The 57671-nt window shown below is 33.0% G+C and carries 60 protein-coding genes and 1 pseudogene (1 of these 61 running past the window's edge); 6 read left to right on the top strand and 55 right to left on the bottom strand.

All coding sequences use genetic code 11. The annotated features are described in order from the left end of the window. From CPG45_RS10650 to CPG45_RS10605, 12 genes and pseudogenes are all read right to left on the bottom strand, one after another. Positions 1-543, bottom strand: the 5' portion of a protein-coding gene (locus CPG45_RS10650; RefSeq protein ID WP_096231861.1) for an ABC transporter ATP-binding protein. Its footprint begins 435 nt before the window's first position; only the first 543 of its 978 coding nucleotides appear in the window; the start codon lies at positions 541-543; the stop codon falls past the left edge of the window. A gap of 166 nt (positions 544-709) precedes the next feature. Beyond that, the gene (locus tag CPG45_RS17540) at positions 710-937 is read right to left on the bottom strand and encodes a zinc ribbon domain-containing protein (RefSeq protein WP_231968709.1); all 228 of its coding nucleotides are present in this window, start codon (positions 935-937) and stop codon (positions 710-712) included. 6 nt (positions 938-943) lie between these two features. Then, entirely contained in the window at positions 944-1324 is a 381-nt protein-coding gene (locus CPG45_RS17535; protein WP_231969106.1) for an RNA-guided endonuclease TnpB family protein, read from the bottom strand. A 29-nt stretch (positions 1325-1353) separates the two neighbouring features. Then, positions 1354-1635 (bottom strand): hypothetical protein, encoded by a 282-nt coding sequence (locus tag CPG45_RS17530; RefSeq protein ID WP_231968708.1) that lies wholly within the window; start codon positions 1633-1635, stop codon positions 1354-1356. 797 nt (positions 1636-2432) lie between these two features. Beyond that, entirely contained in the window at positions 2433-2582 is a 150-nt protein-coding gene (locus CPG45_RS10640; protein ID WP_231969104.1) for a helix-turn-helix domain-containing protein, read from the bottom strand. 158 nt (positions 2583-2740) lie between these two features. Next, a complete protein-coding gene (locus CPG45_RS10635) occupies positions 2741-3055 on the bottom strand; it encodes a hypothetical protein (protein WP_096231859.1) in 315 nt (104 codons plus the stop codon). 39 nt (positions 3056-3094) lie between these two features. After that, positions 3095-3502, bottom strand: a complete 408-nt coding sequence (locus CPG45_RS10630) for a hypothetical protein (RefSeq protein WP_096231858.1) — start codon at positions 3500-3502, stop codon at positions 3095-3097. A 218-nt stretch (positions 3503-3720) separates the two neighbouring features. Further along, positions 3721-5136: pseudogene (locus CPG45_RS10625) on the bottom strand (IS1182 family transposase). A gap of 349 nt (positions 5137-5485) precedes the next feature. Next, the gene (locus CPG45_RS10620) at positions 5486-7915 is read right to left on the bottom strand and encodes a DEAD/DEAH box helicase (RefSeq protein WP_172856543.1); all 2430 of its coding nucleotides are present in this window, start codon (positions 7913-7915) and stop codon (positions 5486-5488) included. A 13-nt stretch (positions 7916-7928) separates the two neighbouring features. After that, positions 7929-8687, bottom strand: coding sequence for a hypothetical protein (locus CPG45_RS10615; protein WP_096231856.1), 759 nt, complete (start codon positions 8685-8687; stop codon positions 7929-7931). Beyond that, positions 8677-9477: a hypothetical protein gene (locus CPG45_RS10610; RefSeq protein ID WP_096231855.1), complete on the bottom strand. Its 801-nt coding sequence runs from the start codon at positions 9475-9477 to the stop codon at positions 8677-8679. Before CPG45_RS10610 ends, CPG45_RS10615 begins: the two co-directional genes overlap by 11 nt. A gap of 835 nt (positions 9478-10312) precedes the next feature. Next, positions 10313-10717: a pyridoxamine 5'-phosphate oxidase family protein gene (locus CPG45_RS10605; protein ID WP_015310952.1), complete on the bottom strand. Its 405-nt coding sequence runs from the start codon at positions 10715-10717 to the stop codon at positions 10313-10315. 135 nt (positions 10718-10852) lie between these two features. On the opposite strand from CPG45_RS10605, the gene CPG45_RS10600 reads away from it, so the two are divergent. Continuing rightward, positions 10853-11215, top strand: a complete 363-nt coding sequence (locus CPG45_RS10600) for a winged helix-turn-helix transcriptional regulator (protein WP_096231854.1) — start codon at positions 10853-10855, stop codon at positions 11213-11215. A gap of 1225 nt (positions 11216-12440) precedes the next feature. On the opposite strand, the gene CPG45_RS17525 is transcribed toward CPG45_RS10600, so the two are convergent. The 33 genes from CPG45_RS17525 to CPG45_RS10450 all read right to left on the bottom strand — a co-directional run bounded on the left by CPG45_RS17525 (position 12441) and on the right by CPG45_RS10450 (position 43049). After that, complete coding sequence (locus tag CPG45_RS17525; RefSeq protein WP_231969100.1) at positions 12441-12653, bottom strand: TnsD family Tn7-like transposition protein; 213 nt, start codon at positions 12651-12653, stop codon at positions 12441-12443. Positions 12654-13103: 450 nt separating this feature from the next. Then, positions 13104-14219, bottom strand: coding sequence for a GNAT family N-acetyltransferase (locus CPG45_RS10590; RefSeq protein WP_096231853.1), 1116 nt, complete (start codon positions 14217-14219; stop codon positions 13104-13106). Positions 14220-14443: 224 nt separating this feature from the next. Then, complete coding sequence (locus CPG45_RS10585) at positions 14444-14815, bottom strand: hypothetical protein (RefSeq protein WP_096231852.1); 372 nt, start codon at positions 14813-14815, stop codon at positions 14444-14446. A 33-nt stretch (positions 14816-14848) separates the two neighbouring features. Further along, the gene (locus tag CPG45_RS10580; RefSeq protein ID WP_096231851.1) at positions 14849-15310 is read right to left on the bottom strand and encodes a GNAT family N-acetyltransferase; all 462 of its coding nucleotides are present in this window, start codon (positions 15308-15310) and stop codon (positions 14849-14851) included. Between the two features lie 72 nt (positions 15311-15382). After that, entirely contained in the window at positions 15383-15997 is a 615-nt protein-coding gene (locus CPG45_RS10575; protein WP_096231850.1) for a nucleotidyltransferase domain-containing protein, read from the bottom strand. Between the two features lie 26 nt (positions 15998-16023). After that, positions 16024-16866 carry an MBL fold metallo-hydrolase gene (locus CPG45_RS10570; protein ID WP_096231849.1) on the bottom strand — a complete coding sequence of 281 codons (843 nt, stop codon included), beginning with the start codon at positions 16864-16866 and terminating at the stop codon, positions 16024-16026. Between the two features lie 94 nt (positions 16867-16960). Then, positions 16961-17425, bottom strand: a complete 465-nt coding sequence (locus CPG45_RS10565) for a pyridoxamine 5'-phosphate oxidase family protein (protein WP_096231848.1) — start codon at positions 17423-17425, stop codon at positions 16961-16963. A gap of 430 nt (positions 17426-17855) precedes the next feature. Further along, positions 17856-18497, bottom strand: a complete 642-nt coding sequence (locus tag CPG45_RS10560) for a lactate utilization protein (protein ID WP_096231847.1) — start codon at positions 18495-18497, stop codon at positions 17856-17858. Between the two features lie 215 nt (positions 18498-18712). Beyond that, on the bottom strand, positions 18713-19081 hold the full coding sequence (locus CPG45_RS18225) for a DNA alkylation repair protein (RefSeq protein ID WP_197702857.1): 369 nt from the start codon (positions 19079-19081) through the stop codon (positions 18713-18715). Continuing rightward, a complete protein-coding gene (locus tag CPG45_RS17125) occupies positions 19078-19356 on the bottom strand; it encodes a DNA alkylation repair protein (protein ID WP_197702800.1) in 279 nt (92 codons plus the stop codon). The genes CPG45_RS18225 and CPG45_RS17125 overlap by 4 nt, the downstream gene beginning before the upstream one ends. A gap of 12 nt (positions 19357-19368) precedes the next feature. After that, a complete protein-coding gene (locus tag CPG45_RS16860) occupies positions 19369-19512 on the bottom strand; it encodes a hypothetical protein (protein WP_157732383.1) in 144 nt (47 codons plus the stop codon). A 794-nt stretch (positions 19513-20306) separates the two neighbouring features. Further along, entirely contained in the window at positions 20307-20621 is a 315-nt protein-coding gene (locus tag CPG45_RS10550) for an NUDIX domain-containing protein (protein ID WP_231968706.1), read from the bottom strand. A gap of 113 nt (positions 20622-20734) precedes the next feature. Further along, complete coding sequence (locus CPG45_RS10545; RefSeq protein WP_096231846.1) at positions 20735-21496, bottom strand: ImmA/IrrE family metallo-endopeptidase; 762 nt, start codon at positions 21494-21496, stop codon at positions 20735-20737. Between the two features lie 2 nt (positions 21497-21498). Further along, positions 21499-21888, bottom strand: coding sequence for a helix-turn-helix domain-containing protein (locus tag CPG45_RS10540; RefSeq protein WP_096231845.1), 390 nt, complete (start codon positions 21886-21888; stop codon positions 21499-21501). Positions 21889-22081: 193 nt separating this feature from the next. After that, a complete protein-coding gene (locus tag CPG45_RS17120; RefSeq protein WP_197702799.1) occupies positions 22082-22240 on the bottom strand; it encodes a hypothetical protein in 159 nt (52 codons plus the stop codon). A 156-nt stretch (positions 22241-22396) separates the two neighbouring features. Continuing rightward, positions 22397-23275 (bottom strand): ADP-ribosylglycohydrolase family protein, encoded by an 879-nt coding sequence (locus CPG45_RS10530; protein ID WP_096231844.1) that lies wholly within the window; start codon positions 23273-23275, stop codon positions 22397-22399. Between the two features lie 17 nt (positions 23276-23292). Continuing rightward, on the bottom strand, positions 23293-23421 hold the full coding sequence (locus CPG45_RS17915) for a hypothetical protein (RefSeq protein WP_255405056.1): 129 nt from the start codon (positions 23419-23421) through the stop codon (positions 23293-23295). Positions 23422-23486: 65 nt separating this feature from the next. Further along, complete coding sequence (locus tag CPG45_RS10525) at positions 23487-23687, bottom strand: hypothetical protein (RefSeq protein WP_096231843.1); 201 nt, start codon at positions 23685-23687, stop codon at positions 23487-23489. Positions 23688-23836: 149 nt separating this feature from the next. Further along, the gene (locus CPG45_RS10520; protein ID WP_096231842.1) at positions 23837-24502 is read right to left on the bottom strand and encodes a hypothetical protein; all 666 of its coding nucleotides are present in this window, start codon (positions 24500-24502) and stop codon (positions 23837-23839) included. A 69-nt stretch (positions 24503-24571) separates the two neighbouring features. After that, on the bottom strand, positions 24572-26038 hold the full coding sequence (locus CPG45_RS10515) for a serine/threonine-protein kinase (protein ID WP_096231841.1): 1467 nt from the start codon (positions 26036-26038) through the stop codon (positions 24572-24574). Position 26039: 1 nt separating this feature from the next. Next, positions 26040-26681: a hypothetical protein gene (locus CPG45_RS10510; RefSeq protein WP_096231840.1), complete on the bottom strand. Its 642-nt coding sequence runs from the start codon at positions 26679-26681 to the stop codon at positions 26040-26042. Next, positions 26674-28359, bottom strand: a complete 1686-nt coding sequence (locus CPG45_RS10505; RefSeq protein ID WP_096231839.1) for a helicase HerA domain-containing protein — start codon at positions 28357-28359, stop codon at positions 26674-26676. Before CPG45_RS10505 ends, CPG45_RS10510 begins: the two co-directional genes overlap by 8 nt. 18 nt (positions 28360-28377) lie before the next feature. Next, positions 28378-29538 carry a hypothetical protein gene (locus tag CPG45_RS10500; RefSeq protein WP_096231838.1) on the bottom strand — a complete coding sequence of 387 codons (1161 nt, stop codon included), beginning with the start codon at positions 29536-29538 and terminating at the stop codon, positions 28378-28380. Further along, positions 29525-30325: a hypothetical protein gene (locus CPG45_RS10495; RefSeq protein WP_096231837.1), complete on the bottom strand. Its 801-nt coding sequence runs from the start codon at positions 30323-30325 to the stop codon at positions 29525-29527. Before CPG45_RS10495 ends, CPG45_RS10500 begins: the two co-directional genes overlap by 14 nt. Further along, on the bottom strand, positions 30325-34392 hold the full coding sequence (locus CPG45_RS10490) for a hypothetical protein (RefSeq protein WP_197702798.1): 4068 nt from the start codon (positions 34390-34392) through the stop codon (positions 30325-30327). The genes CPG45_RS10495 and CPG45_RS10490 overlap by 1 nt, the downstream gene beginning before the upstream one ends. A 5-nt stretch (positions 34393-34397) precedes the next feature. Beyond that, entirely contained in the window at positions 34398-35453 is a 1056-nt protein-coding gene (locus CPG45_RS10485) for a hypothetical protein (RefSeq protein ID WP_096231835.1), read from the bottom strand. Next, positions 35450-36505 carry a hypothetical protein gene (locus tag CPG45_RS10480; protein ID WP_096231834.1) on the bottom strand — a complete coding sequence of 352 codons (1056 nt, stop codon included), beginning with the start codon at positions 36503-36505 and terminating at the stop codon, positions 35450-35452. The genes CPG45_RS10485 and CPG45_RS10480 overlap by 4 nt, the downstream gene beginning before the upstream one ends. 32 nt (positions 36506-36537) lie before the next feature. Beyond that, positions 36538-37962: a restriction endonuclease subunit S gene (locus CPG45_RS10475; protein ID WP_096231833.1), complete on the bottom strand. Its 1425-nt coding sequence runs from the start codon at positions 37960-37962 to the stop codon at positions 36538-36540. Further along, entirely contained in the window at positions 37963-39849 is a 1887-nt protein-coding gene (locus CPG45_RS10470; protein ID WP_096231832.1) for an HsdM family class I SAM-dependent methyltransferase, read from the bottom strand. Positions 39850-39861: 12 nt separating this feature from the next. Beyond that, entirely contained in the window at positions 39862-40224 is a 363-nt protein-coding gene (locus tag CPG45_RS10465) for a hypothetical protein (protein ID WP_096231831.1), read from the bottom strand. 15 nt (positions 40225-40239) lie between these two features. Next, positions 40240-40470, bottom strand: a complete 231-nt coding sequence (locus CPG45_RS10460) for a DUF2188 domain-containing protein (protein ID WP_096231830.1) — start codon at positions 40468-40470, stop codon at positions 40240-40242. 14 nt (positions 40471-40484) lie between these two features. Further along, positions 40485-41759 (bottom strand): restriction endonuclease subunit S domain-containing protein, encoded by a 1275-nt coding sequence (locus CPG45_RS10455; RefSeq protein WP_096231829.1) that lies wholly within the window; start codon positions 41757-41759, stop codon positions 40485-40487. A gap of 417 nt (positions 41760-42176) precedes the next feature. Beyond that, a complete protein-coding gene (locus CPG45_RS10450; RefSeq protein ID WP_197702797.1) occupies positions 42177-43049 on the bottom strand; it encodes a metallophosphoesterase in 873 nt (290 codons plus the stop codon). Positions 43050-43279: 230 nt separating this feature from the next. On the opposite strand from CPG45_RS10450, the gene CPG45_RS10445 reads away from it, so the two are divergent. Together CPG45_RS10445 and istB (CPG45_RS10440) are read left to right on the top strand one after the other, a co-directional pair. Further along, the gene (locus CPG45_RS10445) at positions 43280-44029 is read left to right on the top strand and encodes a hypothetical protein (protein WP_096231828.1); all 750 of its coding nucleotides are present in this window, start codon (positions 43280-43282) and stop codon (positions 44027-44029) included. Positions 44030-44037: 8 nt separating this feature from the next. Beyond that, a complete protein-coding gene (gene istB / locus CPG45_RS10440) occupies positions 44038-44628 on the top strand; it encodes an IS21-like element helper ATPase IstB (protein WP_096231820.1) in 591 nt (196 codons plus the stop codon). Positions 44629-44867: 239 nt separating this feature from the next. Here the strand turns inward: istB (CPG45_RS10440) and CPG45_RS10435 are convergent, their stop codons facing one another. From CPG45_RS10435 to CPG45_RS10380, 10 genes are all read right to left on the bottom strand, one after another. Beyond that, positions 44868-45485, bottom strand: a complete 618-nt coding sequence (locus CPG45_RS10435) for a hypothetical protein (RefSeq protein ID WP_172856541.1) — start codon at positions 45483-45485, stop codon at positions 44868-44870. A gap of 758 nt (positions 45486-46243) precedes the next feature. After that, positions 46244-46687 carry a hypothetical protein gene (locus CPG45_RS10430; protein ID WP_197702796.1) on the bottom strand — a complete coding sequence of 148 codons (444 nt, stop codon included), beginning with the start codon at positions 46685-46687 and terminating at the stop codon, positions 46244-46246. 563 nt (positions 46688-47250) lie between these two features. Next, positions 47251-47973, bottom strand: coding sequence for a hypothetical protein (locus CPG45_RS10420; protein ID WP_231968705.1), 723 nt, complete (start codon positions 47971-47973; stop codon positions 47251-47253). 143 nt (positions 47974-48116) lie between these two features. Continuing rightward, complete coding sequence (locus tag CPG45_RS10415; protein WP_096231826.1) at positions 48117-48911, bottom strand: ImmA/IrrE family metallo-endopeptidase; 795 nt, start codon at positions 48909-48911, stop codon at positions 48117-48119. A gap of 14 nt (positions 48912-48925) precedes the next feature. After that, positions 48926-49300: a helix-turn-helix domain-containing protein gene (locus CPG45_RS10410; protein ID WP_096231825.1), complete on the bottom strand. Its 375-nt coding sequence runs from the start codon at positions 49298-49300 to the stop codon at positions 48926-48928. Between the two features lie 390 nt (positions 49301-49690). Next, entirely contained in the window at positions 49691-50134 is a 444-nt protein-coding gene (locus CPG45_RS10405; RefSeq protein WP_096231824.1) for a stage III sporulation protein AH, read from the bottom strand. Positions 50135-50347: 213 nt separating this feature from the next. Continuing rightward, positions 50348-50932, bottom strand: a complete 585-nt coding sequence (locus CPG45_RS10400) for a GNAT family N-acetyltransferase (protein ID WP_096231823.1) — start codon at positions 50930-50932, stop codon at positions 50348-50350. Positions 50933-50951: 19 nt separating this feature from the next. Further along, the gene (locus CPG45_RS10395) at positions 50952-51800 is read right to left on the bottom strand and encodes a class I SAM-dependent methyltransferase (protein WP_096231822.1); all 849 of its coding nucleotides are present in this window, start codon (positions 51798-51800) and stop codon (positions 50952-50954) included. A 310-nt stretch (positions 51801-52110) separates the two neighbouring features. Continuing rightward, positions 52111-53022, bottom strand: a complete 912-nt coding sequence (locus CPG45_RS10390; protein ID WP_197702795.1) for a DUF1848 family protein — start codon at positions 53020-53022, stop codon at positions 52111-52113. Positions 53023-53373: 351 nt separating this feature from the next. Further along, entirely contained in the window at positions 53374-53592 is a 219-nt protein-coding gene (locus CPG45_RS10380) for a zinc ribbon domain-containing protein (protein ID WP_096231821.1), read from the bottom strand. A 1756-nt stretch (positions 53593-55348) separates the two neighbouring features. Here CPG45_RS10380 and istA point away from each other — a divergent pair. The 3 genes from istA to CPG45_RS18220 all read left to right on the top strand — a co-directional run bounded on the left by istA (position 55349) and on the right by CPG45_RS18220 (position 57487). Further along, the gene (gene istA / locus CPG45_RS10375) at positions 55349-56536 is read left to right on the top strand and encodes an IS21 family transposase (protein ID WP_096233563.1); all 1188 of its coding nucleotides are present in this window, start codon (positions 55349-55351) and stop codon (positions 56534-56536) included. A gap of 8 nt (positions 56537-56544) precedes the next feature. Beyond that, entirely contained in the window at positions 56545-57135 is a 591-nt protein-coding gene (gene istB, locus CPG45_RS10370; RefSeq protein ID WP_096231820.1) for an IS21-like element helper ATPase IstB, read from the top strand. A gap of 109 nt (positions 57136-57244) precedes the next feature. Continuing rightward, a complete protein-coding gene (locus CPG45_RS18220; protein ID WP_350354084.1) occupies positions 57245-57487 on the top strand; it encodes a nucleotidyl transferase AbiEii/AbiGii toxin family protein in 243 nt (80 codons plus the stop codon). Positions 57488-57671 lie beyond the last annotated feature (184 nt).

The following is a 57671-nucleotide window of genomic DNA, read 5'->3' as shown; positions in this document are numbered from 1 at the left end:
AACTACATCCAAGCCAATAGTAGGTTCATCCAGAAATAGTATTTTCGGATTATGTATAAGGGATGCAGCAATTTCACACCGCATGCGCTGTCCTAACGAAAGTTTGCGAACCGGTTGATATAAAATAGAACCTAAATCAAATAATTCGATTAGTTCTTCCATCCTCTTTTTAAGTTCAATCCCATCAATGTCGTATATTTTACCCAAAAGGTAAAAGGTATCAATGGGAGGTAAATGGTACCATAATTGAGACCTCTGACCGAATACGGAGGAAATATGATATGCCAATCTACTGCGATCTTTAAACGGATTCATACCAAGAACATCTATACTTCCTTCCGTTGGACTGAGAATACCGCAAAGCAGTTTTATCATTGTTGATTTACCCGCCCCATTGGGCCCAAGAAGTGCTACAGCACTGCCACATTCTACTTTAAATGAAACATCTTTTAATGCTTCTATAACTTCTTGCTCTCTGGAAATCCATCCTCTGATTTTCCAGAGTGCGTAGCTTTTTGAAACATGATTGACTTCTATGCACATAATAACCTCCTACCTTTATAATGAAAGTGAACCTTCTCCCTCCTAAAGAGGAGGGAGCTTCCTATTTCATTGATCATTGCCTGCTGTTATTCACAACACGTCTTACATAATCCCCATAGGCGTAACTTCGGGAAGAACCTTCCCTACGAAAAATATTATCATGTTTTTATGCTGCTATTCCTAATTGCTTTAATCCTTCATGGAGTATATTTATCGCTGCATTTATATCTCTATCTATTTCTAATCCACATTCACATTTGTGTACTCTTACTGATAAATCTTTTTCTACAATTTTTCCGCATCTGCTACATTTTTGTGCTGTGTATGTTGGATTTACTTTTATGAATATTTTGCCCTCTCTCTCCGCTTTATATTTTAGAAATGTATCTAACATTCCACATCATACATTTGCTATTGATTTTGCAAGTTTATGATTTTTCATCATATTTTTTACTTGCAAGTCTTCAACGCAAATGATGTCATTGTTTTTGACTATGTTATAGCTTATCTTGTGCAGATAGTCTCTTCTCTGATTTGCTACCTTTTCGTGAAGTTTTGCTAATTTTTTCTTTTGTTTTTCCCTGTTTTTACTCCCTTTCTTCATTCTCGATAATTCTCTTTGCAGTCTTTTTAGCTTCTTTTCTGCTTTTTGTAGCCATCTAGGATTGTTGTATAATTCTCCATCTGATATTGCAGCTATTGAGTTTATTCCTTTGTTTATTCCTACTGCTTTTTCTCCTATGGTTGATTTTTCTTCTTCTACTTCAACCGATAAGTTTATATACCATTTACCTGCATGATATTTTATGTTTATGGTTTTACTTTTGATGGATCATATTCTTTATGTGCTTTTATTTTTATATGACCCATATTTTTTATATACACATATCCTTCTTCGCCGAAGTTTCTTTTTGCTTCACATTGTGGAAGTGTTATTGATGTATAGTGATATTTATCTTTGAACTTTCGATATTTTGCTCTTTTTTCAAAGAAGTTTTTATATGCTCTATCTAATCTTCTCAATACGTCTTGCAATATCTGCGATTGTAATAATTTGTATTCAGGATGCTCTTTCTTATACTGTGGTAACATATTTTGTTGCTTTCTATATGTAAGTCCTTTTCATGTAGATGATAGGTAAGGCTTTGAAGTTATCTCTGCCTTTTCTCCATCCCAAACCGTACATGAAACTTTCGCTTCATACGACTTTCCAATAATTAGTCGTTATTACGGCATCAAGCTTTAACCTCACCGCTATCACCTGCCTGTAATAATTCTCTAAATTTATTAACTTTCTGGCGTCCTTCGTTCAGTACTATTTTTGTTATAGTACATCATCACTACTATGACGCCTCCGACTTCCTGCATGTTTCATTATGTAGCTACATTCCGCATACAGGCTCTCCTGCGTTCCGACTCACTTATCCTTATTCGACCTTTAAGAGGGTACTATACTCCAGGAATTAACTTTAATATTTGAATTACAATTGTTCATTGGCTATCACAAGTCATTTCAGACTTGTACAAACAAGATAAAGGAAAAATACCATGCTTGATTTCCATTGTTTCCACATTTCTGTGGCCATTACTAACGAAGCTTCAGACATACCTTTCTCACATCTCCATGGGTCAGGATGCCAGCACATATACTCCGCCATGCCTTTCGGTTTAGACACATCATGTTACGTTCTTCACCTGGCTTTAGAACTAGTAACGTATAGCGATACGTTACTACCTATAGGAGTATTAGCACGCACATCATCTCAGCTTTGATATGCTTCATAGATGTTAATTCCGTGTGACAGAGGAGTTTCACCTCTGAATTCAGTAAGTTAGTTGTCATGCCATTTCTGACATGCTGGCATTTTTCCTACCTTATCAGGGCAGGATTATCGCGCAAACGCAGCGCACTTTTCTTTGTAATGTCTTATTCTTTGGTCCAGTGAATAGTTATATAATTTACGGCAAAGATACAGTGTATAGAACAGCTTTTCTTCTTGTTCTTTTGTTGGCTCTATGAGAAAATGCTGACATATCATCATTTTTCTCACCTTGACTTTCTTTTATAAAATCCTTCAAAAATTATTATGCCATATTATTCTATTGAATACAATTGAAATTCATCTCTCACCTAAAGAGAATGGGAGACTTATTTCAAGCTTTTGTTAAAACAAAAAGCAGGCTTTTACGCCTGTAATTATGCCTTTCTGATAATCCTTTTTAATATTCCGCTTATATATTGTTTATTCTTATTAATATACGTTAAACGCACTGTAACTTTGTCGCCACGTTTAGGCATGTCTTTCCAGTACGTATTAGGACATAAAACGTCTATACCTTGTTCCAAATTTACAAAATAGCCGTATGATTTTATTCCTTTTACTGTACCTAAATATTCACCGCCTCTTACGTATTTTGTACCTACTGTTAAAAATATATTAGGTTTTGTTTTCTTTATTGAGACTTTTACTATGCCTTGTTCAGGATCCATTTCTGTTATTTTTGCTTGCACTTTATCGCCGACCTGCAAAAGATCGTTAATGCGGTCTATTTAGCCATAATCTATTTCTTCTTTCGGTATTCTTGTCTCGATGCCATAAACTTCAGCTATTACACTATTTCTGCCGACTGCATCAATTCTGACTTGTACAATGTCTCCTACGTTGTGTTTTGGTAATTCCAATTTTCTCCTTAATGCCATTGCAAATTTCCTTAAGGCTATTGCTATTTCTTTGTCGGTGTCAATACCACATACAACGTAGTCTATTTCTGCACCTATCATTGAACGTACTATTGAAATACTTTCTCTTGGCAATCCCATTTCTTCAAATGGAATTAGCTCCTTTACGTCATTGTGAAAAACTACTGCACATTCCTTTGTTTCATCACCGTCCTTTACTCTTTCAATTGCACTTAATGTGCTTGTCAAAATTTGTTTGTCTGTCTTGCCATCTATCATCTTTCATCTATCCTTTTATAAAATTTTTTGGACATAAAAAAAGGCAGGCATTAAACGATGGCACTGAAAAGCTATAGATTTTTATCAAGTTTCAGTAATGAAATAAAAAAAAGATGACCCAAGATCCAACTTTTAAAATCTTGTAGTCATCTTTTTTATCAAAAATAAGTATATATAACTTTGTTTTATTATGTCAATTAACTTATTAGTTTCAATATTCACTTGAGATTACCTGCAAAGATCGCCATTGCTCCTTGCATTTCCATGCCAATAAGACCCAAAGATGATGCAATATCATATCCGTGTCTGTGTTTTAATTCACCGTTCTTGGCTTCTATTTTATATCGTTCCTTTAATTTCTCTCTAAAATAATCGCTTTCTTGGAATTCTGCCTGTCCAGTATGTTCAACTGATTTTATACTTACAGAATAGCTTTTACTTTTGGCACCTTCCTTATAGCATCCCTCTTTATATTGACAACACTTACACTTTTCTATATCAAAATAATATGTATCTGTTTAATTGACTGCTACCTTTGCGTGCTTTCCTTATAGCCATATGACCAGCTTTACATACATACATTCCATCATCCTTATTAAATTCAAATTCCTCTTCTTTCTTTTTCTTTCGAAATCCTTGTGTGACTGAAGGGTTAAATTTCGCTACTAATTTTATTCGCATATTCAATATTTCTTTTTTCAGAATATGCTGCATCACCAATTACAGTTTCAACTTTAATACCTGCTTCGATACTTTTTTCAATTAGAGTCTCTAATTGTTTTCCATCAGTTTTTTCACCAGCTGTGATTGTCGCTGCAGTAATAATCCTTTCTTCACTCATGGCAATATGTGTTTTATAACCAAAAAATGAAGAGTCAGAAGTTTTGTGACCAATTTTTGCATCTTCATCTTTTGATATTTGTAAATGTTCTATATCATCTGTCAATGTTTCTTTTAAAAGATTTAATTTTTCTTTTACTTTCGGATATTGGCAGATTGCATTTTCTTTTTCTATAGAATCAATCAATTTTTAACAATATTCTATTTCATCTTCTAAAACATTTGTTATTATTTTAGAAGGAAATATGTCTTTTAATTGTTTCATCAATTTCATACACGGCTTTTCTAAGTTTTTTTGACCTATCCATCAATATTTCTTTGGGTGACTTCTGATTGTAGCGTGCTTTGGTATGGGTGGCATCTACAATAATTGACTTGCTTTTAATGATACCTTTTTCTATAGCAATTTCTGCTGTTTTATTAATAAGGATATCTAAAAGTTTTACGTCTTTTAGCCGTAATTTTCTAAATTTAGTCAGTGAACTTGGTTCAATAACTACATCTTCTGGAGCCATATCAAGAAAATATTTAAAAGACATGTCATACTTTGAACGTTCAACAACATCAACATCTGATAAATCAAAAATTGATTCTAACAACAAATATTTAAACATACGTATCGGATTGATAGCATTACAGCCATTATCAAGACATTATTTGTTTAATAATTCATCATAGATAAAACTGAAATCAATTAATTCTTTAATTTTTCGCAAGATATTATCTTTTGGTATGACTAAGTCATAAATATCAATATATGGACTTAAAACCATTGTTTCTTGTTGCTTAATCATAATATTACCCATTTAATTTGATTATGATTATACCATAAAAGCGCCGAAAATGCTTTAATATTAAACTATTTACATCGTTTTTTATGTTACAACAAAATCGTAGGCTTTCTTCAAAACCTACGATTTTATCTACAATTTGAGGGGATTTTTCAGTGCCCTCCGTTAAAAGGACTCTTTTCTTTCCCCTTGACCATGATTCCTATGACACAACTTTTTTTACTTTGATACGAGTTTATTTTGGTTGAACATAGATGCAGGTTTAAGTTAGAAAGGTATAAAGGAAAAAACCACCTTTATTAAAGACACACTCAAGTATATTCGAGAGGCATATAACAAAAACGAGTATGTTTTATCCTTCACCGTTAAGGATTTGCCAAACCCTCTTATACTCCCCTCCATTAAGTGCCTTTCCCGCCGCAACTGCAGAATGCCATTCTTTATCAGGTAATTCATTTAACCATTTTTGTGCCTGTGAAGGAGTAATCTTATATATATCTTTAGAAGCACTTTTCAACTTATACCCCAAGTTTGGGGCTATACTTCTTGGCACATTGTTCATTCTCATAAGTATGGCTTCATCTGTATTAACCCCATAATAAATCATTGCTGGTAAATTCTTTAGCCGCAGCTGTTCTTCTGGTGGTAATTTATCAAAGCCAGCACCAAGCGAAGAAACCTTTTGTAATGAAGCCAATCCCCAAGTGGCAGTATTCAGTAGTTTACTAAAGATAGCTCTACAACATTCTGTTAGAGATTTTTCGGAATTGCCACCAAAATACTTTAACGCTATTGCCTCTATATCATTTCCTGATACCCAATCCACAGTAATATTAGCAAGTGTATCTCCATTTACTGCATATCCACTTGGAACAATTTCCTCCAAGTTGCTGCAGATTTCAGGTATGCTTAACATTATACCCATTAAGTCTTTTAAAGAACTATTTGCAGAAAACAACTTTGAACCAGTCCAAACAGTATGGTCAATTCCAAGAGCGTTAGCTTTTGCAATAGTTGCCTTAATAGTCTCAAATGAAAAACCTGTTGAGTCAGAAAGTTTCGCAAGACCTTTATCTCTATTAAGTTTTTGTCCGTATCTCTTAACTGCTTCCAGCACAACTGCTTGCTTTTCACGGGAACAATGAGAATAACCATATGTTCTGCGAAGGAACAACTCTGCTTTGGTATTAAACTCACCCATTTCAGAACACTGATTAAACATATGCGTAATATATTGCAAAAATTGCGACCATTCAGGCAAATAAGCCAGGTTTGATAAATCCAGCTCACTGCCAAGTTGTACAACACTTTCTATCATTTTTACAAGATTGGACACAAGTGCTTCTGCATTTTGTTTTACATACTGTTTTAATGCTAATATTTCTTCATTCTTTTTATTTTCTTCAGCACCAACTACAATGCCTACTACCCCTAAAGAAGCCTGTTCAGTCCTTCCAGACCTACCAACAAGATTCCAAAAGTCACTTGTCGACATTTTTTCTGTGAAACCCTTGTTTCTCTGGGTATATGTTGTCATTAATACAGCGGATACCGGAAAGTTGATCCCCTGTGCAATGGTTGTGGTTGCAACAAGAATATTTAACTTACCTTTTTCCATTAGCCATTCCATTAAGTATCTGATTTCATCAGGTAATCCCGAGTGGTGAACCCCTATCCGTCTATTAAGCAAGTGAATCAGCTTAAAATCCGCACCAAGTTCTGAAGAAACGAACTTTTTAATCAATTCAATATCTTCATCTGTTGTTGAATCTTGTGTTTCATTGAACAACTTATCTGCTACTTTCCAACAATCATTAGGTGTTTGGCAAATTATTAGTATACCTTTTCTATTAGATAGTGCTTTAGCAGCAGCAACACTCAAAAGGCCTTTGGTCAATTTGCTTCTTGTAATATCTAAAGTAGCCTGCTTGGAAAGAGAAATTTTCTTTTCCAATTGAATCCGTTCATTACTGGTTAAAAGCGTTTCAAAAACTGTATTCCAATCCCTTTTTGATCCTTCTGGGTAAATAACACCGATAACCCTATCGTTTGGCTTCCAATTCAACGAAATACTTATCGCTTTTGGACTGTCTTGATCCAACCAACGAGCTATATCATCGCTATTAGGAACAAATGGAGTAAGGAGAAGAAAGTTTGCCTTTTCACAATCATTTTTTATATTAGCCATTAGTAGTTCTAACGCCAAACCTCTTGTCCTATCTGCTATATTATGGGCTTCATCAATAACAGCAAGAACAAGTTTTCTTTTTATTCTTTCTTCAATTCCATACCGTATTAAAAGATTGAGCTTTTCTGGGGTTGTTACAAGCAAATCAAATTTATTCGTTTTATCAGTTATAATAGTTTCTTCAAAGGAGTCAAGTTCAATTGCACCGCTCATTTTTTCAACCTTTATTCCAATGGGGCATAAATCTTTACGAAGCCTTGCAGTAATTTGGTTGACTAAAGCACGAGTAGGCACAACATATGCCACCCAGCCACCATCTTCTGCAAACTGATTTAACGCCTGTAATATCCTGAATTCTGCAATTAATGTTTTTCCACTTGAAGTTGGCATATCCACAACAACAGCCTTATGAGCAGGATTAAGCAATCCCTGTTCTAATACAGCAGTTCTTTGCGGATATAAAAGCTCAAATAGTGGCTTTGACGCTCGTGTAATTGAATTTACAAACTTTGTTACTCGGGAATTTATCCTTTCAGTAACACACCATACAGAGTTAGAAAGCATTTGCAGCAAAGTTTTTTCCAGCAGTTGCATTAACAAACTCATTTCAATGTTTTTCAGAAGCCTCTATCGATTTATCAAAATGGAATTTAACTTGCTCTCTTATATCACTAACACTTCCGCTTCCATTAAGCATATAAGTCGTAACAGTATCGATAGCTTTGGCATAGTGATACAAACCTATTAATTCATAAGCTCCACCAAGTTTATCATCTTGCCCAAGGCTATCAAAGTAGACATTTTCAAGTGTTTTCTGGTCATTTCGCAATTCAGTAATAATACTACAAGCATTAGACAAATCATCCCAAGTATCTTTTCTAACAAGATGGACAAATGCAGAATAAGTTTTTTTAAACATTCTTATATCCCAAGTGTCATTCTCTGTAGTTTCAACAATTATATCATTCTTATTCTCAACAATATATCTCTTACCAGATTCCCACTTTTGCCCAAGATATGAAAATGCAATTAATCTGTAAACAAACTTTATTCTCTTTATTTCGTCTGATGGCAAGGGAAGCACACGAAGCAAATGGAATAAATGCTGATACATTACAAAAAGTTGGTTTCTTTCAGCCTCAACCAGTTCATCTTTTTTAGCCATAAGGTCAATAGTAGCAAGTTCTATAAAGTCAGCGATACCTTGAATAAATTTGTTTTCATTCTCAAAATCTGTAGTACCTGCTAAATCAGTCTTATATAAAGAGGAAACAACCAGACGAGTGTCAACAATTTCAAAAGCCTTTGCATAATCTTCATTTGAAACATTGTCCAATAGCCAATGTGAAGGCTTATTAACTGTCACAGGTTGCACCTCCATTCATAATAGATATCCACGCATCCTTTTCCATAGAAACACCTGTATACAACGCAAATAGCCACACTCCTATAAGAGGTGAGGCAGTTTCTTCAAGTACTTTTGCTCTATTTTTTAAGTCCAATTCGTCAGGGTGGGTGTCTCGGACTAATACGCCAACCAACTGTACTTTTTTTCTCTTTGATTTAGTATATGCACACAGAGCCTTTCCTAAATCGCTTTTGAACTTTTCTGGCAATAACTTTATTTTACTCGTCATCCATTTAATTAGATTATTTCTTTTGTCTTCTTTAACCTGCAAATCCGTTAGTTGTTCGATCATACCTGTTCTGCCATATACTACAGAAGGTGGAGCAGACGGACTATTAGACGTCTTTACTTCACCAAATAAAAATAATGTTTCATCATTAATATCGCAGAAACCAACAATATCAGCACCAGTATTATGTGCATTCGGATTCTTTAGATCACGGCAGGAATCATAATAAAACCGTGCCTTACCACTATCTTCAAGTACACATTCTGCTACAACTTCACCAATTCTCCAGCAGCTATAACTCCCTCTATTCTCAAAAATTCCGGCAAAGTTATCTGCCGAAAAGCCTGTCACTTCAACCGCTGTATTTAATAATTCTTGAGTCCAGTCTTCATCATCGAGTTTAGGTTTTACTTTATTGACTAAATAATCCTTAAAACTATTGTCTATGAAGGAATAACCATAGTAAGACACCTTATTCATATCTGTGCAAAAATATTCTTGATGTAAAATGCTTAACATAGTTATCCCCCATATATAAGTTAAATATAATTTAATATATAATACCACAAAATGTTAAAATTTTCAATGAAATTATTGGCCTTTGCTACTCCATAATGTAATACACTATTTATGCAGAATCCTGTCTGGTATTTTGATTCCCTAGTTTTGATGTAATACCACACATAAGAAAGGCGCTGATGTCATTTTCATTAAGTATAATCTAAACTTAAGCACAATACATATTGAAAAACCCTATTAAAAGGGTTAGTTTTGCTATACTCAAAAAACAGAAAAATAGATAAACTTAAGACCATATTAAATACCGCTTTATACAAATATTCATTTTTCAAGGTACGATTTGTAATAATATGTTAGTTTTTTATATTTTTGAACTATAAATTTTTTAATAATTGCTACTTGCCGAATTCAAGTTTAAATTATAAGCTTATAGAATAATATATATCCCTAACCATAATACAAGTAAATTTTACATACATTTGAGCAATTAATATATTTTTGAATAATAATCTTTAATATATCTGGAACGGGCAATAAGAACTCTTTCCTCATGAGGGATAATTACATATAGTTAAAATCTTCCAAACTTATAAAGTAAAATCTCAAAATATCAAATGTATTTGTCAAGCAAAAATTTTTCACTTGGCAAATACAGTATGTTAATGATTAAAAGGAAAAGGGATAAGTGGCATAAGACCTCTATTTACAAGGCTTTGCAACTATCCCTTTGATATTTCTTTCTGGATTTGAATTCTACCCCTTTTCCTTCATTTCTCCTTAATTAAATTCATTTTTTTTGCATGGATAAAAGTATCAAATGGAAATTATATTAGGTTCAAAGATTGTATTGTTTGGGTGGTTGACCTGAAAAATCAGCAATAACTGCCTTCGCATCATCTAAATAAAAAATTTCAAAAATTGGGTTGTCAGGAGTTTTATAAATTGATTTTACAAGGGGATTGTGCTCAATGATTGTAGTCTTCACTTCCAAATCATTTGAAAATTTAATTCGTCCAGAAATTCGAATCCAAACATTATTTTGGTTTGTTGTAGAAAACTCAACATAAGGATTCAGTTTAATTTCCTTGTAAACTTCTTTTTGGTTTGACGTACAGAAAAACAACTTACCCTCCTTTTCAAGCATAAATTGAAATGGACGAACCTTTGGTTTACCGTCTCTTCCTATTGTAGCAAGATATAGAACAGGATTTTCGCTTAAAAAATTTACAACTTCGTTCATAATTAACATCTCCTTCCAAATAAATTGATTTATGTTGTTTTCTGTGTATATAATAATTTATATAGTATATTTTTGCAAGTAGGCACTTATAAGTGCTATACTTACCTTTAAGTTACTATGAGGAGGGAAAATTTTATGAAAAAAGAATTGCCATCTTGTCCCGTTGAAACAACTCTTTCGCTTATAGGAAATAAATGGAAAATATTAATATTAAGAGAACTATTGAAAGGAACTAAACGATTTAATGAATTAAAAAAAGCAATAGATTCTATAAGCCAAAAAGTTCTTACTCAACAACTTCGTTCTATGGAAGAAGATGGCCTTGTGGAAAGAAAGGTATATGCTGAAGTTCCACCAAAGGTAGAGTATTCCCTAACTGAATTAGGAATTAGTTTAAAACCTATACTCGATTCAATGTATTTATGGGGAGAACAATATAAAGAAAAATTATATTTGTATCTAACTCCAGAGGAAAAGAATTCTACAGGCAAAAGTTAATTTAAAAAAACCCTTTCCCTTACCCCGCCCTCCACCCCTCGTAAAAATCTACATGGGATTTTATGGGAAGTAATAAAGTTTTTCTGTGAAGCAGTATTATTTCTCCTATAAATTCCCATCCAATTTGTGTGAAAAAAGTTGTTCCAAATGGAGAGGATCATGGAATAAAGGAAAAAGGGATAAGTGGTGTAAAATCTATATTTTTGGGACTTATTACTTATCCCTTTGTTATTCTGTATGTCATCATCAAAAAACCCGTTCCAAAAAGCAAATAAAGTCGTGTCATAAAGTGCCATGAAAGCCGTATGAAATCAGCACTTGTTATTATCTGTTATTTTGTATCCATTTTTCCATTTTACATAATTCCTTTAACCCCTTCCATTTAACTTCCATTTGTGGTAGGCAAAAAGTAAATAAAGTCGTACCATGGATTAGGAATAAGTGGTAAGGAGAGAGGGGAGAGGAGTCTCTTTTTTCTTCCCCACAAATGCAATTGCATTTGTCAAGTGAACTTTTAGTGTAACATAGACAGCTTATGTTTAATTTGATATACATGATAAGTATCATCCTGGGTACACAAAACAATATCATCCAGAAAGAAATTTCGGTCATTTAATTCATCAGGAAGTGTTTCAAACCTAATCCATTTATATTTATCAGGGTCCTTTAGCCATTCAACACAAAGAAAAGCTCCCCATAAATCCTAAAAATCAAATCCGCTCCTAATCGGGCTAGTTGGGTTCTTCCTATCCATACTTACTCACCTAACCTTATAGCATTATCTTACTCACTTCTAATTTTTTAACTTCAAATCTTCCTAAAACCTTTAGTGTAACATAGAGTGATTTAGGCAATGTTCCTGAAATGGACATGGTTATCCATTATCAACATTTACATTATTAATAATTTCATTATATAATTCTTCATATCTTGGCAAAATTCCTTCCTTATCCCCGCTTTTCTTAACACTTTCCACAGTTTTAGTTCTTGTCCTTCTTGCTCCAGTTCCCTAATTGCCTAATTTATCCTTCTTAACTGGAAGTCCTTTCTGCTTTCTTTCACCGAATCCAGATATTGCTTAGTGAGGGGCTACTTATCCAAATGTTTTTCAAAGAGTCCCCTTATACCTAATTTGCTGCCTACTAGGCTTATAGTAATCCTTTCAAGCTTTTCAGTAGAGTTCAGCATTTCATCGATTAACAATTTTACCTTGGCTAATAACTCTCTATACCTTTTGTCCCCAATCAACACGTGTATTTTTGTATGTATACCTTGGCTCTGGAGAATTTAGCTGGAGCCATTCTTTATCATTTCTATATAGCCAAGCATAAACTGCCTTGTTTAGCCTCCGCAGTTCCGTTTTGCTTTTATCATGGTAATGATTCATCAACTTAAGCCATTCTTGTCGGTAATAATCCGTTTTATCGGCAGCCGTAATACTGCTCCCTTTAGCGTGAATAACTTCTCGGTTACTTCTTTTCTCTCAGTAAGTCTCAAACCACAGCTTAGCAGCATATTTCTTTACCGTATTGAGATCCGTTCCATCAACTTCGCTGTCTCTCGTAAGCTTAACCTTTTTTGACAAGTTTCTTAAGCTAACCTCGCTCGATACTGCTCATGAAACCATTCCATGGGGCGCCGTTCGAGATGGCTGTTAAGTAAAAATTCAACATCTTTTGCCAGTTCAATTGAAATGTTATTGTCAACAAAAATTTTTAGCATAACATAAACACTATACTTCTAATGTCATTCCATCATAAGCAAATACAATATCTTTGTATTCTTTTATAATTCCAAATAATCGTCATATGACTTTTATTGGGTGTTGCATTTAATATTGCAATTTAAGATCAAAAATGTCCTTTTTAAAGTTCATGAAACGCCAATCCTAATTTAATTTTATCCAATGTACTCGCCTATCTTTTCTAAATCCTGCTTTTAATGCCAGGTTCATAGACTTTACATTATCCTCTTCAATATGTACAAATGGCAGTTCGCCAAGTTCCAGAAGCCTCTTTATCATTGCAACAGTTACATCCATGCCATATCCCTTCCTTCTGTAATCTTCCAATACATTCAAAAAACCTATGGCTCCATCATCATGTGTAATCGCCCATGCCACCAACTTTTCATCTTCATAGATGCCAAGACCAATGCCATTTTTTATCCTATCTTCAATATATTCAATTGATATATACTCTTTATACTTGGAGTTCTCGAATATATATGGGGCATCTGCAGCCGAAAGGTCAACAATATGTGATTTTACGGTCGGCAGTGGTACATTAGAATCATAGACTAGTTTCATACTGGTCAGTCGGGACTTTATTTTCCTATTTTTCACAATATATGGGAGCATCCAGTCCTCAATGACTGCAAAACATTTGTCATCTCCATCCAATACGTGAATAAGTTTGAAGAACTCATCATAGGATTTGCTGCTAATATAAACCCAAACTTCATCGCTTCTTCCTCTAACAAGTACTGAATCTCCAACTGTTTCAAAGGTATAAATAGGATAATTTCTAATAAAGTTAATGATATTAATGTTTCTTGTTTTGTCTTTTTTAAGCAGTTTTAATACCTTGCCACTTAAAAAATCTAATACCTTTCTTAGAAGTATCGGCTGTATATCCGCATAAGTAAGATTATCAGGCATCATATTAAAAAAGCTTACTTCGCATATCTCACTATCTGGCAAAGATCCCATTTCATTTACTTTTGCATAAAGCAATCTCCCAAATGTAGTTATCTCATCTATGGTAACAGAGTAATCACATACGGGCTCAATTTCGTAATTTAACGCCCCTGTTTCCTCAAACAGCTCCCTTGAAGCAGTTACATTAATATCTTCATTCTTTTCTCTGTGACCGCCAGGCACTTCCCATGTATTTCTGTCCTCATACTTTACAAATATCCATTTTCCTTTATAAGTAGCGAATATAACAGCAAAATTAAACTGACTATTGCTTACTTCATCTATCCTGTAAAACTTTATCTCCATAGCTATACCCCAATCTCATTTTACTTTTTTCTTGAAATTTTTATAGTCCCTTAAATAAAATATTTGAAAATCTTTAAAAAATGGCTTCAACTTACTTGAAAGCGATAGAGCTATATTCGATTGAGCTTCAAAACAAATACTTAAATAATATCTTCGATTACGTAAAGCCTTTTTGTATCAGGAACAAATACCAAATATATTACTGAAGAGTCTTCTTTTCTTTTTTAATAATATTTATATTTAGATTTAAAATTTGGCATGTATTCATTAGGGATAGTTAAAGAATTTAGGACATGCTTTATTGCTGATTCTATTGACGCATTTTTACCATCATTCCATTTTAAAGATAGCTCAATATCATCATTGTTTTTATAATCAAATATGTGATATCTCTCACCATCTCCATGGAAACTTGGTCCACTATCTACTGAATAAACTTCCTTATATGTGCTAGGCAACTTTATTGACCAATTCATATAAATAATTTCAGTATAGGGTTTATTCAACGTTTTAAATACAGATGCCACCACCAATACAGTACTAAATGATATTATCAATAGCAAAGCGCTAATTAAAAATACTGATACTTTTCTCACCACTCATACTCCTAACTATCTAATTTGAAATTGCTAATTTATCTGCTCTAAAATTGTCCTTCTTTTGTAAAAACCATATCTTTTGTAAAATTCTAATACATTTTCATTACCTTCCGCTACCCCAATAATTATCATTTTTGCATCATTGATGTTCAACCATTCTAATGCCCTATTCATCAATTTATCTCCCAAGCCACAATTGCGATATTCCATCTCAACAAAAAGAGAGTCAATTTCTCCAATTAAATCTTTGTCTATCGAGCTGATACAGTAACCAATATATAAGTCTTTTTCCTTATCCCTAATTAAATCTATTTTAACCTTTAAATTTTTATCGCTTATAAACTTATTTTTTCTGTCCTCGAATTTTAAATTTCTGTACTTATCAGAAAAATACTTTGAATTCATTTCGTGGTGCTTATTTAACTTTTCCCATAATGGCTGTACTAGGTCAAGTAGTTCTCTGCCTCCACTTATAAATTCAAAATTGCTCATATACAATCCCTCGTTTTTACTATGTTAAATAGAGTTATTTTGCATCCAAATAAACATATGCCTTGATAATTTTTATAATGTCCTTATGAATTCAACTAACTTTTCCACATCAGCAATATCTGCATTGACTTTTAATGCATTATCAAACACATTGTATGCATCCCTATCATTTTCATATAGCCATTTTAAAGATTTCTTTGGTCCCAAATACCATAAACCTTTGATATTAAAGTAAATTTCTAATGAATCTACAAGTAACCAATGATATCTAAAATTACCTTCTATATCTCCTTTTTGTGCTCTATTGAGCATCTTGGCAAGCCAATTTTTTAGAAAATATTTTTTCTCTGCTGTCAATTGTTCAGGCCCTTTTTTAAACTGCTTATCTATTTCTTTAAGAAAATTATCGCACTTATTTCTTTTATCTAAAAGTATCTTGCCATCTCTAATATGAAGAAACTGAATAAAGTTATCCATCATACTTGTTTCATAAATCCAGGCATCTAGCTGTCTACCGCTAATTATAGATGTGTCATTCTCTGCATGAGGGTTGTCGCAAAAGCATATTAAATCTATATCACTTTCTTCTGTAAAATCTCCATTAGCATAAGAACCATATAATATTATTGAATGGCAATTATACTTTTTTATCAAATATTCTTTAACATCTTCTAATATATCCTTCATGTAATTAATCCTCCATAAAATTAAATCTATACTTCAAAAGTCATTCCATCATAAGCAAACACAATGTCTTTGTATTGCTTTTGTAATTCCAAATAATCGTCATATGACTTGCCCCAGTCTTCTTCTATATGGGTGATAATAACCTTTTTGATGCCATAATCATTTTTAAGCTGCTCAATTTCATTCATGCTAAACAATTCATTTCTAAGACTATTATTTTCTTCTAAAATAAAACCATCTTTTAAAATTTCACCAATGACGGTATTCCCAATTATCATAATATCTGTGTCTGTGAAAATGTCATTATTAGGAAACGGTTTTACATCACATGGAGCATAGATAGCTTTTCTTTTCCCTTGCTCAAATACAAATACGGTCGCTGAATTGGCCTTAATAAACGCTATTTTTATATCATCTAAATAAACAAAATCTGATACAACTTTTCTTTTTATAATATTTCTGATATTTTCATAATAATCTAAATAAGAACCAAATTTTGAGCCTATAGAATTTACATCAGACATGACATGTTCCATAGCAAAAACATCTATTGGATTTGTACATTCTTTCCCTTCTGAAATTTGAAGCCAATCAAGACGCATATGTTCAAAGACTCTCATGCCAAGTGTGTGGTCAGGATCCATATGACTAAACAAAACAGAATTAACTTGCTGAATACCAGCATAATTTAACGCATGAACTATATCTTCAGGTGTATCTACTAATAATTTTAAATCGTCCAAAAACAAACTGCAACCAAATCTTGAATAAGATTTACCTTTTTCTCTTGCCTCTTTACAAATTTTGCATTTACACAACGGCCTGGGTAATGCAGTACATCCTCCACTTCCTAATATTATAAATTTCATGAGTTTTCCCCTCTCTAAATTAATTAACAAAACCGCAGTATCATAATTGCATAAAGTAAAAATTTTACCATGATTTATAATTTAAAACTAATTTTCATCTATTCGTCTTTCCCTCAATATAGTCAATAGATATTTTTATAATTTTTACTTTTTCACCGGCACTTTTTATATATTCTTTTCCTTTGTCCATATACTTGTCTGCATATTTCTCTAATATTGCTATAAGAGCCGAGTATTTTTCATCACCATTAACTTCTGAAGCCTTGCAAAATAGTATTACACTTTCATATTTTGTAGTAAACTTTTCCGGCACAGGCTCTACTTCCCCTACAATACAAAATGACACTTTGTTATTATTTTTTATATTATCTAATTTGTAACCTACTGATGCACAATGAAAATATATGCTATTGTTTAAGTATACATAGCTTAACGGCACCCTATATGCATAGCCATCTATACCTACTGTAGATAAAACTCCATATTGGCACTTTTTTAATAATTCAATTGCTTCTTCATTATCCATTCTTCTATCTTGCCTTCTCATTTCTCTAAACATTTACTCATCTCCCAACTGAAGAATGTTTATAAACCTTTTGGAATAATAATGCTTTTCATATTTATAATTTTATCATAAAACATTTAAATATAGATGTATAAATAGCCATCATGCTCTTATTTATATCATTTACGCCAACAAACCTTTCTATATGCATCCCTCAATTCATGATGCAAACTCCATTTTGATTTTAAAACATATTCATCATGTTTATGTGGGTGCTCAAACGCATCATCAAGAAAGCCAAATTCGTTTTTGAAAGGTAAGCATACTGTAAAGTAATTAATTTGAGTATAATTACTGATATTTCTGGCCGATTAAATATTCTAAACCCAAAATCACCATTACCCAACCCTCTATTAACATTTAGTTCTTTTCCATCAATCTGATTTGCACGCTAATTATGAATGCACTGTTATAAACCAAATTGCTAATATCCCAATTGTTTTCTAACAATAATTACCTTTATCCTGCCTTTTATAAATTGACCCTTAATCACTACAAAATCATTGCATATTCTATATGGGCTTTTACAATCTATGCAGTAACCTAAAGTAGTATAAGGTGTATCTTTTCCCAATCTTTTTGCATCGATTGGAGCAGCATATTGTCTAACTCTTTTTTCCGCTTCCTCAATATCGCGAACTATTTTATTTATGCCTACAACTAATATAACATTCTTAGGTCCATATAGCATAGGTGCTACTCTACTTCCATTACCATCAATATTATAATGTTCACCACTTTCAGTTAAAGCATTTGTGCTGCAAATAAAGATGTCAGCAGAAAAATTTTTTATATAAATCTCTCTTTTTTCTTCACTCGTTATACCATCTCTATATTTGTCAAGAAAAATAAAATTGCCTTTACGAAGAAAATCTATTACTCCTGTCTCAAAAAGCGTCATAGAATCCCCTACACCTACTAAAGAGTTTTGAGGAATAAGTTTTGTTAATAATTCTATCAATTCTACTTCATCATTAACAAAATATCCTTCCATGTTGCGTTTTCTTAGACCTTCTATTGTTCTTTCAATTTTCTTATCTATATACCATTCAACGTTTTCCTCCATACAAATTCCTCCTAATTTAGTTTATCCAATATATCCGCCTATCCTTTCTAAATCCTGCTTTTAATGCTATGCTATCATTTAATTGCATATATAGTCTATAGGAGGTAGAAAAAACAAAACTCATAGTAACTGCGTAGTGATTTTTCATTGGAATGCGATCAAAATTTTTCAAAAATAAGCCTATTTATTGTTCATAAAACTATTTTTGTCAAAACTTAGAGATATTTGCTTGCTTCTTTTACACTTAAAGGATGCAATTTATTATTGGCAATAAACTGTTTTACCCACTCCTTATCTGTTTTTGAATATTGTCTTAACGCCCAACCGATAGCTTTGTTTATGAAAAACTCCCCTGTATCGCAATTTTTAAGTATCGCCTGACTTAAAATGTTGGTGTCAGTTTTCTCCTTATATTGCAACTGAAAATCAATAGATATCCTCTTTAACCATATATTTCTGCTGTTAATCCATTTTAGTATAATACTATCTTTTAATTCAGGATATTTTAAACAGAGATGTCCTACAATCGCATCGAGACAATCTGTACTATCCCACCAGAAATTTGTAACTACAAGTTTCTCTATATTATCAACGTTTCAGGGATTAGAAAATCTTTTACAGCATTTAAATAATCCAATGCTAAATAGTGAAATTCTCTTTCTGGCATACCATAGCATTCGAATATAAACTGCCAGTCAATTTTTCCCTCCATTTTCTTTTGATTTATAAAATTCTTGGAGAGTTTTGTCCTCATTGGCTTTGGTATACCCAAAAAAGAAAATTTATTTTTCATGTATGCCGACATTTTTGCAGCATTTTCATCATCCCGTGCTTTGTAAAAGGTTTTAAATATATCCATGTAGATCCCCTTTCATTTCTCTATAATAATATCTTTATTATACATTAAAACCCTCAGCATAAAACTTATTTTTATATGTATTCCAAACAATTCTATAAATGGATCACTAACAGTGTTGTACACCCATTCTCTTTGAAGTTTAGTCTCATAATACATCCCTTTCCTCATTGAATAATCTTTAAATCTGCCAAAACTAATACCATTTACCTTATTAAAAGCTTACAACCTCCCCACAATATACCTTTTACAATATTGTCACCTTATAAAAATTTTATGACCAGAATGTTTGCCAATGTATCAACTTTCCCCATCTTTTCATAATAAAAGTAAATATGTTTATAGTATTAACGTCCTAGTGCAAAATCAAGCCGTCTTAAATAGATATAGAGAATATTAGTTTACTTAAAAAAATTTTGCAATAAAAATTACTAATTTTTCTGCTCTAGAATTGTCCTTCCTTTGTAGAAACCATATCTTTTGTAAAATTCCAATTGTTAACTTAAAATACTCTTTCCATTCCCCATCTCTCCAACCTGCACAAAATCTACATAGGATTTTCTGGGAGGTAATAAAGTTTTTCCGCGAAGCAGTATTATTTCTCTTATAAATTCCCAGATACTACTCTAATTTGTGTGAAAAAAGTTGTTCCAAAGGTGCAGTGTCAGGGATAAAAGGAAAAAAAGGATAAGTGGCGTAAATCCCGAATTTTTCGAGGCCTTATCACTTATCCATTTGTTACTCCGTGTGTACTTGATCTTTAATCCTTTTCCCTTATTCTTCCTCAAATAGAACCACTTTTTTCGCATGGTGAGAAGAATAAATGAAAAAAATTCATCTTTACTTAATCGCTTTCGTTAAAAGAATGTTTAGTATATCAGCGTGAAGCGTTTCATATCTTGGATTATTGAGTTCTTCTTTGGTAATCCAAGCTAACTCGGAGTGTTCATCATTCAGTTTGAGCGAAGAAATATAACGCTTTTAGGTTTAACAAGATACGTAAACACAACTCGGTAGATATCTTCATCTCCACTTTTACTTTTTAAATTCCTAACTAATAGCTCTTCCAACAATTCCACATCCAAATTGATTTCCTCTTTTGCTTCTCGATACAAACCTTGAACAGGAATTTCATCATATTTTACTTTCCCTGCGGGGACATTCCAAACATTCGGAGCAACCTTGCAATGTTCTGCACGTTTTGTCAAAAGAATCTTTCCCTCATGCAACAAAATGATTTCAACAGAAATTCGATAATTAGGATACATAATAACCCCTCCTTCTTTATTTAGGTATCGTCAAAAGCTTTGTTAATAAATTTGACTCATACCCTTGATTTATTAATGTTTTTGCTATACTCCTCTTCCAAGGGGTACTCATATCAGAATTGTTCAGGAGTAAGTCCGATAAATTCAAGGCTGGTTTTCATGTTCTTGTACGAGATATTCCCTCTTTCGTAGTTGGTTTTTACAAACTCGATATATTCTTTTGGTACATATGTTTCTTTTGATGGAGTTATCAAGTCTATACTGTAACCTTCCCGTCTGGTTAAAGATTGGAGCATCTCTGCTTTCTCTAATGAACAAATATCTACAAGTTCCTCATATTTGTCAATAGAGCATAAATCAAGTTGGATAAGCCTTTTTAACATAGCCTTATAACTTACTTTAAAATAATTGTGCATTCTAATGATATGCCTTGGCAAGACATTACTTTTATCTACATTAACAATTTTATAAAATACTTCTTTCACATAGTCCTCAGGCATTAAAAATTCGGAAGCAAATACATCCGCTTTCGTATCTTCCGCTTTATGCTTTTCATCATCCAAAAGGATTTTTTCTTTTTTCAGGATGTCAGCATTATAAATAAGATGGTATAGTTCATGAGCACCAGTATAGCGTTCATGTCCCAAAGTAAAATTACTGTTTAAATAAACAATAAACTGCTCTTCAAAATAGGTACTAAATCCTGATAACTCGTCAGTATCCAATGGCTTTCTTATTAAAAATGCAGCCTCTGAAAGAATATCAAATATATCAGAAAGCCCTTTCCTCGCAAATTTCATTCTCACATCTTCTGCCAAATCTTTGATTTGCAGTCTGAAAGATTCTTCTGGGAGATTCAAATTATTCTTTTGCAATTTTAACACTCCTCCCACAGTGGCTTTTTCTTTTGTGGTTTAAACTCTCCATTATATATTTTCTTTTGATAAATGAACATCTTTATCATATCCTGAAGTTTCTCCACTTCTTCAACGGTTTTCTCTGAAAAATTTTTCTTCCTGAATAGTGTAACTAAATCATCGTCTTCTTCATCTTCAAAAAGAATATTTATATCTATATTTAAAACCTTACATAGAGCATTTAACTCCACGGCCGATACGGTCCTGTTGCCGTTTTCTATTTTGCTTAATGTTTCCCTGCTCATGTTAATATCCTTTTCGGCAAGTCTTTCTACTACCTCAATCTGGCTTAATCCCCTTGCCTCTCTAGCATCCTTTATTTTTAATCCAATAGGAATATCCTTTGACATCTTTAATTCCTCCTTTTTGTAATATTATATTAAATCAATATTAGTTTTGTGTCAATATTTTATGTGTTTATGTAATATTTTATTACATATAAAGAATTTTCATGGAAAAAGTAAAATCCGAGATACCCAGATTCTAATAAAATAAGGCCTTGCAAGATAGACAACCCTATCCCCAAAGCCTTATTTCTTAATCCTAATCACTTTGTTCATTGATAAATTCAAAAATATCTGAGTTATCCATTTCTTTAAAAGCAATTGCTTTTACTATATTAGTTAAAACTACCTGATTGCCCTTGATTTCTCCAATCAAGGTGTAATGTGGGTCATCAGTGTATCCAATAATAAAATTCATTTGCTCCTTTTTCTATGTTCATTGAATGCAACTGTTTTAAAATGTTTTCCTCATTTAATCCATGCTTATCAATAAGTCCTAAATACGATAAAACAACCTTCCACTGGTCTAACTTATCTTTGAATCGTATGGCTTTTGCTGGGCTGGTAGACGGAATTACCCTTTTAAAATCCGTTGTGCAATAGAAATTAACTGGTCTTTTACCAATATCTTTTCCTTCCACCTATCGGGAATAGCATCATAGCCATAGTATACCCCAGCCATTCCTCCTGTAATTGCTGCTATAGTGTCCGCATCTCCTCCAAGGTTGGCTGCTTCACATACAGCATCCTCGAAGGAAGAAGTGTTAATAAAACACCATAATGCACATATCAAGGTATCAAACACATATCCCGTTGGCTTCAATTCATCTTTTGATAACTGGAATACCTGCTTATATTCTGGATACTTTTCAATATATTCCCTAATAGGTGGTATTTTAGCCTTATCATTTAGATACTGGTAAACTAACAGATTATAAAACTGGCAGGCATCCGTTGCTTTCTGGTCATAATGGGTAAGAACACTTTGAGAAGCAGTTATCTCCAGCATTTTTTCAACATCATTATAATATAACGCAACTGGCAAGCACCTCATAAGTGAACCATTTCCAGCACTCATACCACCTGTTGCCTGATGAGCATAGTAGGCAGTTTTCATCCAGTCATTGCTTCGTTTATACTCGCTAAGTGCAATTCGGATAATGTTGCCAATGTCCTTGGGTTTACTTTCATACCATTTAATAAAGTGTTTGCCGATATCTTCGGTAGGATTCTCTGGGTTATCCAGGATGCCTTCTGCCACAGCAATAGTCATCATTGTATCATCCGTCACTTCTCCAGGTGCCAAGTCCCAACAGCCTCCACCGATAATATCTTTTAGATATCCATATTTCTTTTTAATTTCAGACTTAGACATAAATTCTACAGTTCCACCGAGAGCATCCCCGCACGCAACGCCAAAAAGCCCTCCGAGTATGCGTTCATATCTATCCATAAAATACACTTCCTTAATTAAGATTTTTTTATCTTTCTTATCAACAAGTTCCCTTCAATTATCTTTCTATCACTTCCACAAACCCAATAATCAATACTGCTGGTTTCCCACGGGTAATATTCATTTCTTTTCTTTAATTGGTCCAAAACAGTATCCCCTAAATCTGCCTTTCTCTTTTCAATGGAAACAAATGCAATCGGGATATCTTTACTTATGGCATATTCTTTTGCCCTTTTCTTCCCTTGCCGACAAAATGGGATGGGGCTCCATCCAACACAGAATGGTCAGATGACTTTTTAATCCATTCACTTGACAAAAATCCTATAACGGAACTGTGAGAACTGCCGTACATTCTGGTGATAATGTCCCAATCAAACATCTTAATAATATTTTCTATAGAAGCAGAAATCATGCTTTTATCTCACCCGTAGTTCATTTCATTGGTAATATTGGTAATATAAATATAATAGTCAAAACAACCTTTATATACATATATCATCCTTCTACACGTATCTTAAATAAGCATCATCTAACCTCTGATAATCTTGTTTATTCAAACAATTAAATATTCTTTAGCCAACTTAATATATATTCAGGACTCTCCTTCAAAACATACATTCTTTTATAGTTATCTTTATTTTCTAATATATTTTCTTTTATCATAACCTTAATAACGCTGTACACCAAAGTTTTAGGAGACTTTTTGTAATTTGTTTCCTGCATAATTTTATCATTTAGTAATGCAGATATTGTCGATGTCTTTATATAATCCTTATTATATCTTACAAATTGATCAACGATGGTTTTAACAATTTCTTCAAATATATGTACTGGAATAATATTAGGATAACTACTGCTTCCGTCAGGCCTTGTCGTTTCAATCCTTATATTTTCATTTTCTTTCTTCCACGTCGTTCTATCTGCTACATCTTTTATATCTTTTTCGCTCTCCTCTTCAATTTCTTCGTTATCCTCTTCATTATTGCTATGAATATAACTCCCAAATACTTGATTATAAGAATTTCGCAATTTTGCAAGTTCTTCCATATGACTTTTAACCTGTTCTAATATTTGTAATGCATTCCGTATTTCTTCAACTTGATCATTTTTGCTGCAATCAGGTATATATTCTTGCAGTATCTTATTCTTGAGGTTTTCTAAACTGTCCTCTAGTAAATCGTATGAAGCGCTTATATCTTCGATTTCCTTCTTTATAACTGTATTCACTTTTTATCCCCCTTAATATAATTTTCTAAATTTTTGATATATATAGTTATTTCCTCTTAAATTGCAATATTACATCATTCTCAGATAACTTAAATACTTACTATATTCCTCCAACCTACTTCTAATCAGCGTATCATTCGGGTCTAAGCGTATGGCATAATTAAAATAAGCCCTTGCCTTTTTAAAGTCTTTTCTCTGGTCGTATGCGTGACCAAGTTTTTTTACTATATAAAGCATTCCAGGAGTCTTTTTATTAATATCCTCCAGAATCTCTATGGATTTTTCCTGTTCATTATTTAAGCCATAGGCACATGCCAGTTTATATCTATAGTTCAAGTCATCTGGATTTCTTGATACAAGTTTTTCATAGACCTTTGTTGCTTCGTCATATCTTTTCAGTTCAAGCAATAGTTTTCCTTTTAGATATAAAAGATTATCTTCTAAAGCCTCTCTTCTGATATCCTCTACCTCTTTAATTTCTATACTGTTTAGCACATCCATACTGTCAAAATATCTGCCTTGCTGATAATATGTATAGGCAGTATGGTATAAAATATCAGGAGATTTATTCCCATTCTCATACTCCGTTTTAAGCAGCAATTCTGCTTTATCAAATTCTTTATTCTTGTAGCATTGGATTACAAACTCTATCCAATCTGTATTATCATGCCCTGACTCAACATTCTTACTGTAAGATACTATATTACTATTTTCATTTCTAAATACAACTTCGAAATCTCTTTTTATTTCCTCAACATTCTGATACCTTTCTTCAGGATTTCTTTTTAGTAACTTTAAAATAATTTTTTCAACAGATTCAGGTATATTGTCATTTATTTCTCTCGGCTTTGGATAAGGCATATTATTTATTAGTTGATTTGCAGTTTCATGAGGGGTCCTGCCAGTTAAAAACTTATATAAAAGCACACCTAATGCATATATATCCGAGTTAAGATACCTGCGATTTGACCCAGCCACTTCAGGAGCCATATAAGCCCATGTACCCCCACCATCAATTGTTTTTATAAACAAATCCTCTATCAATTTACTTGTGCCAAAATCAGTTATTTTGGCTATTTTACCATCTGTTAAAATATTTTGGGGCTTAATATCCCCATGGCAAATATGCTTTGAATGAATATATTCTACACCATCAAGTATTTGCAAAAACAGATTATATATTTCTTCAAATGTTCTGGGGCTTTTAAAGCCCGTTTCACATAATTCATCTGATAATTTATGCCCATTAAAATATTCCATTTCGATGATAAAAACTCCATCTACCCGTCCCATCCAGTATATAGAAATTACATTAGGATGATGATTCCCGATGAATTCTTTTCCTTCCGATAGAGTGTTGTCTCCCCGTTCCTGGTCCTTAGGTATTTTAAGAGCCACTGTTTGTCTGTTTTCAAGATTTACTGCTTTCCATACAGAACCAAATGAGCCCTCATCAATAAATTCTTTTAGTAAATACCTGTCTCCTATATTCATATCTATCTGTGGATGAAAATTAACGACTTTCTTCTTTCTCATTTTAACCTACCTCTACCCATTGATTTAGTGTTAGATTATCAATATTGCCTGAAGCAACACAACGATATACCAGATAGGTAGTTTTCAAAGCATTTATTCCCCGTACATAGGTGCCATTACTTTTCTTAAAGCCATTATCCAGTATTGATATATATTCTTCAATATCCCCTGGATTTTCCCCGGCATAACTCCAGTATATAAACAATATAATAGGTACATTCCCTCCTAATTGATGATAAGCAAGAAGTAAATTTTCTATCTTCTCTTTGACTTTTAAATCTTTACGTCTATTTTTTTCATATCTTTCAAATTCACAAATCAGTATAGGGCTGTTATCTTTTTTTGAAAACCAAATGGAATCTGGTCTTACTTCGTCTTCCTTATTTCCATAACTGGCTTGGCTTTCTGCGACCATTTCTCCATAATTATTTTCCACATTATAAGGGAATACAGGACATTCAGAAAGAGATGTAACCCCATCAATGAATCTGCCTATCGCGGTTATATAATTAAGGCCTACGGTATGAACAGTTTCAGAGTAGTCCTTTATTCCGAAGTTTGTCATCATGGGAAACATTTCATTTCTAATTTTTCCCTCTTTAAATTCTTTCTTTATAAATGCAATGATTTTTTCTTTATTCATTGAATACGCCCCATTCTTTGATGACTTCTGGAGATTCCCCGCCATGTATCAACGCTTTTGTTCCTATTTTTACTAACAATGGCGCGGGTATTGACCTTCCGTTTATCAATGCTTCCCCTGTCGATAAAGATGGTAGTTCTTCAATATCAGATGTTGAAAACATGTCTGACGTTTTGGCAATAAATTTCTGATCATCTGGATTCTTTAATCTCATTGTAATAATTGTATTACATTGTGATGTAACATCTGGGTCCAGTTTTGAAGGTCTTTGAGATATAATTGCAAATCCTGTACCAAATTTTCTTCCTTCTGCAGCAATCTTCTTAATAATTTTTTTAGATATGCTTGGAATACCTGCTGGTGCAAAATTATGTCCCTCTTCATAAACAAGGAAACATGGCCTTATCTGTCTTTTCTTATCTGACGCTGCCCTCATAATCTCACTGGATATCAATGCTGTGATAATCTGCTTAGCATCATCAGACAGGCCTTGCAAATCTATAATTACAAGTCTTCCCACGCTATTTCCTTTTTCTCCAACCATCTTATAAATGTCTGTCGGTTCACCAATAGCCCTTGTATAAAAGCTCTTTGCTTCATTGATTACCCGGGTCAATTTCATGGAAGCAACTGCTGCACTCCTGTTATTTAGCACTTTTGCCTCCCCTTCGGTCAAATTATCCCAATTCTTTAATTCCTCAAGCCCTTGCTCATCTGAAAGCAGATATGTTAAATCCTGAATATCCCGTGGCGGATTATTATATTTTGCTTTCCAATACCTGATCGCGACATCTAATACTCTCTCCTGGGCTTCTGTCAAACCTGGAAGGATAGAAGATAAATCGTCCATGTCTAATCTATCAAACTGAAGCGCAAGATGATGATTTTTACCACTATATTTATAGTCAAAGGAATCCATTTGTGGAGTATATACTTTAATTCCTCCACCAGCCTTTAATAATTTTAAGAACTTCTCCTGAATTCTCTGGATACTCTTTTTTTCCTTCTCATCCTCAATAAAATCAAGATTGTTATTGAAATGTATTTCTCCCTTTTCAAAAGCCTTCCCGTATTCTCCATGAACGTCAAATACCACTACTGTGCCATTCATTTCTGCTACAAGTCTTTCAATAATTCTGCCTACAGTATATGATTTCCCCGAACCAGTCATAGCCAGTACCGCCAGATGCTCTGTAACCAGTTTATTTACATCCAGATAAACAGGAACTATATTATTTCCCTTATCATATCCAATCAAATTACCTATATTAATGCTTGTATTTTCATCAAATTTATAAAATTTTGATAAAAACTCATAATCAACGCCATACACTTTTTCCCCTGGGTTAAGAGGTCTCCTGGGCATTTTTATCTGTCCATAGTTGTCCCTGTATCCAACCAGTTCTATTGTGCCAAACAAAGTCTCTCCAGTAACTTGTGCCCCTGGTAGTATTTCAAGGGATGACAAACCCTCCCCCATATTGGAGTTATACAGAATATTGCTTCTGGATATGGATACAATTCTCCCAAGAACGTATGTATCCCCATCTTCTTCTGATTCTCTATGCCTGATTTTTACAAACTCTCCCCTTTTAGCCGAGAAACTATTTTCAAGGGCAATTTTTAAGTCATTCGGGTTCCCTGTATTACCGATAAGTTTACCTATGTATTTATCCATTAAAACCACCTCTTTTACCTACTCCTCGAATGCATCTAAGTCTTCTTTCCATATATTTTCCAACTCTTCATTCTTGAGCATTTCCCTGGCCTGTGTTTTATAATATTGCAAGATGGCATTTTTCCCATTATTTGTCGCTTCTAAAGGCTTTAAAGCATACTTTGCATACCATAGTGGAATTGGCATGGCTTTCTGCTGGTCAAATGCAATTAATGAAATAATCTGAGAAGCCAGTTCATCCAGCATATCTGAAGTCCAGTTTTCCACTTTTCCAAGGACCTCTACAAGAAGTGGTGGAGTAACATTTCCAGCTTTTATGTGCATACCAATAAGTCCAACTTCTCGCAATGATTCTGGTTCCAATCTACTATCTTTATTTAACCCATCATACTGAAATGCTGCTGTTCTTGTTTTCTTTACAAGAATACCTGTTAATAACCTTTTAATACCTACACTCTGAATTTTTGGCATTAAAGTATCTAATCTGTTAATAATGCTTCTGTCTATTGGGTCAGGTATATACTTGATATTGTCATTAGAAAGTCCGAATATAATGGCACCAAATCTTTTGTTTCCAACTGATGCTATTTTAACCCCGTTTTTATTAAAGGGATATATTTTCCCTATATATCTATCCCAAAATTTTTCTATAGTTTTCCTGCATTTATTATAAATATTTATAATATCCTTTCTTTCCTCAAGAGGAGCATCTGCTCTTTCAAGAACAAGGGGAACGTCTAAAATCACCAATTCTGGTTTTTCATCATCTTCCATTAAATCTTCAAGTAGCTTATATACATTAATAATATCTATAAACTTTAACTTTTTCTGACTATCCAAATCATCTATCTCGTCTACATCCACTGTGCTTTCCTGCCTTGTTTTGTAAATAGAACCTTCCTGAATAAGGATATCCTGCCTTACTGCTCCAGCAACATATAGTATTCCGCCAAATGCATTGGAGGTCCTATCGGTTGCTGCAATTCCTGAAGCCTTAATGGTAAGGGGATTTATTAGTTCAATATTCCTAATTACTCCACTTTCTTTTAATGCAGGGGCAATCTTATCTATAAACCGCATTTTTGATGATAACTTGGAAACTGTGGCTGGCAGCCCCAACTGAATATTGGCTACTATACTTTGGGATACTGGGGTGCCACCTTCTTTAATCCCATCCATCTTCCTTTTCACCTCTTAGTTTTACAGCGTTGATAAAAGCCTTTAATTTTCTTTCCTTTACTATAGCCAGCCCCTTTTCAGTCAATCCATTACCACCTACATATTCATTATCAATTAACTCCTTATATTTTTGTTCAACATCTTTGTCATCAACTGTTACTCCAAAATATTTACTAACTTTTGCAGATATTTGTTGGCTTAAATCCACTTTAGCACCTGATAAAATAATTAAATAAATATGAATATCATCTAAAAGCAAACCTCTATCTTGTACTTGAAATTCTGGCCTTATATTGTCAACATACAACAAAGAATCAAATAAAATCTTGAACTTATCTTCAAACTGAATTAGTTTATAGTCTAATAACGGCAGCGTCACTACCGTTATTAGACCTGACACCGTATTCTTTCTGTAGTGAATGCCAAAACATTTACCATCTTGCTGAAATACAACTTCTTTAGCATAAGTTTCAATTTCATAGCCTACTGGAACTTCATCAAAACTTCCATCTGCCCTACAGATTTTTATATCTACAGATGAATGAAATATATCCTTTAAATTCATCTCAATCCAAGCAGGTGTAAGTACTAACTGATTCCTACTGTCTTCAAGCCATCTATTTAATACATTTAACCGCTGCTTATTCATTTTATTCAAAAGAATCCCCGGCAAAACCAAAACTCCAGTTTGAAGTGCATCTTCCTTTACTGCTTTGCAGGCATAGAAATTTTTTAGAAGCCTATACTCCGTCCTGTTTTTATATTCATCCAATACCTGAATAAACATCACAGCACCTCAACTTTTGTTCTAATCAATTTTATCGATTCTAATTCTCTCTTCTCATCGAGGAAATCATCCCAGTTAATATCACCATCTTTTTCTACCACCTGCTTAAAGAAACTGAAGGTTGTTTTCTTGGTAATTGGTGAGTTTTTAAAGAAAGATTCACCTTCCTCGACGAGTCTATTCATTTTATCCTGTATTGCTTTTTTGGTGGCCTCATATGTCGGCTCTTTCGGATACTCTTCCATGTTGATTTCAGCAGATACAGGAGTCTTTCCTTGAACTCTTCGTATCTTATCCAGGGTTTTTATAACCAATAAATCATAAAACTCATTCTTCTTTGTCCTTGCGAAATTCATTACATTATTTTTATACCCTTCAATAAGTCCCACATACTGCTGCATATCTTCAACATTCTTTTTAAGAAGTTCCAAAAATTCATCAGACTTACTCAGCATAACAGGCTCATTATCCTCTATCTCCTGTTCAAGACCACCATCCACAAACATCTCTATTTCCTTAATACAGTTGCTCAAGTTTCTTACTTCCGGGTGATTTCTTAATTTATCTGGGGCATCGGAAAAATAATGAACCCACCTTTCACTTTCAGACAACTTCTTATAGCAGTCTATAATAGATGTAAAATTTTTATAGATGTTTCTGTACTCCCCAATTATTCCCTTATCATTAGCCCACTTTAATTCATTATTATCAATGACTTCCAGCCCACAGGCATCAAGTATTTCTTCAATTCGCTTATATGCCCCGCTAAAGTCTCCGTCTTTTAACTTATATGCAAGAGTATTTACATATGAAACCATAGTCCCCGTACCTGATATTGTCATCTTATCGTAGTCTGTTGAATTTTCTAGTTCATTGCAATACTTTTGAAGTATATTTGTTATTGGAGAAATAGGAAGCATAAAGCCTTCATACTCACATTTATCTTTGATTTCATCTATCTTGTCAGTAATGCACTTTACCGCTGGGTCTTTCAAATTATTGATATAGTCTATAAACAATCTAATATGCCTTATCCTAAACCACAAAGGCTTATCTTTGTCGTCAATTTTAATATCCTTTATAATGTTAGGATTATAGGTTTTATTGTTGTTCCATCCATCCCTGTCATATACTTGGTCGCAAATTTTCAAGAATTCCTCAATTTTCGAAATAACTTCTTTGAAGTTCTCAAAATTTTTATCATCTCTTTCAGATAATTTGTCAATATTGATACTATCTTTTATTCTTTCAGCCTCCTGAAGTTGTACTTTATAGTAAGGAACCTGATTCTTCTCAAGCACATCCAGGTAAGGGCCGTTGATAACCTTCTTCATATTCTCTATTTCCTTCTTGCAGTCATCTTCAAGCCACCTTTTAACTACAGAATATCTTCCATTCAACTCGTAACTGGATATTCTTTCAATAAAGCCATCCTTGGTCTTTAACAGAAGATTTAAACCCATCATAAACTCTATCCACTGCTCTACAATGCGCTTAGGCTTTACTTCTTTGATGAGGCTAAAAAAGAATTTGTTCTCATAGTCAGTCAAAGACTGATTATGATTTGCGTTGAATTTCAGTATTCTGTTCATACATGGAGGTATACTGATTTTGTACCTGTTTTCGTCCTCTTTTATGAACAGTCCTGTCTCCTTGTAGCCTTGCCCTTCATTCATTCTTCCTATGGTAGTTGATTTCAAAGCAACTTTTAATTCCGTATATTCAGCATCTGACAATCTCACATCTTTTTTACTGCCAAGTTCTTCAAAATCAAGGTCGTATATGAGCATTCGTTTGAAGGCATTTGCAAGAATTCCTATTTGCTTTTCATCATGTTTCTTGTAGATGATAGGTCTTAATATCCAGCCTTCCTCATCTAACCGTTCAAACCATTCTCTTGCTTTCAAGTTGAAATGGTCTCTAATCTTACGAATTCTATCCCTAAAGGTTGAAGTAATGAAATTTCTATTCTCCCTTATATCCAATATATTCTTATCCAGGGACATAACTTCCAAAATATCTTTCTGAAGTCTTGTTATATTGATAAATATCAAGCACTTTCCTATACCTTCATACTTTTCCTTAACAAATTTTTCAGTGTAATCAGTACTTATAACCGAATCAGAAAGCACAATTACTGGATGAACTCCATCTTTAAGGAGCCTATTGTCAAGCAACACATCTCTTAATTTTTCTTCATCCTTGCCCCATATGATGTCTACTATCCTATCTCCATGAACGTCAAGATAGGGTCCCCCTTCTACCTTGGTTCTGACACATTCAACACCATTAATAGTATAAAAACTTTCTTCAGGGTAATTTATCTCTAAAGCCCTGCATGCACCCGAAAGAACTCTTTTTACTTCTTCTTTTCTATTTTTACTTCTTTCTTTTATTAATTTTTCAATCTCTTTGTTCTTTTCGGTGTCAGGAACATACCCAAAATCATCTTTTTCTACCCTGTACCTTTTATCAAGTCGACTTAAATAAGCAAAGTTAGGTCCAATATATTCTGCTTCTTTTATATCTTCTTTTTCTAATTTTTCAAGGATATATCCATAGATATATCTTGCTGATTCTTCAATATCATCCTTCGGATACAACATCCTGACCTGGTCTAAAAATGTTTCTTCTTCCTTCCCCACAATATACTCATTTTCTTTTACATTGAGAGAAAAAGTTTTTAGGCTTCTCAAAAGTATGCCTAAATCAAAACTGCTTCCGAAATTATTAACAAATATATCTCCCGTTTCTCTTTTGTAGCCTTGAGAATTGAGGTAAACCGCCAAATCATCCTTTTCTAATTTCACACAGTAAAACTCTTTGAATAACTTTTCGCCATCTTCTGCCTTTGCATTCATCATGGCTTTGATTTCTTCAATAGAATAACTGGCCTTTTTCTGCGGAATTTGCTTTAGAAGGGCATGTTTTATAGTCTGTCTAAATCTGTCATCACATTGAATGTAGTCAAAGGCAGGTTTGTCAATCAAACTTTCCTTAAAACGGTTGCTTGAATTCAATATGTTTTCAAAGATATATCCCGTATCTTTTCTGATTGTATCATCTTCCATCTTCTGGTCCACATTATGCATAATAACATTGAACCAGCCAAAATTGCCCCCTGCAATAGTATAGGCCGCTTCAACTAAACCCTTAGGATATTCGGGTATCATACCTTTTTTATTGAGATAATCTATAAAATCCGATATATCCGCAAAGGAATTTTGAAGCATTTCATACATTTCAGTCCTTCTATCCAATGCTCCTATACCCTGGATACTTCCCCCTATGACTGTAGAACATAAAAGAAGGAATGATACTTCAGGGTATTTCTTTCTTGGATCTTCATGTTTTATAGCATTGGTAATTACCTGAATTGCTTCTCCATCAATTTTACTTACCAGTTCCTTGTCTTTTTCAATTCCGTACTTTGCGATTTCTCCCGCTGTTTCAAGTTCATCACAAACAATTAGAAGATGGTCAATACCAAACTTCTTAATATACTCGATTCCCCTGCGGGTTAATTCATCCAGCCTTTCTTTACTTATCACCAATTCATCCAAATTCACGCTATTTACTTGAAGCAAATCTCCCAATATGTTTCTATCAAATCCCATGGGGGATAAGGCATCTTGAATACACTCCACAATCTTTCCCTGTATGCTACCATCAGATTCCTTACTTAAAACTGACAGTGCAGTATATATGCCATATGCCACCCAGTTATCCCCTATTAAATCCTCATGGCACATTTGAGAATACCTTATGTATAAAGGCAGAACTCCATCTTCAAAATTGGGTTTAAAAATCCTTACTTCTTTTTGCTCACCATCTTCATTTATAATCCATCCTTTATCCATTCCAAGGAGTTCTGAAATAAGTTCGAAACCGATACGGGATTTACCTACACCCCACTTTGAAATCAGCGGGAAAATAGTTGCCATCCCTGCACTTTTCATAGTCTTCGTAAAGCCTTTGAAAATTTCATAAAACTCTTTCTGTCCTACCATTGGCTGATTTAACGGAAAATCACTGGTACCAAAAGGAGCCCATATAGACATATCCATCCCTCCTAATCTCTAATCTCCAACTTAATTAATTGATAATCTTTTTTCCCCAGCAAGCCCCTGCCGTGCCTGGGCTGTCCCTGCTCATGGTCTTTAATTATAAACTTCCCTTTGTTTATACCTGTAACAAAGTAATGGTCAATCCATTGTTCTTCTGCCATGGTATTCTCACTGTCAACCTTCTTTTTCAATATGGAGCCTACTATTCCTATTGGGAAAAATCCCCTTGCATCCGAGTATTCTTTAATTAATTTATGTAGTATTTCTATATCATCCATATCGGCTTCATTTACTAAACTTTCATATACATCAATACCTGTATCCTCTTTTATCTTATGTTTATCTAAGATGTACCTTCCATCTTCGCTTTCAACAATCCACCCTAAATAATCAAATAACAGCATTGGTATTTTTAAATAAGTACTCATAGAACCTAAAGAAGGATAATCTTTATTAACGCCCCTAAATTCTATTTCTTCCCCATTTCCAATATCAAGTTCCATTTTCCAGAAATCCCCTAATATTTTTGATTGATTCTCCTTCATTAAACTATTAATGTTCATTTCATCAGGCTTACTGCTGAAAATGTAAAACTTCTTGTCATTTAGGGTTATATAAGCCTTTGCGAAGTTTTCCATATATCCTTTTTCAAAATAGAGATATCCTCCATTTAGCATCGCATAAGCAATGGTCCTAATTCTTATGGAATACTTTAATAATTGCTTGGCCAATACCTTTTCCCATTCTTCATTATGTTTAAATCTTTCTACCAGTTCAGTGGCACCCTCTGTAAGTTCATATCCGCCTTCAATTTCCTTTATAAAGTTACATCCAACAATAGTTAAAGAGTTTTTATCTTTTTCTGCACCAAACAGACCATATACCTCATCAGCATTAACAATTCTTCCGCTCTCGTCAACCTTATAGCCCAGATAATCCTTGGCTAAATCTTTTTTACTGCTGCAGGGTACTTTCTTTGGTAAGGATTTTAAAATTTCTGCCCATCTTTCTATATTGGATGCCTTTACCCAAAATCTGTCCGTACCTATTTTTATAATCATAATGTATTCCTCAACTTTTCTACATAGTCTTTAAGGGTGCTTTTAAACTTTCTGGAGCGGTTTTTTATAATAATATCCTTTGAGTATATCAGGTCTTTAAACTTTTCATTGAGGACATATTCCCCATCTTTAAAATCAATTTTCTGCTCATCCATCATATCAAAAACCACCTTGTCTACTTCAGGAGCCTTATCTGGGAAAAGGTACATATCATTTTCCATGCAAAACTCATATACAAAATCATTGAGCCTTCCTACCCTAACTTCCCTGCCCTTTGTATTAAAGATGTAAAAGTCTAAGGCTTGAGTTGTATAGTAGTTGGTGTGGTCCGTGGGTCTTATGGATAATCCTTCAAAACCAGCCGTTTGGTATTCAAGGGCTACCATTGATAGTATCGTTAAAAAAGTTTTCCATGGGTAAGAAAGAACCTCCGCTACTTTCTCTTCCACTGGAAAATCCTTGTATTCATAGGGAGTAAAGGTGTATTTGTTTTTATCCTTTAACTTCGAGAGGTTAACAGATGAAGTTATCCTCCTGCCCTGTACCCATATTTCATTAGGGTTATTACCCATCGGTGATAACTCCACATCCTCTGTATCCTCTGCCAACTGCATGGTTTTTAGTTTTGTAAGTATTGAAGGATATTGAGGATAACCATTAAACACAGCCTGATAAAAGGATTTTATTTCTTCCGTTTCTTCTACATCTTTATCCTTGATGTTTAATATGGTTTCAGCAAATTCAGGGATGCTGTCTATAAACTCATATAGAGCTTTACTGTCCCCTCTTTGACCTATAATACAAGCCTCTTTGTATACTTTTTTTAGCAACTTATGTAACAGAGGTGGATAGAAACAGAGAAGCGATGTTATAAAATCTTCTCTATTTACTTTTCCGCTAAACTTAATCCATTTTTTCGTAATAACCAGCCTGTCCTCTACAAGACTAATAAAGTTTTGGTCTATAAGGTATTGTAAATCTATGTTATTTTTTATTTCCCCGTAGTCGTATAGGTTATTTAAACTTTTAACCAACTCGTTTATGTTTACCAAAGGTCTCACCTGCCTTTGCTCTGTACAAAATTTTAACTATTTGCTTTTACTTTTGACATATCAAAGTTGCCTTCTATTAGGTCTTCAACATCTTGCTTGGCTTCCTGGATTAGTTGCTTTGATTGTCTTTTTTTATTAATATAATTTTTGATTAATTCTTCAATTTTATCTTGATTTTCTTTTGAAATAATAGGTATTATAATTCTACCAATTTCTTGTAAATTAATATTTTGCTGAACAGCACCATTTTGTAACCTTTCAATTTGCCATTTCCCCCAAAATGAATTTAAGAATGCTGCTATATAATAAGGGTTCCATATTCTCATATCAATACGTAGTTTTATCATAAATGAACCAAATGAGAACCCATCGCATTTTTCATCAACAACTGCACTAATACCAACAGTTCCACTTCTTGTTATCAAAATATCTCCAGTATTTACATGATGGTCTTTAACTTCATCTTTTAATTTTTTATTTAAATATACAATATCATCAATATTAATTTCATTATCAGTTAAATTATTTCCTCTAATAAAAGGTATACCAACCATTGTGTAATCTGCTGGCACAGATGCTCCATACTTACTTTCGATTATAATATCCTTAAAAGAAGTAACTTTTTTACTTTTTAAGAGTTTCTCTAATGTAATATATTTTGTTTTATAATACTCCGAATCTAATCTTTCAGAATCAATATAATTACTATTGACAAATGAAAACATATCTTTATCAAAATCATTTAATGGTTTAAGTTGAAGCATTTCATAAAGAAATGTTTCAGCCTCTTTCTTCAATCTTTTCGCTTCTTCTCTCAACTCATCTGCTTTTCTAACCTTATCTCCTATGTATTTTTGAATTTCAGGAGATGGGATGGGGATTAAAAATTTTTCAATATCTTTTGGATATAATTCGGTCTGACCAGTACTTCCTAAAGTATTTTGTTCAATCATAATTTGCCCATATTTACTCTGTAAGTATGCCTTTAAATATCCACTATCGAAATTTTCTTTAGTTCTTAAAATAGTTATATGTCCATCGACAGTTGCTGGAAAATTACCATAAAATAAATCAACTTTTCCCAATGAGCCAACGCCCGTTGATGCCAACAAAACATCTCCCTTTTTTATATGGCACGATTTATTTTTGATAAAGTCTTCTTTTGATACATAATCAGGTTCTTCATCTACTCCAAAATTAGTTAAATTACGAACTTTATAATTAGGTATTTCTCCATCCTTTAATACACTTAACCCTTTACCCCTTCGATTTACTTCAACAATATCATTTATTTTGAGTATATATAATCCACTATTTAATATATTTTCTATATTAGTCAACATTTTTTCTTTATAATGATTGCTGTTAATTCTGTCATCTATGAAACTACTATTAATCCAAATTATGTTTGGCTTTTTCATAATTGAAATATAAGCATTCACTTTATATATCACCACCTATTCTACATCCTCCGGCATACCCTTCTTATAAGCCTCCACAATCTTTAGTAGGTCATTGTGGTCATCGCCTAGTTGTACTTCTACATTCTGTTTTACAGTAAATCCAACCTCATCTGCTACTGCCATAAATACAGGACCCTGTTTTTCTCCTGGATGTTCCTTCTTTTTTAGGTACAGCAGCGAAGTTTTTGCACCTGCTCCTGAAAGGGCAAAGGTTTCTTGCGGAAGGCTAATTACTGCTTTCAGTATTGCTTTACCACCTTCAAATTCCCCAGTTACAGGGTTCTTTTTACCCATGATGTATTCACGGACATATTTATCCCCTGAGTTTGAGAGTATGCCGTCTGGTACAACTATCATGAGTAGCCCGCCTGGTTTCAATAATTGAAGGTTTCTATCGATAAACAATACTGCAGGGTCTACAGAATTTACTTCTTTCCACTGACCTCTGCTGTCTGGCTTTGACCCAAGTGATAAGCCATAAGGATTCATTCTGTTTTGTCCATCCTCATCTATGTCAGAAGAATAATATTTGATAATTTCAGCGCCTTCAGGGTTTTCAACAGTGGTATTCCCTTTCTTAATCGTTTTTGAAATACCAGTTTTCGAAAATGGAGGATTTGTAAGGATTGCATCGAATGTCCCTGGTTTAAGGCGTGTATTCACTAGTGAATTTCTCGTTTGGAAAATAGGACACTTAGGCGCTCCATGTAGCGCCATATTGATTCTTGCCTTGAGAACCATTCCCGGGGCATTATCCGCACCGATAAAGCAGTGTTCCTTCATTTGTTCAAAAAGTTCTTCATATTGTTTCTTGTCTCCTGTTAATTTATTTAGGAGGTAGTGTTCTATCTTCTGAAGCATTTTTATTAAAAATCCCGCCGAACCGCAGCACAAATCACCTATGCGGAGGGTAGGGATTCCTGTTTTTGGGTCTTTACCAATTAGTTTTGCTGCCCCATCTTTGGTAAGGTCGTGTAAAACCATTTCTGCTGCTGCTTCCGTTACCTGTCTTGGAGTAAGATAGATACCCATACCGCCTTTATTCTCAAACTTTCCACGAAGCAGTACATCAAAAACCCTGCCCAATACATCCCCAGTCAAATCCCTTAAAGTGGCAGGTTTCTCTACACCGTCAATTACTATCGGTCCTAAATCCTGGAGAGCCTTTAAAACAGCAATATAAATGTTGGGATTCTCCAGTTTTATATATTCATCTGCACTAAATATGTTTGCCTTTTCCCCATTATCCAAAATAGCAACATAATCTGCATGGTCCTTTATTTCTTTAAAGGCTTCCCTTATCTCTTGGACGGCTTTACCCTTGTTTTTTGCTACATATTCGTAACTGTAAATATCATTAAAAAATTTTCCTGATAAATTTCCTTTTTTCAACTGATAATCTGGGTGATATAGCCTGAATGTTTCCATGAAAATAAGTTTACTAAATTCATCAATTACATCATTGGAATTATTCACATGGTCTTTATTTGCATAAATCATTTCATGGAGTCCATCAAATTTCTCTTGTAGCTCCTGATATTTTCTTATTGACCATTTGTCCCTATCAGTAAGTTGCCTTTTGCCTGAGTACAATTTGTTTTCATCTTCAAAGACCGATGGAATTTCAGAAACAGCCTTTTCCTCTTCCACAAGTATATAGGCATTGCTGGTACCATTTGTAATCCAAGCATATGTAGATATAGGATCTGTTGCCATTGCTTCATAGGTTATGCTTGTAACCAGTTCTGGTTTCAACTGTTCTTCATCTACTTTTTTTACATATACATATACATCTTTATGACTGGCTACAAAGGTAGCATCATCAATATCCTTTATTTCATCGTAACCAAGTTTTTTGATTTTATCCTTTAGTTCCTGCATGCAAGTTCCTCCTTAATTTTCTGCTCTCATTAAAACAGCTCCGTTGGGATGAAGTATATACCTTCCACTTTGCTCGGCAATTTTTGATATCTCCTCTGCACTAACAGTAATATCACTTGGTACATACTCCATAATTTTTTTAATGGGTATGACTGGCTTTCCCTCTATGGCTTTATCTATTACATCCAGTATAATGTTATTTAAATCATTTCCTGCAGCACTGTATATGTCTCCTATTTTTTTGATATTGCTATCCATTTGAAGAAATAATTCTACTTGTGCTTTGTTCCATCTTATACCCGATTCATTTAATCTTTGATGTAACTCTTCAATGGACTTAGGAGTTTTAAGTTGATCATATATTATTTCTACCAACAGCATCCACCTCCATTAATGTTCCTTATCTCGTGGTGGACACGTGTCATTTCCATAACTATCTTTACTTCTTATTTTGCCGTCTCTTCCTTGGATAATCAGTTCTGATTTCTGGTTTTGGGCAATTCCTTTTGCTACATTTATTGCTTGTTTTTGCGTATCAGTAACTTTAGTTACTCTTTCGTTGCCTTCACCTTTAACAGCCCATTTGTCGCCATGTTTTACAACCCATTGATTTTTACCCATATATAACACCTCTTTTAAAATTTGTTTTGTAACTGATTTAAATAATTCATCATTTTATCTGCTATTTGCCACTCTAAATCTGTCCTCAGCCGTGGTATTCTAATTCTTTCAAAGTCCTTTCTCTGAATAAGTTTATACAATGTTCCTTTAGTAAACATATTTATCTGATTTAAAATCACTGGCTGTTTAAATAAAAATAAGAGATAATAAGGACTAATATTTCTGGGAACCAAATTGTACAGCGCATCTGTTGTGACCATACCATCAAATTCTTCTGTGATAAGCGCCGTTGCATGTCCCTTAGTCCCTGTGGCACTTCCACCTTTGGCAGTTACTATTTCTCCACTTCTGACAATATATCTCATCCGATTGCTTAAATTGCCGTAAAAATCCTCGTGAGTTTCTTTTATAATTGAAAAATAAGGGTCTATATCAGCCAACAAAAAATACTTTACCTTTTGATTTTCGTTTATTTTAGGTCTCTCGGCCACTTTGATTTTTACAAGTTCTCCAAGTTCCTGCCATTTAACATTTTCCGTGTTTTTCTGAATCACCCTATACAATTCAGTATAAAAATTCGAATAATATTCAGGGTCTAACCTATGGCTATCAAGATGATCTGTAACATAAAAGTATTTAAGGTACTCTTCTTCCCCTTTATAATCAATTATTTTATAAAACATGTTTTCCGCTGATTTATATAATTTTTCTGCCCTTGCATACCGTAAAGCATCATCAGAATAGCCTTCTTTATATGCGCCAAAATCTTCAGGAATTAATAAATTTGCAACATCCTCCACAAAAATTTTATTTAGAATCCCTATTTTTATAGAGTTTAAGAGCATTTGCCCTGTATCACTTTTTAAAAATCTATATAACTTTACACCTTTACTCCTGTCCCTTAACGTAATTTTTATAATATCCGACGTTACTACACAGCCTTCTAATGCTTCATTTGCGTATATTATCTGTCCTGATTTGCCTGACGATGTAATCAAAACATCACCACTATTAATAATGTCTTTTTCTTTCACCACTTCAGTCCGTACCATCTTTAGTTCATTAACATATACAATATCACTTCTTATATCTCCAGGAGCAACGATTCTGTACCCATCCTTATCTGTATAATATTCTTTTTTCACTCTAATTCCGCTTGTGATTTCTTCACAAATATTATTTAATACAACAAGCGGTTGTTCCTTTAATAATTGTTGTATTTTATATCGTTGCACTACATAATTATAAGAAATCCTTTGTCCATCCATATTATCTGGTTTAATAAACATATACTCCACTTAACTCACCATTAATATATCACATAATTTCCCTTAAAACACAGTTCGTTTATATGTATATATTATTACTATTTTTAAGAAAAGTCAATAGATTTGCTTCCAATTTTTTCTGAAAAATAAAACAGCATATAACCAATCATCACATAATGCCACAAAAAAATAAAAACAGGCACAGACATCCTGTTTTTATAAATGCGGATTCAGTATAGCTCTTTCTTCTACTCCATTATGAATATGAAGATTAATTTACTCCTGCCAAAAACAAGTCTTGTTTATGAATAATCCGATAATAATTGGATAGATAACGATCTGGTTTTCAGCATTATTATTAAGCAATTCAACAAATTGGTTGGTCCTAAGTAAAGCTCATTCGTATCCATGAAATTCAATCAATGTTCACCACCGCGGTTAATTTGACAGTATAATTACTGATATTTCCGGCCGATTAAATATTCTAAACCCAAAACTATTGCCCAATCCTCTATTAACAATTAGTTCTTTTCCATTAATCTGATACTCTCCTGCATCATATTTAGGAAAAATTTCTCTTTCAGGGGAAAGTAATCCACCCATAAAAGGTATTCTTACCATACCGCCATGAATATGACCAGACAAAGTTAAATCTGCACCCCAATTCGAATATGTGTCAAAATACACTGGATTATGAGTTAACAAAATGTTATATGAGTTATTATCCAAACTACCTAAAACAGTTTTGATTTGTTCGGTCCCAAAATACGCATTCTTTGTGTATTCGTTGCTCACATCTTTATAATATTTAAGATTAAACCATAGCCCATATAGATTAATACTATCATTGCCTTTTGTAATTGTAACTTTTTCATTATCCAGCACCCTAATTCCAATTGTATTAAGTTTATCTGTTAATGACTTCAATTTATTGTCACTTAAATTTTGTTCATGGTTGCCAACGATATAATATGTTTCATAACTTTTACTTAGCTGTTCAGCTAAATTAATAAACACTTCAAAATCAGTATCTTTTGTATTAACCATATCTCCTGTCATTACAATAATATCAGGATTTTCACTATTAATCTTTTTTATAAGTCTATAATTGTTCTTTCCAAAGTTCTTGCTATGCAAATCAGATAATTGCATTATTTTGAAACCATTAAATAATGTTGGAATTTTATGTGATCTTACTGTATATTGCGACACTTGCAAGATATTATTATCAAAATATATAATTGTTGAAGTAATTAGAACTAACAAAAATACAACAAAAATAATGGAATTTCTCTTTTTCTTAATTTTCACTTTTATATACCCCCATAGTATAAGTATAGTTCATATTATTTTACAACTGCAACTTGCAGTATATATTAATTTTATCCGTTTCTTATATCACAAAGTCAACTTTATTTTATACCATCATTATATATAAAAACTATAAATGATAAAATAAGAATTGCGAAAAGTGGAAAATAAAAATGTACAAATTTGTACATAAATTTGGTATCCTTCTGTTCGTAGGAGGGATACCAGCAATGAAAAATCTATTAGGTCAAATTAGCATATTAAAGGTTATGGAGATAAAACCTAATTTTTCAGAGCTAGCAAGGGAATATGGAGTAGATAGAAGAACTGTTAAAAAGTATTATGAAGGATATGAAGGCAAACCAAAAACAAGAAACAAACAAAGTAAATTAGATAAATACTATGATGAAATAAAAGCATTTGCAAATGATTTTGACTTTAAGATACGCTTATGTAAGCCAAGACACTCATATACCAAAGGAAAAGTGGAATCATCTAATAAATTTATTAATTGGTTACTGCCATACAATTGTGAATTTGAAGATGAAGAAGATTTAATAAAGATAATTGATGAAATAAACAAAAAAGTTAATCAATCTACAAATCAATCAACAGGGATACAACCGATAATATTATTCCAAAAAGAAAAGGAGTATCTATCTCCTCTGCCAAGTAACGATATCATAGAAAGTTATATGAACTTCGAACAAAAAGCAACTGTCCATAAAGATTCTATGATATATTACAAATATAGTAGATACTCAATAAATAAAACTGTAACTCTTAAAACAGTAGAAAATGAATTACATGTATATTTTAACACAGACTTGATATCTGTCCATATATTAAGTAATAAAAAGATAAATTATCACGAATCTCATTATAGAGAGCTAATAGAAAATCTTATCAAAAGCAAGGAGGATATTGAACAAATATGCACAAATAATCTTAACGAATTGGATAAATTATTGCATAGGTAGGTGAAAATGTGAGTAACTATACCAAGCTATTAAACAATTTAGGAGAACTTGATGATTTTGATTTTGAATTTCAACCAAGCATAAACAAACAAGAAATTCTTGATTTAAAAAGTTTAAGATTTGTAGAAAATAACGAAAATATATTGTTTGTAGGTACTCCAGGTGTAGGCAAGACACATCTTGCCACCGCCATAGGGATAGAATGTGCAAAACACAGATATTCTACATATTTCGTTCATTTTCAAGAATTGATGACTCAATTAAAAAAGGCTTTAGCAGAAAACCGTTTAGAAATCCGATTAAAGCATTTTTCAAAATATAAGGTGTTAATAATAGACGAAGTAGGGTATTTACCAATAGACACAGATGCTTCAAATATATTTTTTCAGCTAATATCTAAAAGATATGAAAAACATAGTACAATTATTACAACTAATATGCCCTTTTCAAATTGGGCAGAAGTATTTGGATCAGCAACATTAGCCAATGCAATATTAGATAGATTACTTCATCATTCGCATGTTATATCAATAAAGGGACCTTCATATAGATTAAAATCAAAAGTTGAATACTTTAACAGTTCTTCGAATGCATCTTAGTATATTTTTTGTACAAAATTATATTCCACTTTTTGTACAAGGATATATTGACTTTTACACACATCAATAACACTTCCACAGTGTAAAAGCCACTTGTCTTTACTTAAAGACCAAGTGGCTTTTTATGGTTCAGCTATATCTTTATACATTTAAGTAAGTGATATAACCGACAATTGATAAGACAACTGCAATCCCAACTATTATGAAAATAGTAATCAATATTTTATGTTTTTTCATTGTTAATCTCTCCAATAGGAAATGCTTGTATCACCGTTTGGGTACCCAATCAATTCACCGTAAATATTTCCAATCTGTACAGACATGTCATTTATCGGCCCAAGTTTGTAATAGAAAACACCTCTAGCAATCGCCTTATTGCCGCTGATATAAGCACTTGAACTAATTGTGTCAGTCTGCACCATAGGATTAAGATTTCTAACTACATATGCGTCATTATAGAGAATCTGAGTTACAGTTCCATTAGATACCCTATAGCCAACTTCAATTCTATATTCTAGAATTGAAATTCCAAAAATAGAAACAGTTTGTGTCCCCCATGCATCCCAATCCGTAGAACTACTCAGCATAGGACTGGAATTGGGAAGATTGGTAGTATATTTTGTACTACGTGATACATTTTTGTTCTCATTATTTGTTGTGTTGTACGTCGCAGGATCAAGCAAAAGGTCAATAAACTCCTGCTGCTGGTCGGGGCTTAGAGCTGTAAATTTAGCCAAATCTTCGGGAGACTCCTTCTGCAAGAATGAGATGTATTCATCAACTGTTAATGCAGACTTATCCGTAGTGTCAGTAGCAGCAAATGCTGGAACGCTAAAGCAAAGTAACATAACGAACATAGTTACCAGCGAGAGTAATTTTTTGAATCGTTTCATAAAATTTCCCCCTTTCTAAAAGCTTAGCGGTAAGGTATTTGCGAAACTTTAGATTCCGATTAAATACTAAACTCTTACGCAAAGTAAATAATTTTTAATTTTATAAAATTCGCAATTACCTAGTCGCGTTTCTGGAAAGATTATATGCATATCATCAATCCTATTTCCATTATATACCTATATTGTAATTTTGTCAACAATAAAAGCAAAAAAAGTTATACAATTAGCCTTATACTATGTCTGAAATTCAATAAATGTCTACTAATTAAACAAAATCATGCCATTTGCAGAAACGGCTGCATACTGTTTTCCATGGACCAAAACATTCGAACAGGCTTCTTCAGGCTGCACCGCTACGGACCAACCACAGTATGGCATTGAACATCAATTCCATTATCTTTCAAAGGCTGTCCTGTTTTGCTTTGGGGAACACATCTTTAAATTGCTCTATGTCAATCTGTTATTTCATAGCGCATAATGGCATTTTATTTCACTCCAATTTTGTTCCACTATATACTATTTTCCAAATTAGTGCAGTTTCTCGTTTTCAGACACAACCTAGCATCAAGTATTTTTTGCATACCTACTATACCTACATATTGCAAGAGATCTATGAATTCTTTCTCTCTGGTGGTATAATAGGTACTGTAGATATTTTGCAACCTTGGGTCTGCCTGTCTAAGCATTTGCATTGTCATATACTACGGTATGATAAACACCTTTTATATCTTCAAAGAATGATGCATGTGCTCTTGAAAGCATGAAGTATCTTGTTTTGGAAAAAGTTTCGAAAATCTGTAATTACCTTTGGCACTTGTAAATACCGCCATCTGAAATGTTTTTAACTCACCTTTAATAAATAATTTGACTTCACCCCAATCAAACTCACATACATCACCAAGCTGGTATTGAGCTTTTATGTATGCTTCTTTATGCTTATTTATTATCTTATTTATTGCTTGGCAGACTGACGTGTAACCAATGTCATAACCTTCTTCTTTTAATGAGTTATATATCGATTTTCTTTTTTGTTGTTTGGCTTGTCCCAAATATCTTTTTTGTTCATTTTCTCTAAGATAAAACTTTATTCGATTTATCACTTCCTCACAGTTAAACAAAGGATAATGTTCCTTGATATCTAAAACATCATCTTCCCATTCAAGCAAATAAAAGTATCTTGTCTCTGTATCCGTAAAAAAATGGTGTATTCTTTTTGTAAGAACTCTTGTTCCTAATCCCTTCTCCCTTTATTCTTCTATCCTCTAAAAAACAAAAATGCCACTGACAACAGTTGAACGCCTCTAAGGGTGTCTGTGTCAATGGCACTTAATACATTCCTCTTTAATTTATTTCCATTATATCATGGACCAACTTTATTTTAAACGTAAATTCTCACTTGAAATAATATGTAGTAGTCAGATAAGATTCTATGTAACTCTGAACATAAGGAGGTATTTTATGAGGCATAGTGTTTTTTTGACTATAAAATTGGTAATTCTCATAAGTATATTTTTGATACCATTTGCTGTAATTTCAGAAAATATAATTATTCGCTTTATTACGGGCTCTTTACTAGGTATATCCCTTATTATACTTTTTCCTTTACTGTAAAAGTTCAATCTATATTTAATAAAGAGAAGATATAGTAAAGTTATTGAAAAAGGTTTTGGTAGGCTAATAATCTACTAAAACCTTTTTTAATAATGCCATAAAATTCAATCCAGTATATTCAAAAGATTAAATGTATTGTGCTGTCCTTTAACATCTCTAAAAAGGCAGTATTTTCTATCAATCTATCTTGCTCATCAATTGAATTATCCTGCTTTTTTCTCGTGAATTTTATTCTCTTCGTCTGCCTGTAATTTTGAACAAAGGTATCAATATTATGTTCATCTATATATCCAAGCCTTGTCCATTCATAAATCAGAAAATCATTTGATTTGAAAGTTATGGAAGTGTTAATTCTGTCTTTAAAGCGCTCATCTTTATAAAGCATTTCCTTTGCTTTAGAAATAAATTCATAGGTATCCCTGTCACTGCTAAAGATGGTTATAATATCAATGTTTCCATTATAATAATAAGAAAGGATATAACTTAAAACGGAAATAGATATCTCTCCTGCATTTTTCCTTTGAATCCTGCCGTTTGAAAGTTTCCTTTGGTCTAGTCCCTCTTCATAAAATATATTTAGCCATTCTTCATAGGGGTCCAAGTCTTCTACAGATCTGTTCTTTAAGATGTTTTTCTTGATAAAACTAACAAGCCTGCTCACATTGTAACAGCAGTACAGGAACAGATAGTATAATTCTGCTTCTTTGTAATCCACCAATGTTAAATAATCGACTTCATCTATAATTTGGACCTTCGAATAATGTTTTAAATCATTTATGTAACTTTTTCTATTTTCGCTATCACAAACCTCAGTCCATACCCATTGGGGAATAAGAATCATATCATATTGCTCAAATATCTTTTCAAGGCTGACGCTCTTGCGTACCCATGTTTAAAATTCAACAGAGTTATTATCCAGGATGCAAACTTTGAGAGACCTGCCCATGGAAAGGTATTTTTTTAAGTCATTTATGCTTTCTCCATTCATTTGGCAAGGTCCTCCACTGCTTTTTTAATTTTTCTCTTTAGCGTGAGTAGATACTGATAGTTATCTTTATGGTAGGAAACATCTAGGTTCTCCTTCATAACACTTTGTATCTTTTTCTCCAATCCACCTAAACTTACAACATAGGAGGGTTTCACTAACTCTGCATCCAATTCTAAATCTATAAATTTTTGCACTAAGTCCTCAGGCTTATTATCAAAATGCTCAAGGATTTTTTCTTTTAAATCCAAATCATTATATTTTGTAAAGGCTTCTTCAAATAGTTCTATCAGTACCGCCTTATATGGTGCCTTATATACATCCATGCATTTTATAACTCTATCGATAAAATCTTCATCGTCTAATGAATAGTAGTAATCGTACACATTGCCAAAAATTATTTTTGCAGCAAAATAATCTGCTCTTCTCTCATTTAAATCCATATCAACGGCAATATTATGGGTCTCATCACTTAAACTAGGGTCATAGAACAAATGATATATTTCATGCCATGCAACAAAATATTGATAAACACGGGGCTGAGCAGTATTGATAACTGGTATTTTAATATTTCCCTTTGTAATAATAGCCCCGCCCCAATACTCATCATCGATAGGAATCTGAATTAAATGGTTCTCTTTTAATACCGAAAAAGATAGTTTATCCTGCCCCGTTACTCCCGACTTATTAAATCTGACTGTAAAATCTTTAATTAGCCTTGATATGTCATCTTTAATCAGTTTATTTTTTTCAATAACCTGCTCAAGATTCTTCCGTGTTATTAATTCTGACATAACTATACACCTGCTTAATTATAATAAAGTTCACATAGATGAACTATATCATTTAGAATATCAAACATTTCTCGTGTCTTAGGTTTTAGTATATGATTCTCGGGAGCATTATCGGATAATGCAAATATAGGTTCTTTCTTTGGCTTGTATTTTGGAACATAATTTAATAATTGTTCTTCGTTTATATCCTGGCTTTCTAAAATTTTTTGTATATGGGTTTTAAAGGTGGCAAGGCTGTCAACTTCTCCTTTGATTAGTTTATCTAAAGTCGGCCTTGAAATATTAGTAAGCCTTGAGAAGGAAGACTTTGTATACCCATTGTTTTTAATGATATTCAATATATTTTTGCCAATTAGTTTTCTATTTTCGAATAATAATTCCATACTCATTTTTTACACCTCCTGCTATATTATACACCAAAAGTGTAAAAAAAGATACGGTTTGTAAAAAATATTTTTACAAATCTTTGAGGTTGGCTTTTTAGTTGTAAAATTTCCTACCCTTTCTTTCTCACTAAACTACAGGCTAAGCCTAATAATATAAGAAAAGACATTATTTGGATTCTACCAATTCATTGCAATAGGCACAGAAAAATGCATCATACTTTTCATGGTTTTATCTCACAACTTATATAAAAATCAATAACTGATATCAAAATAAATGATTTTTCTTTTGTCATTATAATGTCGGGTGTTTCCTGCATCTGTCCTTTTATCATATTAACTCTATAAATTATGGCATTGCACCTAAAAGTAAAATTTTAAAATAAATTACATATACTATAATTTTATTTTTAACCCTTTGATTTTTATAATTCGGTCAATATCTTCTTTGTCTTCTGTTAAAATATAACTTAACCTTTCATGTGAAGTATTTATTAGCCACGGCTTAGAATTTTTTATAAAACATAAATCTTCTGGCAGGTGAGGTTGAAGCCACTCATGCAAGGAATTTGTTGCTTGCTTTAATATTTCTTTAGCGTTGTTATCGGTACTATAATAGTATACTAATGCTGGTTGTTCATACAAAGTTATTGTTCCAGGCCATTCAAACTGTTCTTTTACTTCTTTTAAAAATGGCTTTAATTTTTCGAGAACATTATTCATATTGTCTGATATATCCATATCACGTCTTACTACTAAAATGAACTCATCACAGATATCAAAAGCCAAATCAATTAAATCTCTATAAATCTTATCCTCAGGATTATTCTCTATAAACATAAATCTCCTCCTATTTGTCTTCAAATTGAATCTAGGTAAAATGTAATTATTTAATATAAATATTAATGCCATGGTAATGATTAATAGAATTTTTGTCTTTTTTGCATAAGCGCCCCATTAATATCATTCCTCTTATAAAAGGCTCTTCATGTATCTCACCAAATTTCATACGTCCAGCAGGGCATTCCCAATAATCCTGTTTTGTAGTTAAAACTAATATTTAACTACTGACTTATCCGTTTTTCTGTTTTCCCACTCGCTACGAATTATCCCATATTTGCAGACATCTTCATAGTTATTCCATTTTAAAACCTCATGTTTAGCAATACCTTCATATGATAGACCTGACTTTTCCATTACTCTTTTTGAAGCAATATTTTTTGCCATGCATCTTCCATAAATACGTTCTAATCCTAATTTATCAAATCCGAAGTCGATTATCCATTTACATGCTTCTGTGGCATATCCCATGTTCCATAAATCTGGATTAATAAAGTAGGCTAACTCAGCATTGTTATGCTGTTTTGATATACCAATAAGTCCTATATTGCCAATGTATGTTTTAGGGTCAGATTTACTAAATATACCAAATTCAAAACCTTCTTCTTTTTCAATATTTTTTTGGATATAATCTATCCACCAGTATACAGTTTCTTTAGGGTAAGGGTGTGGAATCATAATTGTCGTCTCCGCAATTTCCCTTCTACTTATAACAGGATGGATTATATCAACATCCTCTTTCGTATAAACTCTCGGAATCAACCTTTCTGTCTGAAAAAAATAACTGTCATTTCCCATTTAAAAACCCCCCTTCATTTCAAATCAAATATTCTCTTACACCTTTAGCCAGTAGAAACTCTCCGTAGTCTAACATTGTAGGGAGGCAATGCGATTTCTCTTCCAATCGAATAATTGTTTCCCATGCTTTATCATCTTTCTCAAGCAATTCAACCTTGGAACTGAATCCCGCTGTCAGGCATGGACTGCTCCCCAACGCAATATCTTTCAGCCCTGCTTTCTGTAATACTCCCATGAGTTCCTCTGCATCGAAAAAATGCCTTGGTGGATGGGAAACACCAGGGTGCTGAGGTAAATCACCTGTATCCACAACTTTATCAATATACCAATAATCAGGCCGTCCAAAAAAATCTAAGATATCAAAGTTCTCTTTTCCGAGTAAAGAATGAATAACTCCCCATTTACTATTTACACTAATGAGTATTGTCCCACCTCTTTTTGTGACTCTAACAAGTTCGCTCACGCCTTTACTTAAATTATCAAAAAGGTAGTTCAGTGCAACCCCGTAACATACAGTTGTATCAAAAGTTTCATCTTCTATCATAGACATTTCACACAAATCACCAACTATAAAATTAGAAACTCTACCTGATAATGCACTTTCTAAAATCTTGTTCCTTGCGATATTTATTTGTTCATCAGAAATATCTAACAAAGTAACTTCACTTCCAGACTGGGCAATTGCTATGCTAAACCTTCCTGCTCCACAACCAGCATCAAGAACTTTTTTACCTTTACCAATATGTCCTTGAAGAAAGTGCATATGCAGAAGATAGTTGATTCTATCGTATGCGGTTAAATTAAATCTCTCCCACTCCCGCATCCCATAATTGTTATAAAAATTCTTGATTTGTTCTGGGTTGTACATATAAACTTCCCCCCAAATTCAGATTTTGCCCACAGTATATCTTTCAATATAAGGCGCAGGCGAAGCATTTAAAAGAAATTAAAGCACTTATAATTTTTTAAATATAAAAAACCCCGCAGAATCACTCATAAGAGTGACTCCGAAGGGTTATAACCATTCGTGTAGGACATTCATAGTCCCTATCTGCTCGCACATCAATGCTTAAGCATACTCACTTTTTAGTGTATTATTACATATATTTCCTATATTGTCAATACAGATGAACAAATAATTTTTCTGACAGGAAACTGTATTTCAATAACATATTCAATTATCTCGCATAGCAATAAAGGCACCCATGCCCGCAACTCTGTCCACTATATGCTCCAATATCTTTTGACCTGGTACATCCGCATTCTTTTCTTTGCCATGCATCTTTTGCATGGGAGGCTCTCTTACCGAACAATGCTCCAAGGTAGGCCCCATCTATACAATGGCCTTTCTTCACCCCAGGTACTCCTTCAATGATGGGGCTGGTGCATGTATAAATAGTAACTCCATATTTATCAGCAATCTCCACAAATTGGCTTACTAACTCAATCTGCTGTTGTTGTGAAGGAATTAAATAAGTAAACTTCGATTCTTTCATTCTTTGTTCTACTTTTTTATACAGGCAAAGAAAACTTATGGTACAGCGATTGACCCCAAAGGAAGAAATATCCCTGCATAAAGCCTCAAACACCTTTAGCCTTGCACTTGCAAAGTTATCTGGTATCGGCTCGTTCTCTCCCTTGATGCTAAGAATGATAGGGTTAAATCTCCAATTAATTTGCTGCGGTGAGTACCTTCGAGCCAGTTGCTCCATCTGCTTGACTGCCTCATTTGTATCAACAACATTGGGTTCCAGGAGTTTGGCGTAGCCTGTGATTGTAAACTGGAAATACAGATTATATTGTGACAAATATCCAGATTTTGGAGAACTGAATCCTGACGGAATTTCGTCAATGAGCATCTTTCCATAGTAATTCATTCCCCATATGGGCTTTTGATTTTCAAATACCACTTCTTCACCAATGAAATCGGCGCTCCCGAAGTAATAGTCTATGTATAGTAAATTCCCTTCATTATAATGTAAATCCTTTGAGTTCAGCCTTAAAGATGCACAAAGAACTCCATCTCCAGCATATGTATTTATCTTTGCTGTGACCAGAAATTCTTTTAAAGCCAATTCTGTGCAGTTCATTGCCTTTATCAACCTTCATGTTTAGTCTCACTTTTTCTTTACTCTTTTTAAAATCATTGAAATAACAATCAATGCTGCCCCAATTACAAACAACCCTATATACATAAACAACTTAAATGGTCCCCCACCAAAATGGCTAAATGGATATAGCCCCATTTATAATCCAAAAAATATCTTTCATAATCGCAATGAATAAACCAATATAAAAAATTATCGGACTAATTGAAAAAATAAATCCTAAGCCCATCAACAACTCTGATATAAATTTTATTAACGAGTATTTCCCCATCACCCTGCCCCCTTGCACCATAAACACATAAAATAAACATTACATAACATTAACGAATAACTCTACCAGTCATTCCATTCGTCAAACCCTTCCCTTGCTCCTGTAAAGAAAAACTCTGTATGCCTGCATTTAGGGCAGACATATACGTCAAAAGTCAAATGCTCTTCAACATCAAATAAGGCTCCCAATATTCCTCTATTATTATCTTGGGAATCAAAACGGTATTCTTTTAGATACTTCATTTGCTCTTTACACCTTAAACATTCAAACTGCTTTTCCATTTAAACTTATGACTCCTTCCACTTTATTCTCATTAAAATCATTCTATTCTTTAATTATAATATAAAATGCTTATATCCGTGCTATAATATTTTTATTTTTTATTTGACGTGTAAAGTGTAGCATATGTTTCATTCGTCCTAACGCCTAAGATTGATTTATCCAATATAATTCCCCAGGTAAATGGGTTTAAACATTGATTTTGAAAACCGTGAAGTATTAACTATTACAGATTTTGAATTTTTATCACTATTTAAGAAACCAAACGAAAATGTATATTTTAGGCTTATTCAAGAAAAGAAGCGTATAGCAAAAAAATTTGACTGTATATTAACTTTAGACGATGATTTAGAATATCCGCTTATTCAAAAAATCTTTAAAAGGTATCAGAAACAAGGCTATAGTGTTTATTTTGTTGTAAATAGCGGCGGGCAGGAAAAGAATTCTATTAAAAGAATAAACGCACACTTTATTGATATGGATTTTAGGAAAGTTCCAAAAATAGACGGTGGAAAATTAACAACGGACTCTGAAGGAAAGACTGTATATGAGTACAGGAGCAAGGAAGAAATAGAAGAATATAAGATTGCTTTTTTAAAGAAATTGGAGAATTTTAAACTGAACCCGAATATTATTGTAGAAACCAAGAACGGCTTTCATGTATATTGGCTGCTTAACCTTGAGAAACCACAAAGATTAGACGCTTTTACCCCGCTTCAGGAAAATCTAATTGAATATTTTGCTGCTCTTGAAGAAAGACATGAACATGCTGACAACAACGTAAAAGAATTTAACAGGGTTTTAAGAATTATAAACTATCAGCATCTTAAAAATCCAAATGACCCTTTCACGATAAAATGTATATACCTAAATACAGATGTAAAATACACTCAAGAAGATATTGCTGCTGCTATAGGATACAATATCATTGAATTGGTCGGTAATACAGAAAGTACTGAAATAAAACCTGTTACTGTGAGGACTGAGATAAACAATTTGCGAAAAGAAAGCCCCAAAGTTCATTCTTCTCCAGTCTTACAGTATGATGACTTGATTCCGTTTTTAAAACAGCAGGATTTAATAAGTTACCCGGGTATTGATGCGAAGCCCAATTTAAACTTTAAATGCATATTCCATAAAGACAATAATCCTAGTGCTGTCATAAAAAGTAAAGGTGGATATTACAAGTATTTTTGTAATTCTCCCGTTTGCACTTGCTATAATGCTGGCAAAGGTATGGATATTATTGATATATTTAAAATTAAAGAAAACTGTGATACTTCAACCGCTATAAGGAAGTTGATTGAATATTTTCATATTAAATTAGAAGATTCAACTTGGATAAATGAGCAAAGCAAAAAATTTGAAATCAACATGATGCTTTTGAGCCAATTTGGAGAAAAAAAAGATGAATTCCCAAATCTAAACCGTATCATTAGGTTCGGTATTTCTCTGTTGATGGATATTCTTGAAATAGGTAAAGAAAATATTATCAACCGCTTCTTTAGCACAAATGGAGAAAGCATATTTTTCTTTTCCAATCGGTACCTGGCAGGAAAAAGAAATAAAAGTGTTGTTAATATAAATAAATACATCAATTTATTCTGCACCTTAGGATTGCTCAACAAAATCCCATATAAACAAGTTAATCAAAGATTAAGAGCAATGGCAGTCCAGATTTCTAAAGACAATGCCCAAAAAATGTACAAATTTGTACATAAATTTGGTATCCTTCTGTTCGTAGGAGGGATACCAGCAATGAAAAATCTATTAGGTCAAATTAGCATATTAAAGGCTATGGAGATAAAACCTAATTTTTCAGAGCTAGCAAGGGAATATGGAGTAGATAGAAGAACTGTTAAAAAGTATTATGAAGGATATGAAGGCAAACCAAAAACAAGAAACAAACAAAGCAAATTAGACAAATACTACGATGAAATAAAAGCAAAACTTGAAATAAAGGGGGTTACGGTAAAGGGAGTATATGAATACTTTGTTTCTAAAAATTATGATATTGGAACATATTCTAATTTCAACAAATATGTAAAGCGAAAAGGCTTGAAACCTGCTAAAAAAGTAAGTGGTCATCCACGATTTGAAACTCCTGCGGAAAAGCAAGCACAGGTAGATTGGAAAGAAGAGATAAAATTAGTTTCTAAATATGGAGAAGAATTCATTTTTAATGTTTTTAACTATAAGCTTGGATATTCAAGATATTGCTACTTTGAATATAGGAAAGCAAAAACACAACAAGATGTAATTGAATGCTTGATAAACGCTTTTAAAGCTACAGGAGGCGTTCCAGATGAAATACTTTTTGACAATATGAAAACAATAGTTGATATAACAAACGAGGGGAGGAAGATAAATAATAAAATAAAAGCATTTGCAAATGATTTTGACTTTAAGATACGCTTATGTAAGCCAAGACACTCATATACCAAAGGAAATGTGGAATCATCTAATAAATTTATTGACTGGCTACTGCCATACAATGGTGAATTTGAGAATGAAGAAGATTTAATAAAGATAATTGGTGAAATAAACAAAAAAGTTAATCAATCTACAAATCAGTCAACAGGGATACAACCGATAATATTATTCCAAAAAGAAAAGGAGTATCTATCTCCTCTGCCAAGTAACGATATCATAGAAAGTTATATGAACTTCGAACAAAAAGCAACTGTCCATAAAGATTCTATGATATATTACAAATATAGTAGATACTCAATAAATAAAACTGTAACTCTTAAAACAGTAGAAAATGAATTACATGTATATTTTAACACAGACTTGATATCTGTCCATATATTAAGTGATAAAAAGATAAATTATCACGAATCTCATTATAGAGAGCTAATAGAAAATCTTATCAAAAGCAAGGAGGATATTGAACAAATATGCACAAATAATCTTAACGAATTGGATAAATTATTGCATAGGTAGGTGAAAATGTGAGTAACTATACCAAGCTATTAAACAATTTAGGAGAACTTGATGATTTTGATTTTGAATTTCAACCAAGCATAAACAAACAAGAAATTCTTGATTTAAAAAGTTTAAGATTTGTAGAAAATAACGAAAATATATTGTTTGTAGGTACTCCAGGTGTAGGCAAGACACATCTTGCCACCGCCATAGGGATAGAATGTGCAAAACACAGATATTCTACATATTTCGTTCATTTTCAAGAATTGATGACTCAATTAAAAAAGGCTTTAGCAGAAAACCGTTTAGAAATCCGATTAAAGCATTTTTCAAAATATAAGGTGTTAATAATAGACGAAGTAGGGTATTTACCAATAGACACAGATGCTTCAAATATATTTTTTCAGCTAATATCTAAAAGATATGAAAAACATAGTACAATTATTACAACTAATATGCCCTTTTCAAATTGGGCAGAAGTATTTGGATCAGCAACATTAGCCAATGCAATATTAGATAGATTACTTCATCATTCGCATGTTATATCAATAAAGGGACCTTCATATAGATTAAAATCAAAAGTTGAATATTTTAACAGTTCTTCGAATGCATCTTAGTATATTTTTTGTACAAAATTATATTCCACTTTTTGTACAAGGATATATTGACTTTTACAGGGCGTGAATACTATTCAAAATGGCTCAAATTTAAGGAGCGTGAAAATATATTTCAAAATACAAAGAGTGGCAGACAAGACACGGTGAGGTTATCTCATCATACCAAATATATCTTAACAGCAAAACTTATGATTTTATCCTGAAGGGTGGTACAGCCTTGTTGACTTGTTACGGTTTAGATAGATTTTTAGAGGACATTGATTTAGACGGTAAGAATAAATCCATAGAAAAATTTGTTGCCAATTTTTGTGAAAAAGAGAATCCAATCCCTTATTTACAAACTTACAGTTGATAAATTTGCTTAAAAAATGTATAATTAATTTAAGTGCAAAAAGACGAATTTTCTTTGAAGCCGAACCGCAAAATCAGTCGCTGAAATCAGTCGCTGAAGATGAAGCAATTTTGAAGCTTAGATGCCGACTGAGGCATTTAGAGATGAGTCATCGTGCGAAAAATTGCAAATCGAAGCGTTACTG

Origin of the sequence: Thermoanaerobacterium sp. RBIITD, from assembly GCF_900205865.1 — a bacterium.
GTDB lineage: Bacteria > Bacillota > Thermoanaerobacteria > Thermoanaerobacterales > Thermoanaerobacteraceae > Thermoanaerobacterium.
This window is presented reverse-complemented; position numbering and strand designations above follow the sequence as displayed.

Excerpts from the sequence above, each read along its gene's own strand:
- CPG45_RS17540 (WP_231968709.1), bottom strand. The coding sequence starts at position 937 with ATGTTAGATACATTTCTAAAATATAAAGCGGAGAGAGAGGGCAAAATA.
- CPG45_RS17530 (WP_231968708.1), bottom strand. The coding sequence starts at position 1,635 with ATGTTACCACAGTATAAGAAAGAGCATCCTGAATACAAATTATTACAA.
- CPG45_RS10640 (WP_231969104.1), bottom strand. The coding sequence starts at position 2,582 with ATGATATGTCAGCATTTTCTCATAGAGCCAACAAAAGAACAAGAAGAA.
- CPG45_RS10630 (WP_096231858.1), bottom strand. The coding sequence starts at position 3,502 with ATGATAGATGGCAAGACAGACAAACAAATTTTGACAAGCACATTAAGT.
- CPG45_RS10620 (WP_172856543.1), bottom strand. The coding sequence starts at position 7,915 with ATGCAACTGCTGGAAAAAACTTTGCTGCAAATGCTTTCTAACTCTGTA.
- CPG45_RS10610 (WP_096231855.1), bottom strand. The coding sequence starts at position 9,477 with ATGTTAAGCATTTTACATCAAGAATATTTTTGCACAGATATGAATAAG.
- CPG45_RS10605 (WP_015310952.1), bottom strand. The coding sequence starts at position 10,717 with ATGAACGAAGTTGTAAATTTTTTAAGCGAAAATCCTGTTCTATATCTT.
- CPG45_RS10600 (WP_096231854.1), top strand. The coding sequence starts at position 10,853 with ATGAAAAAAGAATTGCCATCTTGTCCCGTTGAAACAACTCTTTCGCTT.
- CPG45_RS10590 (WP_096231853.1), bottom strand. The coding sequence starts at position 14,219 with ATGGAGATAAAGTTTTACAGGATAGATGAAGTAAGCAATAGTCAGTTT.
- CPG45_RS10580 (WP_096231851.1), bottom strand. The coding sequence starts at position 15,310 with ATGAGCAATTTTGAATTTATAAGTGGAGGCAGAGAACTACTTGACCTA.
- CPG45_RS10575 (WP_096231850.1), bottom strand. The coding sequence starts at position 15,997 with ATGAAGGATATATTAGAAGATGTTAAAGAATATTTGATAAAAAAGTAT.
- CPG45_RS10570 (WP_096231849.1), bottom strand. The coding sequence starts at position 16,866 with ATGAAATTTATAATATTAGGAAGTGGAGGATGTACTGCATTACCCAGG.
- CPG45_RS10565 (WP_096231848.1), bottom strand. The coding sequence starts at position 17,425 with ATGTTTAGAGAAATGAGAAGGCAAGATAGAAGAATGGATAATGAAGAA.
- CPG45_RS10560 (WP_096231847.1), bottom strand. The coding sequence starts at position 18,497 with ATGGAGGAAAACGTTGAATGGTATATAGATAAGAAAATTGAAAGAACA.
- CPG45_RS17125 (WP_197702800.1), bottom strand. The coding sequence starts at position 19,356 with ATGGATATATTTAAAACCTTTTACAAAGCACGGGATGATGAAAATGCT.
- CPG45_RS16860 (WP_157732383.1), bottom strand. The coding sequence starts at position 19,512 with ATGTATTATGAGACTAAACTTCAAAGAGAATGGGTGTACAACACTGTT.
- CPG45_RS10550 (WP_231968706.1), bottom strand. The coding sequence starts at position 20,621 with ATGTATCCTAATTATCGAATTTCTGTTGAAATCATTTTGTTGCATGAG.
- CPG45_RS10540 (WP_096231845.1), bottom strand. The coding sequence starts at position 21,888 with ATGTCAAAGGATATTCCTATTGGATTAAAAATAAAGGATGCTAGAGAG.
- CPG45_RS17120 (WP_197702799.1), bottom strand. The coding sequence starts at position 22,240 with ATGAATTTTATTATTGGATACACTGATGACCCACATTACACCTTGATT.
- CPG45_RS10530 (WP_096231844.1), bottom strand. The coding sequence starts at position 23,275 with ATGGATAGATATGAACGCATACTCGGAGGGCTTTTTGGCGTTGCGTGC.
- CPG45_RS10525 (WP_096231843.1), bottom strand. The coding sequence starts at position 23,687 with ATGATTTCTGCTTCTATAGAAAATATTATTAAGATGTTTGATTGGGAC.
- CPG45_RS10515 (WP_096231841.1), bottom strand. The coding sequence starts at position 26,038 with ATGAGAAAGAAGAAAGTCGTTAATTTTCATCCACAGATAGATATGAAT.
- CPG45_RS10510 (WP_096231840.1), bottom strand. The coding sequence starts at position 26,681 with ATGAATAAAGAAAAAATCATTGCATTTATAAAGAAAGAATTTAAAGAG.
- CPG45_RS10505 (WP_096231839.1), bottom strand. The coding sequence starts at position 28,359 with ATGGATAAATACATAGGTAAACTTATCGGTAATACAGGGAACCCGAAT.
- CPG45_RS10500 (WP_096231838.1), bottom strand. The coding sequence starts at position 29,538 with ATGGATGGGATTAAAGAAGGTGGCACCCCAGTATCCCAAAGTATAGTA.
- CPG45_RS10495 (WP_096231837.1), bottom strand. The coding sequence starts at position 30,325 with ATGTTTATTCAGGTATTGGATGAATATAAAAACAGGACGGAGTATAGG.
- CPG45_RS10490 (WP_197702798.1), bottom strand. The coding sequence starts at position 34,392 with ATGGATATGTCTATATGGGCTCCTTTTGGTACCAGTGATTTTCCGTTA.
- CPG45_RS10485 (WP_096231835.1), bottom strand. The coding sequence starts at position 35,453 with ATGATTATAAAAATAGGTACGGACAGATTTTGGGTAAAGGCATCCAAT.
- CPG45_RS10470 (WP_096231832.1), bottom strand. The coding sequence starts at position 39,849 with ATGCAGGAACTAAAGGATAAAATCAAAAAACTTGGTTACGATGAAATA.
- CPG45_RS10460 (WP_096231830.1), bottom strand. The coding sequence starts at position 40,470 with ATGGGTAAAAATCAATGGGTTGTAAAACATGGCGACAAATGGGCTGTT.
- CPG45_RS10455 (WP_096231829.1), bottom strand. The coding sequence starts at position 41,759 with ATGTTTATTAAACCAGATAATATGGATGGACAAAGGATTTCTTATAAT.
- CPG45_RS10445 (WP_096231828.1), top strand. The coding sequence starts at position 43,280 with ATGAAAAATCTATTAGGTCAAATTAGCATATTAAAGGTTATGGAGATA.
- CPG45_RS10435 (WP_172856541.1), bottom strand. The coding sequence starts at position 45,485 with ATGTTCGTTATGTTACTTTGCTTTAGCGTTCCAGCATTTGCTGCTACT.
- CPG45_RS10420 (WP_231968705.1), bottom strand. The coding sequence starts at position 47,973 with ATGATTCTTATTCCCCAATGGGTATGGACTGAGGTTTGTGATAGCGAA.
- CPG45_RS10415 (WP_096231826.1), bottom strand. The coding sequence starts at position 48,911 with ATGTCAGAATTAATAACACGGAAGAATCTTGAGCAGGTTATTGAAAAA.
- CPG45_RS10410 (WP_096231825.1), bottom strand. The coding sequence starts at position 49,300 with ATGAGTATGGAATTATTATTCGAAAATAGAAAACTAATTGGCAAAAAT.
- CPG45_RS10405 (WP_096231824.1), bottom strand. The coding sequence starts at position 50,134 with ATGTTTATAGAGAATAATCCTGAGGATAAGATTTATAGAGATTTAATT.
- CPG45_RS10400 (WP_096231823.1), bottom strand. The coding sequence starts at position 50,932 with ATGGGAAATGACAGTTATTTTTTTCAGACAGAAAGGTTGATTCCGAGA.
- CPG45_RS10395 (WP_096231822.1), bottom strand. The coding sequence starts at position 51,800 with ATGTACAACCCAGAACAAATCAAGAATTTTTATAACAATTATGGGATG.
- CPG45_RS10390 (WP_197702795.1), bottom strand. The coding sequence starts at position 53,022 with ATGAACTGCACAGAATTGGCTTTAAAAGAATTTCTGGTCACAGCAAAG.
- CPG45_RS10380 (WP_096231821.1), bottom strand. The coding sequence starts at position 53,592 with ATGGAAAAGCAGTTTGAATGTTTAAGGTGTAAAGAGCAAATGAAGTAT.
- istA (WP_096233563.1), top strand. The coding sequence starts at position 55,349 with ATGAAAAATCTATTAGGTCAAATTAGCATATTAAAGGCTATGGAGATA.